Genomic DNA, 43,068 nt, shown 5'->3' with positions numbered 1-43,068 from the left:
CCGGGCGGGTGTTGTTCAACGGCTTCCCGACCGGGGTGGCGGTCAACGATGCGATGGTCCACGGCGGACCGTATCCGGCGACCACCGATTTCCACAGCACGTCGGTGGGCACGCTGGCGATCAATCGCTATCTGCGCGCCGTGTGTTACCAGAACGCGCCCGCAGCGGTCCTGCCCAAGGCGCTGGCCGATGACAATCCGCTGGGTATCCGGCGCCTGGTCAACGGCGCTATGACGACTGCCAGCTTGTAGGTCGCTCAGGACAAGTCCGCAGCAAAAAGAGCCGGCATCTCGCCGGCTCTTTTTTCTTGTTGGCCCTGAATGAATCATCCGGCACGCCCGGACCTGTCAAGGCGACCTGCGCAGGTTGGCGTTATTGCCAACATCGCGATCCTGCGGGGCATGTCGCGCAGGCCTTGATGATTCCGAGGCCTGCACCACCGGCCACTCGCCGCGGCCATTGGCCGCGAAGCCTTTGAAAATAAAGTACGGACAGGCGCCGACTTTTATCTTTGAAGGCGATGAAAACAGCTGATGAACTCAGCTGTTTTGATGCCGGATTAATAATCAACCCGACAAATCATCTATTTCCGTCACGGGTTAGTCACAGGCTCAGGCGCCCTTCAAATGACGACGGCCCGCGACCGGACAATCGATCGCGGGCCTCTTTTTTCTGAACCCGGTTACAGCTTGATCTTGGTCTCGAGACCGAAGGTCCAATTGTCCGGAATATGGTGGTAAACGAACGCACCCGGGTTGTGCAGGTATTGCACGTTCGGCCGAATCCGCAACCACGGCGTGGCCTGCAGGCCATAACCGACTTCCATCGCCTCGACTCCGTCCGGCAAAGCATGGAAATTCGCCATTCCAGGCAGCGGATTGCTCTGCTGTGCTCGCAGGGCTTCTTCGGCCCCCACTTTGCGGTGATTCACCCCTTCACGGAAATAGCCCAGCGAGATGAAATCATGCGGTCGCGCGGCCAGCGGTCCCTTCACGATCACGCCGGCGACCTCGGTGTTCGAGAACACCGCCGTATTGGTATCAGAGACACCAGCGCCGCCGAAGACTTCCAGGCCGCGCGTAGACGTGCCATCGAAGCTGAGCAGCATCTGGCTGGCCAATACGTAGCCGCCATAGCGACTGCTGTGGGTTTGAGCCGAATGCACCACGTCAGGCGCATTCGACGTGTCGTAATAGCCCCCGATCTTGTAACGGCCCGGCAACGTACCGCTGTCGAAATCGGTCTTGTAGCTGAATTCGACCGGGATGATGGCGCCGGTCGCGCCCTGGAAGTCCATCTTGAAGCCGTGATTGGACGTGCCATAGGTCGGGTTGACCTCGAACACGCCGATTTCGGCATAGGCATGGTCCGAGATATTCCACTGCAGTCGCCCACCCCACTGCCCGGTCGGATAGTCGTTCCAGCCGCTGGATGACGGCAGGTTCTTGAGATGGCCGCAGGCGGTTCCACTCTGAAACTTGCACAGCGGTGCGAAATGGGCGAATTCGTTGCCGAGCGGATAGAACCCGATCTGGGTCTCGAGCGCGCCACCGGCCAGAACCTGGCTGTAGCTCAGCTCGACCATCCGAAAATTCTCACCCGCCCCATAGGCTTCCTGCACCGAGGTATGACGCCCCCCGATGGATTCACCCGCCAGATCGTGGCCTTGTCGATAGTTGAGTTGCAGGTGAAAACTCGCGCCCCGCCAGCCGGCCAGTTTCGCCATATCAAAACCGGCACCGAAACTGACCTGCTGGGCATAGGCGTCGTCACCGCCCCCGCTCATGCCACCGGACAAAGTGCGCGCGTATTCACCGTCGTAGCCGGCATGCAAATCGACGCCTTCGTGCTTCAAACGGCTACGCACGCCACCCCAGTCGCCGGTCATAGTAGAGCGGATCATGAAGCTGTTCTGCTGTTTTTTGGCTTGGCGTGAATATGGCGCGGCTTGCTGCGCCATGACCGGCATCGCCCACACCAATGCCAGCGCTGCCATGCAGCCCGCAATGAGCGGTCCCTGTCTCTCAGGGCTTTTGAAGCGGTACCCGCCCCGACTACGGATCTCCCTTGTTCCCATGACTCCTCCACTAGGTTTATCTTCAACACACACATACTCATCGTATGTCTTTTTAAACATGTCATATCACTTGTCAGAAATGACATAGACTTTAGTGGTGAAAGGCCCGAACAATCGCGGTTTTCCATTGTTTGAAAATGGATTGGTTGTAATATATCTCGAACGTTTCAGAATCGACCGCCGTTGGTTTTCGTTCTCTGCTGTGGTTTATGCCCCCCCATGAGCCGCCAGCCCGTTCGCCGCCAGCCATAAAGCGCGCAGCGCACGCTATCCCCGAACCTGCGGCAGTCGGTAGAATCCGGGCATCACTTACCGGCCGCCGACGCTACCCATGTCCCACGATCGTTTGCTACGGGCCCTCAGGCGCGAGCCGGTGGACGCCACGCCGGTATGGCTGATGCGTCAGGCCGGGCGGTATCTGCCCGAATACCGCAAGCTGCGCGAGAAGGCCGGCAGCTTTCTCGATCTGTGTCAGAACCCCGAGTTGGCCTGCGAGGTCACGCTGCAGCCGCTGCGCCGCTTCGATCTGGACGGCGCGATCCTGTTCTCCGACATCCTCACGGTCCCCGAGGCAATGGGGCTGGGCCTGCATTTCGTGGCCGGCGAAGGGCCGCATTTCGCCCATCCGGTCCGCACGCCCGCCGCCATCGACCGGCTCGTGATCCCGGACATCGAGGATGAACTCGGTTATGTCCCGGCCGCGATCAAACTCATCCGGCGCGAACTGGACGGCAAGACGCCGCTGATCGGCTTCGCGGGCAGCCCGTGGACGCTGGCGACGTACATGGTCGAGGGCGGCCCGTCCAAGAATTACGAACATATCAAGGCGCTGATGTACAACGCGCCGGACGCCCTGCATCGCCTGCTGGATGTGCTGGCGCTCTCGACCGTTGCCTACCTCAACGCCCAGATCGCGGCCGGCGCCCAGGCCGTGCAGATCTTCGACACCTGGGGCGGCGTGCTGTCGCCGGCGAACTACCGGGCGTTCTCGCTGGCCTATATGGCGCAGATCGTGGCCGGGCTCGAACCGGGACCCGATGGCCACGTGCCGACGATACTGTTCACCAAGGGCGGCGGCCCATGGCTGGAGCACATCGCCGCCAGCGGTGCATCGGCGATCGGGCTGGACTGGACCATCGACATCGACGACGCGGCAGCGCGCGTGGGCGATCGCGTCGCGCTACAGGGCAATGCCGATCCGGCGATCCTGTTCGCGGAACCCGAGCGCATACGCACGGAAGTGCGCGATATCCTCGATCGTTTCGGCGACCGTCCGGGGCATGTTTTCAACCTCGGCCATGGCGTCACACCGCAGGTCGACCCGGCGCATGTGGGCGCGCTGGTCGACGCGGTACACGAGTTCTCGACGCGTTAATGGCTGCGCTGGCTGGACCCGTGCGGGGTATCGCAATCATCGTCGGTCTGATCGGGCTGACGATTCTCGGCGGCGTTCCGCTCGTGCCGGCCAGTATCGTCAAGCTCGCGCTGCCGCCCGGGCGTGCCCGCGATCGCGCCACGGATGTCGTACTCGGCATCGCCAAGACCTGGGCGCGCGGATCGAACGGGCTCATCTTCGGCATCAGCGGCACGCGCCTGCGCTACCAGCAGCAGATGGCCGACGATCCGGGCGGCCGCTATGTGCTGATCTCCAATCATCAGTGCTGGGCCGATGTCATGCTGCTGATCCGGGCGATCGATCCCCAACTGCCGTTTCCACGTTTTTTCATCAAGGAGCAGCTGCGCTGGCTGCCGGTGATCGGACTGGCCTGCTGGGCGCTGGATTTTCCGTTCATGAAGCGCCACAGCCGCGCCGCGATCGAGCGCAACCCCGAACTGCGCAACGAAGACATGCACGCGGTGCGGCGCGCCTGTGAGGTCTTTCGGCGGCAGCCGGTCTCCCTGGTCAACTACGCCGAGGGCACGCGCTCCACGCCGGCCAAACGGGCGGCAGCGAACTCGCCGTATCGCACCCTGCTGCCACCCAAGGCCGGGGGCACGGCCTTTGCCGTCAATGCCATGCGTGACGTGCTCGACGGCATTCTCGACATGACGGTCGCCTACATCGATACGCCCGAGCCGAAGTTCTGGGATGTGCTGTGCGGCCGGATTCCCGAGGTGGCGGTACGCGTGCGCTATCTCGCGGTCCCGCCCGAACTCGCCGACGGCGACTACGGCGCCGACCCGGAATACCGCGACCGCTTCAAGACCTGGCTGGGCGAACTCTGGGCCGCGAAGGACGCCGAGGTGGCCGCCATCCAGGACCCCGAAAATCCGCAGCGCGCCTTCCACGATCTCGCCACCGGAGACCGTCATGCCTGAACGTATCGCCTGGATCACCGGCGCCAGCTCTGGCATCGGCGAGGCACTGGCCATCGAGCTTGTCGATCACGGCTGGCGGGTGGCGATCTCGGCGCGCCGCGCCGATGCATTGGCCGCCGTGGCCAACCAACGCCCCGAGGCGATCACCGCCTATCCCCTGGACGTCACCGACGCCGCGGCCTGCGCGGACACGGCGCGGCGCATCACCACCGAACTCGGCCCGATCGATCTGGCCGTGTTCAATGCCGGCATCGGTGCGAACTTCGATGTGCGCCACTTCGATGCCGAGGACGTGAATCGGCGCATGACCGTGAATTACGGTGGCACGGTCAACGGCATCGGCGCCGTACTGCCGGCCATGCAGGCGCGCGGTGCCGGCCGCATCGCCATGACCGCGAGCGTGGCGGGTTATCGCGGCTTGCCGGGCGCGGCCCCCTATGCCGCGTCCAAGGCGGCCATGATCGCGCTGGCCGAAAGCCTGCACCTGGACCTGGCCGGCTCCGGCGTGGCCGTGAGCGTGATCTGCCCGGGCTATGTCACCACGCCACTGACCGCCGACAACAAGCAGCCGATGCCGTTCGTGATCGGCGCCGCGGATGCGGCCCGACGCATCCGCCAGGGCCTGGAGGCCGGCCGCTTCGAGATTGCGTTCCCGCGCCGGCTGGTCTGGTTGTTGAAGACTTTCCAGCGCCTGCCCTACGCGGCCTATTTCCCGATCATCCGCCGGGTCACCGGCGCCTGATTGGCCTGTCGGCCGATAGTACGCTGCAGTTCGGCATGGCGCGCGCGATCCAGCGGAAAATCCCACATCAGCACGATGACGCCGATCTTGATCACCACCGGCAATAGCCCGTAAAGCGCGGCCAGCGTCCAGAGCGCGGTCGCGTCGTTGGGCTGGCCGGCAGCGAAGCCCACCAGCCACAGCGCCGGATAGGCGATGCCGAGGGCCACCGCAAAAGCGAGCTTGGTCGCCATGCCCCAGAGCCCGAAATACAGCCCGGCGCGGCCATCGCCGCCGGCGGCCGTATCCTCGTCGATCACATCGGCCTGGATCGAGGCGGCGGTGGCCTGGTCCACACCGAGACAGGAGCCGCCGAGAACGCAGATCAGGGTGTAGACCACATAACTGTAGGTGTTGGCGGACAACGTGATCGTGAACAGGAACACCCCGGCAACGAACGCCATCGAGGCACACCACAGCCGATGCTTGGACCAGTGGCGCCCGATCCAGAACCAGGCCGGCAGGCCGGCCACGGCGGACAGAAAGTAGATGGCGAGGAAAATCCCGGCCGTCGCCTGGCTGGCACCGAGCACCGACTGCACGAAAAACAGAAACAACGCGGCCGGCAACCCGTTGGCCGCGCCGTTGAACAGATAGGCGATGACCAGGCGCCGGAATGGCCGGTTCGCCGCCAGCAGCCGCGCGCTATCCGACCAGGGTACGTTGGAAGCCGCCCCGCCCGGCTCCGGCACCCGCCAGAGAAACAGACCCACCGCCACCGGCAGCGCAACCAGCAGGAAGATCGCGATCGCCTCCAGCCCCGCGGCCGCGCCCCCGGCCAGTTGCCCCACCCCGGCCGGCAACACGATCGCGACCATCGTGCCCAGCACGAAAAACCCCTCGCGCCAGGCCGTGATGCGCGTGCGCTCATCGTAGTCGGCCGAAAGTTCGGCGCCCATCGTGGTGTACGGCAGATAAATGAGGGTCCAGCCCAAATAGGCCGCCATACTCCAGACCAACAGATAGGCGCCCCCGGCATGCCCGCCCGGCACGAACAGGAACCAGGCCGCCAGCATGAGGAGCGGCGTGCCAACCAGGATATACGGCCGGCGCCGGCCGAAGCGCGCTGGCGTACGGTCCGACGCGGTGCCGATCACCGGGTCGGTGAACACATCGAACAGGCGCGCGGCGAAGATGAGGATACCGACGAGGCCGGTGTTGAGCCCGGGCAACTGCGCATAGAACGGCGGCAAAAAGACCGTCAGCGGCAGGCCGAGTGCGGCCAGCGGCAGACCCAGACCTCCATACGGCGCCAGACGCGAGACGGGATAGCGGCGGCTCATCGAGGCCGCTGGAAACCGATCTGCATCAAGTCGATATTGCCGGAGGTGAAACCCGCGGCGCAGTAGGCCAGATAATAGCGCCACATGCGATAAAACGCTTCGCCGCGCCCGGCCCGGATCTCGGCGCCCGCGGCGACCACGGCCCGGTCCCAGCGCAGGAGCGTGCGGGCGTAGTGGCGGCCATGGAAATCGCGGCTCTGCTCGACCAGCCCTGCCGCCCCGGCGCGCTCGGCGAAGATCGCCGGCGAGGCCAGCATGCCCCCGGGGAAAATGTATTCCTGGATGAAATCCACGTTCTTGCGGTAATAGTCGAAACGTCCGTCTTCGATCGTGATCGCCTGGATGGCGGCGCGGCCGCCCGGTTGGAGCGCATCGTGGATGGCCTTGAAATAGCCCGGCCAGTAGGCCTCGCCCACGGCCTCGTACATCTCGATCGAAACCACGTGGTCGTAACGGCCCACCACATCGCGATAGTCACATAGATGAAAATCGATGCGATCGGCCAGACCGGCGGCGTCGGCCTGTTCGCGCGCGAAACGCAGCTGCTCTGCCGACAGCGTGATACCGGTCACCCGCACGCCGCGGGTGGCCGCGGCATGGCGCGCGAAGCCGCCCCAGCCACAGCCGATCTCGAGAATATGATCGCCCGGCTCGGGCGCGAGGCGATTGAGCAACGCGTCGTACTTGCGTCGCTGGGCGGCCGCCAGCGGTTCGTCGGGGTAAGCGAACAGCGCCGATGAATAAGTCCAGGTTTCGTCCAGCCAGTGGGCGTAGAACTCATTGCCGAGATCGTAATGATAGGCAATATTGCGCCGCGAGCCCGACCGGCTGTTGGCGTTGAGCCGATGACGAATCCCCGAAGCCAGCGAGTACAGCCACTGCAGGCGCGAGAAATCCGGCTCCAGTGCCGCCGTGTTGAGATGCAACAGATAAATCAGCGCCGGCAGATCATCGCAGTCCCACTCGCCGGCCATATAGCCCTCGGCAAAGCCGATCGAGCCGGCCCTGAACAACCGCGTGACCATGCGCGGCGAATGGATATGCAGCGTGGCCGTTGGCCCCGGGCGCTCGCCCTCGAAGCACGCCGCGCCGCCGCTGGGCAGCCGCACATCCAGACGGCCGCAGACCAGGCGATCGAGCCGATTGACCACGGCGCGCTCGCGCCAGCCCACGGGGCGACCGTATGCCACGGTCGCGCGGTACGAAGTCGAATTCATGTTGTCGTTCTTACGATCGGTTCGGTCGTCGCGGCTCGGGCCGGGTATGGAACCGCGCCCCACGCCACCAGAGCTTGAGCGCCTGCCAATGGATTGCCGCCGTGACCTTGAGTGTCATCAGAGGTACGCGGCAGGCGGCGATTGCGATGCTGCGCGTGGACAATGGCTGTCGCCGACCCGACACCGCCGTGGCAATGCGCAGCCCCCCGGCCTCGTCGTACAGCCGGATGCCCAGCCCCACGCGCGCACCCGGCGCCATGACGTGAAAGCGATACGTGCCGCTGCGATCGAAGAACGGCGAGACATGGAATTGCTTGGCCTTGTCGCGCGCCGCCCGCCAGTCCATCGGCCGGCCGTCGTCGTGCAGCACATAGACATGATGCTCACCGAAGGTGTTGTGCACCTCGGCGACGAGCGCGCGCAGCGTGCCGTCCGCATGCTCGGCGTAATACAGGCTGATCGGATTGAAGCCGTAGCCGAGCACGCGCGGCATGGCGAGCAGCCGCACGCGCCCCCCGGCGAGCGTTACGCCGTGCTCGGCGAGCACGCCGTCGAGCCAGGCGCGCACATCGCTGCCGTCGTGCGGACCGTGGTCGGCATCGTAAAACGACAACAGATTGAAACGATTGCGCGATATCAGCGGCGAGCCCGCACAGGCCGCGTCGATCGCGTCGATATCCAGCAACACGAAGAACGCCCGATACATGAACCGGTAGCGCGGCGGCCCCGGCCGCCGGTGCATGATCCGGCAGCGATACAGTGCCGGCGCGCTCACCCCGGCCACGGCGCCCGGGCGCCCAACGCCCCGGCCACGCGGGTCGCCGCGGCCAGGCCGTCCTCGTGGAAGCCATAGCCACACCAGGCGCCGGCATGCCATACACCGCCGTTGCCCTGGATTTCGTGCAACCGCTTCTGGGCCGCCAGCGCGGCGCGATCGAACACCGGGTGCGAATAGCCGATATCGGCGATCACCCGGGCGGGGTCCGGCTCGGCCAGCGGATTGAGGCTGACGAAATACTCGCGCGGGCCGCGGATCGACTGCAGCCGGTTCATCCAGTAGGTCACCGCCACGCGCTGGTCGGAAATCACGGCCCGGTCGGCCTGATAGTTCCAGGACGACCACACACGCCGGCGTTTGGGCATCAGGCTGGCGTCGCTGTGCAGCACCGCACGGTTGGGCTGGAACGAGAACGAACCGAGCAGCGCGCGTTCCAGCGGCTCGGCATCGACCAGCAGCCGCGTGGTCGTGTCGGCATGACAGGCGAAAATGACCTGGTCGAAATGCAGCGTGCGCCCGCGTTCGGTGATCACCGTCACGCCGTCGACCTGGCGTCGGACGCGCTGGATCGGCGTGGCACAACGCACCCGGTCGCCGAGCACGGCGGCCACCGCGTGCACGTAGGCATGACTGCCGCCGGCGACCGTATGCCACTGCGGCCGGTCCCGGACATCGAGCAGGCCATGGTTGTCGAAGAAGTGCAGGAACGCCGCCAGCGGGAATCGACGGATCTCCGCAGTGGGTGTGGACCAGATCGCGGCGGCCATCGGCAACAGATAGCGCGCCGCGAACGCTTCGCTGAAGCGGTGGTGGTCGAGGAATTCACCCAGCGCCATATCCGGCACGCGGTCGGCGGCCAGCATGCGCTTGGCGCGGCGGTTGAAACGCAGGATATCGACGATCATCCGCCAGTGCGCGGGATCGCGCGCCAGTCCGGGTTGCGCGAACAACTTGGCCGGGCTGTCGCCGGCCCATTCGATCGCCCCGTTGCCGATCGAGACTCCGAACGACATGTCGCTGGGCTGGGTGGGCACACCGAGCTCGTCGAGAAAACGATTGAAACTGGGGTAATTGCGATCGTTGGCAACAATGAAGCCGGTATCGACCGGCTGGGCGCCATCCATGATCGTGCAGACATGACCACCGAGCTTGTCGGCGCCCTCGAACAGGGTCACCTCGGCGGTGTCGCGCAGCAGCCACGCCGCGCCCATACCCGCTATGCCCCCGCCGATAATTGCGATTGTCTGCATCCACTGCGTTCCGAACGTTGAATTGTGCTTATAGTGCCACGAGCCGATGCGGGCCGGCGTCGAGCGCTTCTTCCTTGGACGGTATTTTGGGTTTGGGCTATGCTCTGTCGCGCATTATTGGCAAGGCGCAGCCCGTTCCCGGGCCCCTCGGCTTGCCGTTCATGACATCGGCCGGCCCCGCGATGCCGGGCCCGCTGATTGGTACACACGAACACGTCGTTCAACCAAGGAGCCGCCATGAAAGATCCCGTACGCGTAGCCGTAACCGGGGGCGCCGGCCAGATCAGCTATTCACTGATCTTTCGCATCGCCACCGGCGAGATGCTCGGACACGACCAGCCGATCATCCTGCAGCTGCTGGAAATTCCGCCGGCCATGGATGCGCTCAAGGGCGTGATTATGGAACTCAACGACTGCGCCTTCCCGCTGGTCACCGAAATCCACGGCACCGACAAGCCGGAAGAAGCCTTCGCCGGCGTGGACTATGCACTGCTGGTGGGCTCGCGGCCGCGCGGCAAGGGCATGGAACGTTCGGATCTGCTCAAGGCCAACGGCGATATCTTTTCGGTGCAGGGCAAGGCCCTGAACGATCATGCCTCGAAGGACGTCAAGGTGCTGGTGGTCGGCAACCCGGCCAACACCAACGCGCTGATCGCCGCCAACAATGCGCCGGATCTGGACAATAATCAGTTCACGGCGATGATGCGGCTGGACCACAACCGGTCATTGTCCCAGTTGGCCCAGAAGACCGGCAGCCTGGTCACGGACATCGAGGGCATGATGGTGTGGGGCAACCACAGCTCCACCCAGTTCCCGGACCTGTCGCATGCCACGGTCAAGGGCAAGCCCGCGCTCGATCTGGTCGACCAGGCCTGGTACGAGAATGACTTCATCCCGACCGTGCAGAAGCGCGGCGCGGCGATCATTGAAGCGCGTGGTGCGTCCAGTGCCGCCTCGGCGGCCAGCGCGGCAATCGATCACATGCGCAACTGGGTGGCCGGCACCGACGGCCAGATCGTGAGCATGGGCATTCCGGCTGATGGCAGCTACGGCATCGAGCCGGGCATCATGTATTCGTTCCCGGTGACCTGCGCCAACGGCGAGTTCAAGATCGTCCAGGATCTGGCGATCAACGATTTCGCCCGCCAGCGCATGCAGGCTACCGAGGACGAGTTGCGCAGCGAGCGCGAAGCGGTCGCGCATCTGCTGTAGCGCCGAGCCCGCCCGATAGTTGACGAAGCCGGCCTCGTGCCGGCTTTTTTTATTTTCCATATCAAAACCTTGGCACTCGGGGCATGCGATTTGTAAGGCGTCGCCCGCGCGGCTAACCTGAGTGGCCACCGGTGCGCGCCCCGCACACCGCCCGAAACAACCGGAGACGTTCATGCGCCGCCTAGTCTGGATTCTTACGCTCGGCCTCGGCCTCGTCAGCGCTGCCGCACAGGCCCAGTCCGAATCGAAGGCCAAACTGTGGGCCCGCTGGCAAGCCCACGACAGCCAATCGACGGCCACGATCGACAACGGCGCCTATGACGCGTTTCTGAAGAAGTACGTGGTGGTTCACCGGGACGGGCCGAACGGCGTGCGCTACGGCGATGTCTCCAGCGCCGATCGGCACAAGCTCGAGCACTACATCCAAACCCTGGAAAACGTCGATATCGACCACTACAACCGCCACGTCCAGCGCGCTTACTGGCTCAATCTGTACAACGCGGAGACCATCGACCTGATCCTCCAGCACTACCCGATCAAGTCGGTCCGTGACATCGGCAGCCTGCTGCACCACGGCCCGTGGCAGAAGAAAGTGCTCAAGGTGGCGGGCCAGAAGCTGACGCTCAACGACATCAGCCGTCGCATCCTCCGCCCGATATGGACCGACGGACTGACGCTCTATGGCCTGAGCTGTGGCGCGATATCCTGTGCCAGCCTGCGCCAGACCGCCTACACCGGCAGCAACGTGTACGCGGCGCTTTACGAGAACGCGGAGGACTATGTCAATTCACCCGAGGGCGTGCGCTTCGATCACGACGGCGGGCTGAAGATCTCGAAAATCTACGACTGGTACAAGGCCGACTTCGGCGGCGACAAGCGCGGCGTGATCAACCACATTCGCCGATATGCCGCGCCGCAGCTCTCCGTACATCTGGAAGCCGACCGGCACATCGCCGGCTACGACTTCGACTGGTCACTGAATTCCGAAGCCAACGTCACGGCCAAGCCAGCCCACGACCATTGATCCCGTCAGCCCGTGCGATGCGCCAGCGGCGAGACCCACATCAGCTTGCCGCCCGGCGTGGTCGTGCCCGCGCGTGAGGTGTCCTCCATTGACACCATGATCTCGCTGTGATCGCCGAGTGCGTCGGCCACCCGGGGTGACAGCGTCATGGTGTAATGGCCGCGGGTGTGCGGCAATCGGCCCACCAGGTGCGGCCGGCCATTGGCTGCCTTGATCCACATGCGCAGCATCTTGCCCGAAGGCACACTGAAATCGCCCATGGCCTGCACGGACAGCTTGCGGCCATTGTCGGAGGACGTGACCAGCCAGCTCATGCCGGTCGGCTTGTCATAGATGACACTGGCGTACTTCGGTGCGCTCTCGCTGCCGCCGTGCCAGACCGGCAGTTGGTAGACCGACAGACCGGCCAGCGCGAGTGCGGCCACCGACGCGGCCAGCGCCAGACGCCTCCAGCGACGTACAACGCGGCTATCGTTGGCCGCGGCGGCGGGCGCAACACCCGTGCGCGCCGCGGCTGGGCCCCGGCGGGACAGGCCGGTGGCCCGCTCTACCCGGGCCCAGACCTCGGCGGGCGGTGCGACCGGGTCGAGATCGAGACCCAGCTGCGCCAGGCGATCCTCCCAGAAGGCGAGGCGCGCGCGGGCCGCGGCATCGTCCACCAGGCGCTGCTGGAAGGCTCGGGCATGTTCAGGCTCCAGCGTGCCGAGCACATACTCGGCCGCCATCAGATCCAGCTCGTCGTGTTGGGGCGTCGTCATGCCGCACCCCCCGCCAGACAATCGCGCAGACGCAGCAGGCCGCGTCGAATCCAGCTCTTGACCGTGCCCAGCGGCGCGTCCATGCGCTCGGCAAGCTCCTGATGCGTCAGCCCCTCATAGTAGGCGAGGAGCACGCTTTCGCGCTGCTCGTCGGACAACTGGCCCAGACAGGCGTTGATCGCAGCCAGTGACTGCTGATTTTCGTTTTCCTGTGCGGGGGACAAGCTCTGTTCATCCTCCAGAAGCGTGGCGACCCGGTCCGGCTCTTCCGGCATGGCGACTTCGGGGCGTCGCCGCCGCAGCATGTCCAGCGCACGATAGCGCGCGATCGACAACAGCCAGGTCAAGGGCGCGCCACGCTCCGGCGCGTAGGTATCGGCTTTCTGCCAGATGCGCACGTACGCATCCTGCAAAGCATCCTGTGCCCGTTCCGGGCTGCGTAGAATACGCAGCAACAGCGCATAGAGTTGCGGCGAGGTCGCCGTATACAGGCGTTTGAACGCCTGCTCGTCGCCACGCGCCGTCGCCGCGAGCCATTCGGCCAGCTGTTCGCGCTCAGCCATCCTGCCGCCCTGCACCCGCCAGGCGCAGTGTAACCAAATATCGGGTTGCCATCGCCTACCACGATCCCCCATCGATGGAGCCAGTCTGACGGCTTATGCCGCACAACTCAATTGTGACCGTCTCGCCGCACAATGGCCACTGAGGGCCGTCCCCTGCGGCGCCGGACTGAGCACGTGACCGAGCGGCCGTCGCGCCGAGGCGCGCGGCGCGCCGGCCCGTGCGGCGCGATCCCCGGTATCGCGCCTGTTTTCCCGCCCTGCGCCGGCCCGATCGACCCCGTCCGGGTTGATCCGAGTTGAATCGCCGTGCGCCCGGTTCTATCGTCGGCGCCAACTTTGCACGCCTCGAGGCTCCGTCATGCCGCATACCTTCCCCGGTTCCTTCCCCGCGACCCGCCTGCGCCGTGGGCGTGCCCGCGACTTCACCCGCCGCCTGGCGCGCGAAAACCACCTGTCGGTCGACGATCTGATCTATCCGGTATTCGTCACCGAGGGCGAGGCGGTGGACGTCGCTGCCATGCCGGGCGTACGCCGTCATACCCTCGACGGGCTGCTGCGCGAGGCGGGCGAGGCCGCGGAGCTGGGTATTGCGGCGATGGTGTTGTTCCCGGTCATCGATCCGGCGAAGAAAACCCCGGATGCGGCCGAGGCAGCCAACCCCGACGGGCTGATCCCCCAGGCCATTCGCGCCATCAAGACGGAATTCCCGCAGCTCGGGGTGATGACCGATGTCGCACTCGACCCGTACACCAGTCACGGCCAGGACGGCGTGATCGACGACGACGGCTATGTGATCAACGATCCGACCATCGGCATCCTGGTCGAGCAGATGCGTGCGCACGCCGAGGCCGGCGTGGACATCGTCTCGCCGTCCGACATGATGGATGGCCGCATCGCCGCCATGCGCACCGCGCTCGAAGCCGATGGCCACATCAACACGGTCATCATGTCGTATGCGGCCAAATTCGCCTCGGCCTACTACAACCCGTTCCGTGAGGCACTCGGCTCGGCCGCCAGCCTCGGCAAGGCCGACAAGCGCACCTACCAGATCGACCCCGCCAATACCGACGAGGCCCTGCGCGAGGTGGCGCTGGATCTCGCCGAGGGCGCGGACATGGTCATGGTCAAACCGGGCATGCCGTACCTGGACATCATTCATCGCGTGAAGGACACCTTCGGCGTACCAACCTTCGCCTACCATGTCTCCGGCGAATACGCGATGCTCAAGGCCGCCATCAACAACGGCTGGCTGGACGAGCGCGCCGCCGTGCTGGAATGCCTGATGGGCTTCAAGCGCGCCGGCTGCGACGGCGTACTCACTTATTTCGCCAAGGATGCCGCACGCTGGCTGGACGACTGAAACCCCGATGCCCCCGCAGCCCGAGCGCATTCTGGTCGTCGGCCCGGCCTGGATCGGCGACATGGTGATGGCGCAGAGCCTGTTCATGGCGCTGCGCGCGCGGCTGCCCGCGGCGACCATCGACGTGCTCGCGCCCGCGGCAACCGCCCGGCTCGTCGCGCGCATGCCCGAAGTGGACGACGCCGTGATCATGAACATCGCACACGGCAAGCTCGCCTGGTCCCGGCGGCGCACGGCGGCGCGGGAACTGCGCGAGCGCGGCTACCACCAGGCCATCGTCCCCCAGCGCAGCGCCAAGGCCGCACTGGTGCCCTGGCTGGCCGGGATTGCCCTGCGCACCGGCTATCGCGGCGAACTGCGTCCGGGCCTGATCAACGACCTGCGTACCCTCGACAAGACGCGCTATCCACTCAAGGCCCAGCACTACGCCCTGCTGGGTACCGCGTGCGAAGGCGACGCGCTCGGCCCGATGCACTGGCCGCGTCTGAGCGTTGATGCCGCACGCCAGGACGCATTGATCGCCGCGCTGGGCCTCGACCTGGCCCGGCCGGCGGTCGGCTTCGCGCCGGGCGCGGCCTACGGCGGCGCCAAGGCCTGGCCGACACGGCACTATGCCGCGCTGGCCGCGCGTCTGGATGCGGCCGGCCAGGCCTGCTGGATCTTCGGCAGCGCCGCCGATCGCGAGGTGGCCGCCGCGATCGCCGCAGCCGCCCCGAAACACGGCGTGAACCTGGCCGAGCGCACGCGCCTGGTCGATATCGTCGATCTGGCTGCGCTCACCACCCAGTTCGTCGGCAACGATACCGGCGTCATGCATCTGGCCTCGGCCGCCGCGCCCAGCGTGATTGGCCTGTACGGCTCGACCGACCCCGACTATGCCCCACCGCTGGCGCCCGCCTCCCAGCGTCTGTGGCGCGGCATGGAGTGCTCGCCGTGTCGCCGGCGCCAGTGCCCGCTCGGCCATCACGCCTGCATGGAAGACCTGCCGGTACGCGATGTCTTCACCGCTTGTACCGATCCGGGCGCAGCCACCATCGCCTCGCTGCACGCGATCGCGCATTACCGCGCCTGCGGCGACGCCGCCTGAACGTTTGCGCCCGTCGGACGGCTTGGTCACGATAAGCGCCCCTATCCGCCGCGAGCGTTCGTTTCATGTCACCAGCCCCTGATCGCTATGCCGTCATCGGCCACCCGGTCGAACACAGCCGGTCGCCGGACATCCATCGCCTGTTCGCCGAACAGTGCGCGCAGACCATGGACTACACCCGGCTGCCGGCCCCCATCGACGGCTTCGAACGGGTCGCGGGCGAATTCTTCGCCGCCGGCGGCGCCGGGCTGAACGTCACCCTGCCGTTCAAAACGGCCGCCGCCGAACTGGCGGACCGGTTGACCGAACGCGCCCGCCGGGCCGGCGCGGTGAATACGCTGATGGCCAGCGCCGAGGGGCTGGTGGGCGACAACACCGACGGCGCCGGCCTGGTCGCCGATCTGGTCGACAACCTGGGCGTGGCGATCGCGGGACGCCGCCTGCTGATTCTCGGTGCCGGCGGCGCGGTGCGCGGCGTGGTGCCGAATCTGCTGGCGGCCGGCGCGGCCCGCATCACGATCGCCAATCGCAGTGCCGACAAGGCGCGCGCGATCGCCGATGCCTGCGCGGACATGGGCGCGGTGTCGGCCTGTGCGCTCGACGCGGCCCCCGCCGATGCCGACCTGGTGATCAACGCCATTTCCGCCGGCCTGACCGAGGGTCGGATGCCGGTGATCGACGCGCGCGTGCTGGCCCGCGCCGGCGCGGTCTACGATCTGATCTATGCCGATGCGCCCACGCCGTTCCTGCGCTGGGCGGCCGAACACGGCGTGACGGCCGGGCGCGACGGTTTCGGCATGCTGGTGGAGCAGGCGGCCGAATCGTTCGCGCTCTGGCGCGGCATCCGGCCGGCGACCGTACCGGTTATCGCAGCGCTGCGCGGCGCCACACGCCGGCCCGGCTGAACCGCTATAATGACGCGATTATGAACGCACGGTCCTCGGCCCAAGAGCTCGATCACGTCCTGCGCGACGATACCTCGGGCGAACTGCTCGACCCGCAGATCCATGCGCGGCAATACAGCACCGTGCGCAAGGCGCACGAAACCGAGCTGATCGAGGACTACGTCGAACTGATCGCCGACCTGATCGACGCCAAGGGCGAAGCACGTGCGGTCGAACTGGCCCAGCGCATGGGCGTGACCCAGGCCACGGTCGGCAAGATGATCCGGCGGATGACGGAAGCCGGGCTGGTCACCAGCCAGCCCTATCGCTCGATCTTTCTCACCGAAGCCGGCCACGATATGGCGCGCGTGTCGCGCGAGCGGCATATCGTGGTGCTGCGGTTTCTGCGCGCGCTGGGCGTGTCCGAAGACACGGCGCGCCAGGACGCCGAGGGCGTGGAGCATCACATCTCGGACGAAACCATGGAGATCATGCGCCGATTCGCGGATCACCGTGAGCCCGGCTGAGCCGCCGGCCCCGACCGTCCGCCAGACCGAGACCGCGGACGGCCGCCGGCGGATCGAGCATGACTGGCCGCGCGAGGCACGCGCCGGGCGCGCCATTCAGGATGCGATCGCCCCATATGTGGACACCCGTAATTCGCTGCCGCGCGATATACAGACCGTGGCCGGCGTGGATATCGGCTTCGAGGATCGCGGCGCCACCACGCGCGCCGCAGTGGTGGTGCTCGATGCGGCCGACCTGGGCGTGGTCGCGCAGGCGCTGGTGCGCCGCCCGACCCGCATGCCCTACATTCCGGGCCTGTTGTCGTTCCGCGAGATCCCGGCCGCACTCGATGCGCTGGAACAACTCTCGATCCTGCCGGACCTGCTGATGGTGGACGGCCACGGCATCGCCCACCCCAGGCGGCTGGGTGTGGCCACCCATCTGGGCCTGGTCAGCGGCCTGCCGACCATCGGCGTGGCCAAGAAACGCCTCACCGGCACCCACGACGCCGTGCCCGAACAACGCCTGGCCTGGACCGCGCTCACCGATGGTGATGAAACCATTGGCGCCGTGCTGCGCTCGCGGGTCGGCGTTAAGCCGATCTTCACATCGCCCGGGCATCGTATTGATCTCGGCACGGCGATCGAGTGGACAGCACGAACGCTGACGCGTTATCGCCTGCCGGAGACGACGCGGGCCGCCGATCGGCTTGCTTCCCGTCGTTGACGACGCGCGCGAGTACCGCCCAGACCGGCTCGCCGCAAATTTTTGGCCGTTTTAATGCAACTGTTATGCTTTTGCGCGGTCACAGCCGATTCGGTCAATTCCATACCTACAGGTTTTTCTATGATCAAACGTGTTTGCATCCTCGGCGCACTGGCAATTGCCGCGCTGTCGTTCACCGGCATGGCGGTCGCCGCGGATAGTGGCAGCCAGAGCAACAGCGGCCAGAACAAGACCCAGCAGCTGATGAAGACGTACCGCTCGGACGCCCAGCAGCTCAAGCAGATCCACGACAAGACCATCAAGAACAACCCGCAACTGGCCAAGGAACAGCAGCAGTTCCAGAGCCAGGTCAAGGGCGCCATCAAAAAGCAGGGCTACGACATCAAGTCGGGCCAGAAGCGCATGCAGTCGATGGCCAAGAAGCTGCAGTCCGGCAAGCTGAATGACAAGCAGCGCAAGCAGGTCATGCAGAACTTCCAGAACGAGCGTCAGAAGATGGTCAAGGCGCGCAATGCGGCGCTGTCGCAGCCGGATATCAAGAAATCGGGCCAGAAGCTCGAAAACGACACCATCGCGGCCATGAAGAAGCAGAACCCGAAGACGCCTCAGCTCATCTCCGAGATGAAGAGCGTGCGCGGCAAGCTTCAGCAGCAGCAGCGGTCGTCGGCCGGTTCCAACAACGGCGGCTAAGTCGACTGGCCAACGCCCGTCAAAGCCCGGCCCGGCCAAGGCCGGGCTTTTTTGGTTCAGTAATGCGCAAAAGCGTACGGCCCGCCCCGTTCCAGGGCCCGCTGGTAGGCCGGCCGGGCATGAATGCGTTCGACAAACTCGCGCAGCTTCGGGCACCGTTCGCCGATGCCGCCGCGCGCCACGCCAGCCTCGATGGGAAAGCTCAGCATGATATCGGCGGCGCCGAAGCGCTCGCCCACGAACCACTCATGACTGCGCAATTCGTTTTCCAGATAATCGAAATGCAGCAGCCGCTGCGGCCGGATGAACTGCTTTTTGACCTGTCCGCAGATCGCGCGAGCGAACGGCCGTGCCGGCAGGGGCGTGTTTTTCTCGACGGTGTCGAAGACCCATTGCAATAGCAGCGGCGGCATCAGCGATCCCTCGGCGTAATGCAACCAGTACCGATAGCGCAGGTGGTCCTCGCTGTCCGGCGCCGGCGCGAGCTGACCGCCGCCGTGCTCGCGTACGATGTAGTCGATGATCAGGCCGGTCTCGGCCACGGCGCGGCGCCCGTCCGTGATCACCGGCGCTTTGCCGAGCGGGTGAACACGCTTGAGCGCATCGGGGGCGAGCTGCGTTTTCGGGTCACGCGCGTAACGTTCGACCTGATACGCGATCTCCAGCTCTTCGAGCAGCCAGAGCACACGCTGCGAACGCGAATCTTCGAGATGGTGAACCGTGATCATGGCCGGCTTTGATGATGACAATGATGACCTCGACCATAACCCGACGCGGCGACCTCGTCAGCCGACGGCGCGGCTTCCGCCGCCGGGCCCCGGGCCGGCCGGCGGCTGCCAGACATTGCGGATCGCCTGCCGTCCGCGCTCGGGGAACCCACCACCGAAACGCAGTCTTGCCGAGGCCCCGCGGCCCCTGCATTCGATCGTGCCGCGATCGATACCGTGCAACCGCACGATATCGGCCACCGCGGCAACGAAACCGGCGGGCGGTCGCCCGATGCGGGTGGTCACACGGCCACCCGGTTCAACGGCGAGTCGGTAATTGATGCGAAATCGGTCGAGCACGTCTTGGCCTCAGGGTCATGGCCTGTCAAAGTCTCGACATGAGCCAAGCATCACGCAAGTCTGAATCGTCCGCCGGACCCGCGGTACGGGTCGACAAGTGGCTGTGGGCGGCGCGGTTCTTCAAGACCCGCAGCCTGGCCTCGACCGCGGTCAAGGGCGGGAAGATCGAGGTCAACGGCCACAAGGCCAAGCCCAGCGCGACGCTCCGCCCCGGGCATCGATTGCGGGTGACCAAGGGCGAGGTGGTCTTCGAAGTCGAGGTCGCCGACGTGTCGGACAAGCGCGGCCCGGCGAACCAGGCCGAGGCCCTGTACACCGAAACCGAAGCCAGCCGCGAACGCCGCGCCGAGCGCGCCGCCGAGCGTCGGGCGGCGCGTATTTCCATGCCGCGCCCCACCGCCCGCCCGGACAAGAAACAACGCCGCGAGCTGCGGCGCTTCAAGCACGGCGATTGAGGCCCGGCGCAGGCCGGGCCGCCGGGAAACCGTGGCGCCCGATTGCCAGGCGGCCTGCCCGATCCGTCGGTCGCGGTAGCGCGTATCGGGCCACGTCCGGCATCAGCGACAGCTCGCCGGCAGGTCATCGGCCGGGACACCCGCATTCACGCTATCGTGCTCCGATGGCGCCGTGCAGCGCCAGGTGATGGTGCCCGAACCGAAGTCGGCGGTCAGATAGACGACCTTGTCGTCGATCGCGCCGCCGGCATATCGAATGTAAATGCCGGGCGCGTCCGGGTTGTTGTGCCACCAGATCCGCTTGACGTAGCGCCCGCTTGCGGCGCCGTCCGTGCCGCTCGGCATGTTCAGCTCCGCCAGTACGCCATTCCAGGAACCGCTTTTGGGCAGCTGACCATGTATGCTGTAGTACTCGGCCACGGCATGCTTGAGCGGCTGGGCGAGCACCAGCCCCTCGGTGATTTTGGCCCGTGTTTCGTAATGGCGATACAAAGGCAGCGCAATGGACGCCAGCACGCCGATGATCGCCACCACGATCATGAGCTCGATCAGCGTGAAGCCGGTCTGGCCCCGCCGGTCGGCCGATGCGTCCTGCATAGTCTGCCCCGTATCCAATTGCCCCAAGACGGTACTTGTGCCGGCTGTTGCACACGCTGTCAAAACCGGGACGGCGACGCGGTCGCGGGCGCACCGCTGCAATCGCCGCGCCGTCTGGCATTTCACGGGGTTGCGGATGCCGATCGGACAGCGCGCCCAAGCACCACGAGCCGATGACCGCTCGGTGACGCGCAGTCATATGCCCCGTGTTCCCGTCGGCGAGTATCGGGTTAGGATGGGCCCACTAATCGACAATGAGGATTGTTCATGGGCAAGCAGATCGAATTCCCCCGGCCCGATGGCGCCACCGCGCCCGGCTTCTACGCCGAGCCCGACGGCCGGCCGAACGCGCCCGGCATCGTGGTGATCCAGGAATGGTGGGGTCTCAACGACCAGATCAAACGCATCGGCCAGCAATGGACGGACGCCGGCTATCGTGTGCTGATTCCTGATCTGTATCGCGGCGAGAAGGCGCTGGACGCGGCCGAAGCCGAGCACAAGATGGACGACCTGGATTTTTCCGATGCCGCCACCCAGGACGTGCGCGGCGCGGTCCAGTATCTCAAGCAGGACAGCGCCTCGGTCGGCGTGATCGGGTTCTGCATGGGTGGCGTGCTCGCGGTGCTGGCCGCCATGCATGTGCCCGAGACCGATGTGGCGGTCTCCTGGTATGGCATCCCGCCGGAGGAAGCCGGCGATGCCAGCGCCATCGACGTACCGCTGCAATGTCATTTCGCCACGCAGGACACGTTCTTCCCGATCGAGCAGGCCGATGCCTTCGAAAAGAAGCTCGAGGCCGGCCACGTCGCGCATGAATGCTATCGCTACGAAGCCCAGCATGCCTTCGGTAACGAGGACTGGGATTACTACGATCCCGAAGCCAGCAAGCTGGCCTGGCAACGCAGCATGGCGTTCTTCGAGCATCACCTGAAAGGCTGAGGTGCACACGTCGAGGGCGGCCCGGGGCCGCCCTTTTCGTCGCAGCGCCGCGTGCCGCGGCGCTGTCAGTCGATCGCCGTCTCGTCGCCGTCGAATATCGGCAGATGGCCGAGCGCAATCACCTCCGACCAGTCGCTGCGATCGCCCTCGGTCATGATCGCCGCTTCGCCGGCGATGATCGCGCCGGCATGGTCCATGATCTTGCGCATGGCTTCCAGCGTGGAGCCGGAACTGATCACATCGTCGACCAGCACGATACGCGCATCCGCCACCAGATCACGATCCTTGGCATCGAGATACAGCGTCTGTTCGTCGCCCGTGGTGATCGAATGGGTGGTGGCCGACAGTGCGTCGCCCATATAGGGCTTGTAGCTCTTGCGCAGCACCGCGTACGGGCGTCCAGTGGCCACCGACAAGGCATGGACCAGCGGAATCGACTTCGCTTCCGCGGTCACCAGCACGCCGTAATCAAGCGCGGCCAGGCGATTCGCCAGCCCGCTGGCGGCCGCCTGCACCAGCGCCGTGTCGCCCAGGATATTGAGCACGGCAATGCGGACGCCCGAGGCCACCCGGAACAGGGGCAGTTCGCGCTTGAGTCCGGCGATTTCGACGGGATAGGTGCGTTGCGTGGCTTGCATCGGCGGGCAGGACTGGGTTCGGATCAGCGCTGCATTGTGCAACAGGCCGGGCGACAAATCTAAATCCGATCCGGACGGCGACGCGGGATGGGCACGCACCGACTTCAGGGCATGCGGCAAAATGCGCCGGGCAAGACACGGGTGTAATCTGACCCGGTCGTTTCAACAGTCCGGCGGGACGCGGACGTGATCCACCCCGCCGGCGCAGCCCGTGAGGTCGATATGCAAACCCGCGCCGCCGTACTGCACGAGATGGGCGCCGCGCGCCCCTATTCCGAATCGAAACCGTTGTCGATCGAGACCGTCGAGCTTGCCGGCCCCGGCCGCGGCGAAGTCCGGGTGAAGATGCATGCGGCCGGGCTGTGTCATTCCGACCTGTCCAGCATCGACGGCAATCGCCCGCGCCCCACCCCGATGGTGCTGGGCCACGAAGCCGCCGGCGAGATCGTGGAGCTCGGCGACGGCGTGACCGATTTCGCGGTCGGCGATCATGTGGTGTGTACGTTCGTGCCGAGCTGCGGTCATTGCGCCTACTGCGCCGATGGGCGCGCCGCGCTGTGCACGCCGGGCGCCGAGGCCAACAATGCCGGGATCATGCTGTCCGGCGGCCGCCGTCTGTCGCAGCACGGCCACGACGTTCATCACCATCTCGGCGTATCCGGCTTCGCGGAATACGCGATCGTGGCCACCGAATCGCTGGTCCGCATCGACCCGGCGCTGGATTTCGATATCGCCGCGGTGTTCGGCTGCGCGGTGCTGACCGGTGTGGGCGCATTGCTGCAGACCGCACAGCTGCGGCTCGGCCAGAGCGTGCTCGTCGTGGGCCTCGGCGGCGTGGGATTGTCGGCCGTGCTCGGCGCCGTTGCCGGCGGCGCCTCGCAGATCATCGCCGCCGACATCGCACCCGACAAACTGGAGACCGCGCGCGGGCTCGGCGCCACCGCCACGGTCGACCCAAGCGACCCCAACGCACTGGAGAAAGTCCGCGATCTGACCGGCGGTGGCGTCGATATCGCCGCCGAGTTCGCCGGGGTCGCCAAGGCCCTGGAGTTCGCCTACGACGCCACCGGCAAGGGCGGCACCACCGTCACCGCCGGCCTGCAGCATCCGGATTCGCGCATGTCGCTGCCGGCACTGACGCTGGTGGCCCAGGAACGCCGTCTGCTGGGCTCTTATCTGGGCGGCCATGTGCCCAAGCTCGATATCCCGGATTACATCGCGCTCTACCAGGCCGGCCGGCTGCCGGTGGATCGGCTGCTCACGCATCGACTGACGCTCGACCAGATCAATACCGGCTTCGAGCGCCTGGCCGCCGGCGAGGCAATACGGCAGGTGATTCAGTTCTGAACCCCCTGGGTTTTGCGCACGGCCGGCGCGATAATGCTCGAACCCACAACCCAGCCGACCGGCCATCACGAGCCGGCCGGCCCGAGGACTTGCCGATGTTTCGTCGTCTGATTGCCGCCAGCGTTCTGTTGCTCGTCGCCACGGCGGTGTTCGCCGCGCCAAGCAAGAGTGTGACCATCGTCGGGCGCAATGATCTGCGTTTCTCGCAGGACCACATCACCGTGGCACCCGGCACCCAGGTCACGCTCAAGCTGATCAACAAGTCGCACCTGCCGGCCTCGGCCATGTCGCACAACTGGGTGCTGCTGAAATCGGGTACCGATGCCGGCGCCTTCGACAATGCCGCGCGGAGCGCCGCCAGCAACGACTACATCCCGAAATCGATGAGCGATCGCGTCATCGCGCATACGGCCATGGTGAGCGGCGGCCACAGCGATACCATCACGTTCACCGCGCCCACCAAACCCGGCGATTATGAATACATCTGCACCTTTCCGGGGCACTTTCGGGCCGGGATGAAGGGCACGCTGACCGTTTCACCCACAAATTGATCGTTCGCCGTTGAATTTACGCGCAACGCCGTCAAGTCACTGGGGTTAGTGTTCATCAAAGGACCCTCATGTCTTACGACAAACTGCTGTCACCCGTTCACTTTGGCTCGCTGGAACTGCCCAATCGCGTGGTCATGGCGCCGCTTACGCGCGCCCGCTGCCCCGATCTGGTGCCGGGCGAAATGCAACAGACCTACTATGCTCAGCGCGCCGACGCCGGGCTGATCATCTCCGAGGCCACCAACATTTCGGAGTCGGCCCGGGGCTATGTCTACACACCGGGTATCTTCACCGACGCACAGGAAGCCGGCTGGTCGAAGGTCGTGGATGCGGTGCACGATGCGGGTGGTCGCATGTGTCTGCAGCTGTGGCACGTCGGCCGCATCGGCCACGAGATGGTGCATCCGGACGGCCGCAAGCCGGTCGCCCCCAGCGCACTGAAGGCCGAGGGCGCGGAATGCTATGTCGAGTTCGAGGACGGAACCTCGGGCAATCACCCCACCTCGACGCCCCGCGCGCTCGAAACCAAGGAGATCCCGGACGTCATCGACGAATACCGTCAGGCGGCGATTCGCGCCAAGCGCGCCGGTTTCGACATGGTCGAAGTCCATGCGGCCAACGCCTATCTGCTGCAACAGTTCATGGCCACCGGCTCGAACCAGCGCACCGACGCCTATGGCGGCTCGATCGAGAACCGGGCCCGGCTGACGCTTGAAGCCGTGGACGCCGTCACCGAGGTCATGGGCGCCGATCGCGTCGGCATTCGTATCTCGCCGTTCATCGAGATCTTCGGCCTGAGCGACGACGAACCCAAGGCCATGGCCTTCCATCTGGCCGAACAGCTCGAAGCGCGCGGCCTGGCCTACCTGCATATCAACGAGCCCAACTGGGCCGGCGGCGATATCAAGCTCACCGACGAATTCCGCGCGGCCATGCGCCAGCGGTTCGCCAGTGGCGCGCTCATCTTCTGCGGGCACTACACCGCGGATCGCGCCGAGAAACTGATCGAAAACGATCTCGGCGACGGTGCGGCCTTCGGTCGGCCCTACATCGCCAATCCGGATCTGGTAGAACGCTTCCGTCAGGAGGCCGAACTCAACGAACCCGATCCGTCGACCTTCTATGGCGGCGACGAAACCGGATACACGGACTACCCGACGCTCGAGGAGCAGACGGCGTAACACGCCGCTCGATGGCCATTGAGCCGGCGGATCGGACGATCCGCCGGCTTTTTCTTGTCAGCGCCGCGCACGAATGCGGGCGCGGCCGGCCGTAACCGGCGCGCTCGAAGCGGATCAGTTCAGGATGCCTTCCTGCTCCACGAACGCCATGATCTCGGAGACGCCATTGCCGGCGCGCAGGTTGGTGAACAGGGTCGGGCGCTCACCTCGCATCATCCGGGCGTCCCGCGCCATGACCTCGAGCGAGGCGCCGACATAGGGCGCCAGATCGATCTTGTTGATCACCAGCAGATCGGATCGCGTGATGCCGGGCCCGCCCTTGCGCGGAATCTTGTCGCCGGCCGAGACATCGATCACGTAGAGCGTCAGGTCCGACAGTTCCGGCGAAAATGTCGCCGCCAGATTGTCGCCGCCGCTTTCGATCAGGATGATATCCAGATCGTGAAATTCGGCGGTGAGCTGATCGATCGCCGCCAGATTCGCCGAGGCATCCTCGCGAATCGCGGTATGCGGGCAACCCCCCGTCTCGACACCGCGAATGCGCTGTTCCGGCAATGCGCCGCTGCGAATCAGGAAATCCGCATCCTCGCGGGTATAGATGTCGTTGGTCACCACGGCGATGGAATACTTGTCGCGCATGGCCTTGCACAGGGCGTCGGTCAGCGCCGTCTTGCCCGAGCCGACCGGACCCCCGATGCCGACCCGCAGGGGCGATTGCTTGTCCATGCTTACCTCTTTCAGATGATCGATCAGGAACGATAAAGTCGCGAATACAGGGTTTCGTGCGCCGTGCTGGCCAGCGCCACGCCCGGTAACGAACCGCCCAGTTCCGCATCGGCGAGGCGTGTTGCGCGCGCGACGGCACCCGGCACGCCTTCGGCCAACTCGAACAACAGGATCTGGCCGCGCGTCTGCCCCAACGGCACCAGCTTCACCGCCGCCAGCACCTGATTTTCAAGCCAGGCCCAGGCCAGCCCGGACGCGGCCGCCTCGGGCTCGATTTGCCAGCGCGTTGCGGCCAGCGCCCATAGCGCCGCGAATGAAACGTCCGCCGCATGCGCCCCGCCCAGACGCCAATCGCGCGCGCCCGGCTCCTGCATACCGTCGAGCAGGGTCGCCAGGGCGTGCCCGAGGTGGCGCTCCTGGGCTCGCCGCTCGGCGGTTTCGCGCGACGTCAGCAGATAACGGCTCCAGTCGCCGACCCGCTCGACGCAGTCCGCCTGCCAGGCCGCATGCAGGCGGAAATACACGGCCAGGTCGAGCGGTACGAGCGTGGCCTCGAGGCTCGCCGCGAGCCAACCCCGTACATCCGCCTCGCTGCGCAGCCAACCCTGTTCGACGGCGGCTTCCAGGCCTTCGGAATAGGCGAAGGCGCCGACCGGAAGCGAGGGGCTGGCCAGTTGCAGCAAGCGCTGTAACGCAAGCCCCCGGCCGGCATCAGCCATGGGCGTGATTCGGGCTCTCGACCGGGGCCGCCGCTTCGTGCTCGTGCTCGTGCTCGTGGCCGTGGCCGTGGCCGTGGCCGTTATGATCATAAGCGCCCGGCTCGGGGTGGAACGCACAGTGACAGACCTGCGGCCGCGCGCCCAGGCCCGCGACCATCGCATCCAGCACATGATCGTGGCGATAGGCCACGGCATCGGCGTGCACCTGCAGCGGCACGTGGCGGTTGCCGAGGTGATAGCAGATCCGGTTCAGCAACAGTCGATCGAGACAATGCACGTAGGACAGGGCTTCGGCCGCCGCGACGATGCGCACGAACACGCTTTCCTGCGCGTCGGTCAGCACATCACCGTCCGACAGCGTCGTGCCGCGGGCCAGCACGAGGCCGGCAAAGTCGCCGTTGTCGAGCGCGAGGCGCTGGCGTGATTTCTGGCGGGCGTCGAAATCCAGGGTTGCCGTGGCATCGGCGGCAACCGGCGCGCCGCTGTATTTGTGAACGAGTCGAATCATGGGGGTATGGATCAGGCCGATCGACGGCGAGGCGCCGAATTAGAACAGGAAATAACGCTGGGCCAGCGGCAGATCGGCCGCCGGTTCGCAGACCAGGAGTTCGCCGTCGGCGCGCACGTCGTAGGTCTGCGGGTCGACCTCGATATGCGGCAGGGCATCGTTGTTGCGCATGTCGGCTTTGGAGAGCCGCCGCGTACCGGCGACCGCGACCAGGCGCTTGGCGAGACCGAGCCGATCACCAATGCCGGCCGCCAGGGCGGCGGCCGAGGTGAACGTCACCGACGTTGAGGTGACGGAACGACCGTAGGCGCCGAACATCGGACGGTAATGCACCGGCTGCGGCGTGGGAATGGAGGCATTCGGGTCGCCCATCGGCGCCATGGCGATCACCCCGCCCTTGATGATGGTGGCCGGCTTGGCGCCGAAGAAAGCCGGTTTCCACAGCACCAGATCGGCCAGCTTGCCGACCTCGACCGAGCCCACCTCGTGGGCGATGCCATGGGTGATCGCCGGGTTGATGGTGTATTTGGCGATGTAGCGCTTCGCACGTTCGTTGTCCGCGCGCGCGGAGTCGCCGGGCGCCGGCCCGCGCTGGACGCGCATCTTGTGCGCGGTCTGCCAGGTACGGGTGATGACCTCGCCCACGCGGCCCATCGCCTGCGAATCCGAGGCGATCATCGAGAACGCGCCGAGATCGTGCAGGATGTCCTCGGCAGCGATCGTCTCGCGGCGAATCCGCGAATCGGCGAATGCCACGTCCTCGGCGATCGACGGGCTCAGGTGGTGACACACCATGAGCATATCCAGATGCTCGTCGACCGTATTCACCGTATACGGCCGCGTCGGATTGGTGCTCGATGGCAACACATTCGGCTTGCCCGCGGCGGTAATGATATCGGGCGCATGACCGCCACCGGCCCCTTCGGTGTGGTAGGTATGAATCACCCGATCCTTGAATGCCGCGAACGTGTCTTCGACGAAGCCCGACTCGTTCAGCGTATCGGTATGGATGGCCACCTGAACGTCCGTTGCCTCGGCCACCGTCAGACAATTGTCGATGGCGGCCGGCGTGGTGCCCCAGTCCTCGTGCAGTTTCAGGCCACAGGCCCCGGCCACGATCTGGTCGTGCAACGGGCCGGGCTGGCTGGCATTGCCCTTGCCCAGAAACCCCAGGTTCATCGGAAAGGCTTCGGCCGCCTCGAGCATGCGATGCATGTGCCAGGGCCCCGGCGTGGCCGTCGTGGCCTTGGTGCCCGTAGCCGGGCCGGTGCCGCCGCCGATCATGGTGGTGATACCCGAGGCCAGCGCCTCCTCGATCTGCTGCGGGCAGACGAAATGGATATGCGCATCGATCCCGCCGGCGGTGAGGATCTGCCCCTCGCCGGCGATGATTTCCGTGCCCGGCCCGATCACGATGCCGACGCCGTCCATGATGTCCGGGTTGCCGGCCTTGCCAATGCCCGAGATACGGCCCCCGGATATGCCGACATCGGCCTTGACGATGCCCCACCAGTCGAGAATCACGGCATTGGTGATCACCGTATCGGCGGCCACATCGTTGGCGTGCTGGCTCTGGCCCATGCCGTCGCGCACCACCTTGCCGCCGCCGAACTTGACCTCATCGCCGTAATGCCCGGCATCGGACTCGATCTCGATGGTCAGGGCCGTGTCGCCGAGCCGCACGCGATCACCCGCGGCGGGCCCGAACATCTCGGCATAGGCCGTCCGGTCCATATGGCTCATGCCGAATCCTCATCGAGCGGGCCCATCACCCGACCATGAAAACCGTGGATCACACGCCGGCCGGCGTAGGCGACCAGCGCCACGCTGCGCGTCGCGCCCGGCTCGAAGCGGATCGCCGTGCCTGCCGGCACATCGAGTCGAAAACCGCGGGCGGCAGCCCGATCGAACGCCAGCGCCGGATTGGTTTCGGCGAAATGATAATGCGACCCGACCTGCACCGGCCGATCGCCGGTATTGGCGACCTCGATCGTGCGCCGCTCACGCCCCGCGTTGATTTCGATCTCGCCCTCGGCGGGCAGAATTTCGCCTGGAATCATGGCTACCTCAGACAATCGGATCGTGGACGGTGACAAGCTTGGTGCCATCAATGAACGTCGCCTCGACCTGGACCTCGGTCAGCATTTCCGGCACGCCGTCCATGACGTCCTCGCGCGTGAGCAGCGTCCGGCCGTAGTCCATCATCTCGGCCACCGAACGGCCTTCGCGGGCGCCTTCCATCAACGCCGAGGCAATGAATGCCATCGCCTCGGGGTAATTCAGTTTCAGGCCACGCTCCCGACGCCGCTCGGCAAGCAGCCCGGCCGAGAAGATCAGCAGTTTGTCTTTTTCGCGCGGCGTGAGATCCATGACACATTCTCTATTCAGTGGGCGACCGGGCCGTGCCGACGGGCCGGTCTGACAATCGACGCGCGGTGTGCCGGTTTACCCCTACGTTCGATAGCGACCGGCGACGCCGGCCATCAAGACACGCCACGCGGCCGCGGCCCAGGAACAACGCGTTGGCGATAGCCGGGAGCGCGGCGCCTACGTCGCCCAGATACGGGGCGCAACAGCCGGTTTGCCCAGTATCGACGGCCGCAGAGATTCCCATAACCGGCGTAACGGCGTATGTAACAACCGTGCTTCTCGCCCGGTCACGCGCACGACCAACAGACCGTCCACCACCGACACGCCACTACCGATGCGGTATTCGGCAAGCCGCCGACGCAACTCGTTCGCCGTCGTCGCGTCGAACCCTTCCGGTTGATAAGCAACGAGCGTGCCGACCGCCCGCGCGCCGTTGAGCCCCCAGGGCGCGTTCTGGAACGGCGACTGCCCGGCGCCCGGCACCAATGTGCGTTCGTGCCAACGCAACCGATTGCCGACCCGTACGCACCATCGACCGTCGTAGTGTCCGCTATCGAATGCTTCGTGCGAAGCCGGCCGGCCGAGTGTCCAGATATCCCAGGCGACGGCGCGCGCATCCGAGGCCAGATCGAGATCCAGCGAGGTCAGCGCCTGTGTCCCGTCGAACACGATGGTTTCCTGGGGCAGCCACTCCAGCCGCGCCCCGGCACCGACCGACAGGCGAACACCCTGACGGCTGGCACGCGCGGGAGCCCGGTACAGCTTGGCCGCCGAAGGCGTGGTGATCAGCGCCTGCGCGCGCGATTCGAGCTGGATGTCGAAATCGATTTCATCGCCCTGAACCACGCCGCCCGGCGGGTGCAGCAGCATGACATGCGCGGTGCCGTCACCTTCGGGGTACAGTAACCGCTGCACATAAACCGGCCCGCGATGACGCCGGCGCGTGGCCACGCTGCGTTCGCCGCGACGGGCAATGGTCAGATCGAGTCGGGCCTTCCAGCCGTCTGCACAGCGCGAACGGTCCGCGGCGATATCAGGGCACAAGACGATCGATGACTCCGGGCACGGTTCAAAGATCATCTTCTACACAAAACTAAACCGGCCGCCAAGCCCCGATCGACGTATCGCGACCCAGGGCCCGCGGCCGGCCCGACCCGTGGCGGGGCCGACACGGGGCCGTTATCATAGCCGTCCGACAGATTCGGCTATTGCGATCCAGGGCCTGTACCACCATGCGCGCCATTACCCGACATGGGGTTGCCCGACCCTTGCATGTTGTTACGCATCTGCGACGCCGTATTGCTCATCGACTGACCCGCCGATTGCATGCTCTGCCGTGTGCCGTTCATGGCGTTTCCGGCTTTCTGTGTCGTTTTGGGCAGCTTCCGCTTGCTGCCGTTCTTCATGACGATATAGGTCTCGCCACCGGAAACCGCCGGCCCGACCGTGCCGCCGTGGGCCGCCTGCATACCCGCCTCGAATTGCTTGAGGGTGATGCCGCCAGCGCTCACATCGCTTTTCCTGGCCCGCGGGTCGCTCTTGATCGACGCGTTGGTATCCATCGAGTCATACCGTTTGGCCACGGTCGGATTGGCCTGTGCCTCGCTCCGGCTGAGCACACCGTTATTGTTGGTATCGAGCTTGTGAAACTCGGCCGCCAACGAGACGCGGCTCGACGTACCGGCCTGAGCGGCACCCGCACTCGCACCCGTATTGCCGGAAGCACCCATGCCGGACGCGGCAAAAGCCGAACTCGTGACCATGGCCAGACCGAAAACAATCGCGGTTTTGTTCAACATCATGGCGCCCTACTGCGTTGCAAGAAACACCCCGACGCTACGTCCGGCCCATTAATTCGGCCTGAATTCTGCGCGCCCGCGCTTGCGGGCGCATCAGGTCAGCCGGTTTCCTGCTCGCGTTCACGGTCGCGTGCGCCCGGTGCGAACATGCGCGCCGTGAACAGCCCGACCTCGTACAAGAGGTAGATGGGCACAGCGAGCAATGTCTGCGATATGACGTCCGGCGGCGTGAGCAGCATGCCGGCGGCGAACGCGGCGACCAGCACGTAAGGCCGATAGCCGCCAAGCTGCTTGGGTGTGACGAAACCGGCCCAGACGATGAGGAAGATGGCCACCGGCAGCTCGAAGGCGATGCCGAACGCCATGAACATTTTCAACACGAAGTCGAGATAGTTGGAGATGTCGGTCATCACGGTCACGCCGGCCGGGGCCACCGAGACGAAGAAACCGAACACGATGGGAAAGATGACGTAATACGCGAACGCCATACCCAGATAGAACAACAACGTGCTGGAAACCAGCAAGGGCGTGACAAGCCGGCGCTCGGCCATGTACAGCCCGGGCGCCACGAACATCCACACCTGGTACAGCGTCCACGGCAGCGAGACCGCGAACGCGACCATCAGCGAGAGTTTCATCGGCACCAGGAACGGCGCCGTGACGCCAGTGGCGATCAGGCTGCTGTGGTTCGGCATGTGCACCAACAGCGGGCCCGACAGGTAGGTGAACAACGGACGGGAAAAATAGAAACAGGGCAGAAACACCACGACGATGCCGATCGCAATGCGGATCACCCGCGTGCGCAGCTCAAAAAGATGCGCCATCAGGGGCTGTTCGTTGTCGTCGATCTCGTCGTCGCTCACGGGCGATTCTCGTTGTGTGGTTGCGTTGTGGTGGCGGAGACATCGGCCTTATCGGCCTCGTCATCGGACGCCGCCGCGCTGGATTCGTCTGATGCCACGGACGCCGCGTCCTCCGCGGCCGGCCGCGTCGGCGTGTTCTGCTCGCCGGACGCATTCTCGGTGGGCTCGGCTTCGCCCTCGATCGGCTCCATGAGCGGGCTGACGGCGCGCTCCGTGCTCGAACGAAATTCCTGCGTCTCGGCCTCGATCTGCTCGCGCGCACGCCGGACATCCCGGCGGATGTCCTCGGTGGCCACTTCGTTCTCGAGCTCGGTGGTCAACGCGTTGACGTAATGGCGCGCGCGACTCGCCCAGCGCCCGAGGGTACGGGCGACCACGGGCAGACGCTCGGGACCGAGCACGATCAATCCAATCACACCGAGAACCGCCAGCTCCCAGAAACCGATGTCGAACATGACGTGTATCCGCCCTAGTCGCGACGGTTGGCGCTATCGTTCTCGGCGCCGGTTTCGTGGCTGTGGTTTTGGCTTTGGTTGTCGCCGTGGCTCGACGCATCCTCGCGATGCGCGTGATCCACGACCTTCGGATCCTTGTCGGATTCGCGCTGCTCGTCGTCGTCCTTCATGGCCGAGCGGAAGCCCTTGAGCGCATTGCCCAGGTCCGGCCCGAGATTGCGCAGCCGCTTCGACCCGAAGACGAGCAGCACGATGACCAGAAGGATGAGCAGCTGCCAGATACTGATACCGGAAAGCATATAAACCTCTTCGTGTTAGGCGTTGTTCCCGCCCCGTGTGCCACGGGCGGCTTTTTCCTCGTGGCCCGATACGCCGAAGCGCCGGGCCAGTTCATTACGTACCGCCGTGGAATCCAGCCCTCGCGACTGGAGCAGAACCATGCAGTGAAACCACAGGTCGGCGACCTCATGCACGACATGCGAATCGTCATCACCCTGCGCGGCCTCGATGACTTCGGCGGCCTCCTCGTCGATCTTCGCGCTGATCGCGGCCACACCGCCAGCATACAGCGAGGCAGTGTAACTATGCGCGGGATCTGATATGCGACGTTTGGCCAACGCGGCATCAAGCGCGGTGAAGACGTCGGGGTCGGCGGGGGCGGAATTACTCATGCAGACCATACATTCGCTGGGGATCCTTGAGCACGGGATCGTGGGTGACCCAGGTCTCGCCGTCCAGGATCTGGAAGAAACAGGACTCGCGGCCAGTGTGACAAGCCACGCCGCCGACCTGCTCGACGCGCAGAAGCAGGGCATCGTTGTCGCAGTCCAGCGCAATCTCGACGATACGCTGAAGATTGCCGGAGGTCTCGCCCTTGCGCCACAGCGCCGCGCGCGAGCGCGACCAGTAAGTGGCATAACCGGATGCCACGGTCGCGGCGAGCGCGTCACGGTTCATCCAGGCCAGCGTCAGCACGCGCCCGCTGTCGACCGACTGCGTGATTACCGGCGCCAGCCCCCGCTCATCCCAGTCGACCACCGAGAGCCAGTCGTTTGCCGCGCTCGAACCCATGCGGAACTCCATGTTGTCATGCCGTTGCGCCGTATCGTAGAGCCTGTGGCCGTTTCATACGAGGCCCGCGTCGGCGCGGCCGAATCCGGGCGTCGATGCCGGTGTCGCACGCCGCCACTGCGGCCGTGCGCGCGCGAACCCAACCCGACCCGGCGGCCGGGCCGCACGCTCGCGCTGTTGCAACCTCCGCGGGCGCGATCTAATGTTGCCGCGCATGAAGATCATCATCCTGGGGGCGGGCGAGGTCGGCGCCACACTCGCCGAGAATCTCGCCCATGAATCGAACGACGTCACCGTCGTCGATATCAACGAATCGCTGCTGCGTCCGTTACAGGACCGGCTCGACATCCGGGCCGTGCACGGCTATGCGGCGCACCCGGCGGTACTGCGCGATGCGGGCGCGAACGACGCCGACATGATCATCGCCGTTACCGCGGTCGACGAAATCAACATGATCGCCTGCCAGATCGCCTACACCCTGTTTCATACGCCGACCAAGATCGCGCGGATCCGGTCGTCGGAATACCTGGTGGAGGCACGGCTGTTCCATCAGGACGCGATCCCGATCGACATGTCGATCAGTCCGGAACAGCTGGTGACCGACTACATCAAGCGCCTGATCCAGTATCCCGGCGCGCTGCAGGTGGTGGACTTCGCCGAGGGCCGGGTCCAGGTCGTGGGCGTGAAGGCCTATTACGGCGGGCCACTCGTCGGCAACGAACTCAAGGCGCTGCGCCAGCACATACCCAACGTCGACACCCGCGTGGTGGCGATCTATCGCCGCGGCAAGCCCTTGATTCCCCAAGGCGATACCATCGTCGAGGCCGACGACGAGGTGTTCTTCGTGGCCGCCCGGCGCGACATCAAGCAGGTGATCGGCGAACTGCGCAAGATCGATCGTCCGGTCAAGCGCGTGATGCTGGCCGGTGGTGGCAACATCGGCACACGCTTGGCGCTTGCGCTGGAAAATCAGTGCCAGGTCAAGGTGATCGAACACAATCCGGAACGGGCGGGCTGGTTGTCGGAGCGTGTGAATCGCTCGATCGTGCTCAAGGGCGATGCCGCCAATGAGGCGCTCCTGCGCGAAGAGAACATCGAGTCGGTCGATGTGTTCTGCTCGGTCACCGACGACGACGAAGCCAACATCCTGTCGGCGATGCTGGCCAAGCGGCTGGGCGCGCGCAAGGCCATGTCGCTGATCAACCGGCTGGCGTATGTCGACCTGATCGAATCTTCCGGCACCCAGATCGATATCGCCATTTCGCCCAAGCAATCGACCATTTCGGCGCTGCTGGCGCACGTCCGCCGCGGCGACGTGGTGCGCGCGCATACGCTGCGCCGCGGCGCGGCCGAGGCGATTGAGGCGATTGCGCACGGCGAGCGCTCCAACTCGCGGGTGGTCGGCCGGCGCATCGACGAGATCAAGCTGCCGCCCGGCGCATCCATCGGTGCGGTCGCCCGCGGCGAAGATGTCCTCATCGCGCATCACGACACCGTGATCGAATCCGGCGACCACGTCATGATCTTCATCATCGACAAGAAATACACCGCCGAAGTCGAACAGCTGTTCCAGGTCGGCGTGTCCTACGTCTAGTCCCGGCTGATGCTCACTTCCATCATTCAGGGGCGGCTGAACTATTACTACGCGGTGGTCCAGCGCGTGCTGGGCCTGCTGCTGATGATCTTCTCGGTTTCGATGCTGGCGCCGATTGTGGTTGCGCTGATCTACGGCGACGGCGAGATCGAGGCCTTTGCCATCGGCTTTGCCATCACCCTGGCGACCGGGTTGCTCGCCTGGTTGCCGAGCCGGCATGTCCAGCGCGAACTCAAGATTCGCGACGGGTTCCTGGTGGTCGTGTTGTTCTGGATGGTGCTGAGCCTGTTCGGCGCCATCCCGTTATGGCTGGCCACCCGGCCCGACATGAACTTCACCGATGCCGCCTTCGAATCGGTCTCGGGGCTGACCACGACCGGGGCGACGGTGCTCACCGGCCTGGATACCCTGCCCCACGCCATTCTGTTCTGGCGCGTGCTGCTGCACTGGATGGGCGGCATGGGCATCATCGTGCTGGCGGTCGCCGTGCTGCCCATGCTGGGCGTCGGTGGCATGCAGCTGTATCGCGCCGAGACACCAGGCCCGATCAAGGATGCCAAACTCACGCCGCGCATCCGCGAGACCGCCAAGGCGCTGTGGTACGTCTATGTATCGCTGACCCTGTTTTGCGCCCTGCTGTTCTGGGCCGCAGGCACTACCCCGTTCGATGCCATCAGCGATGCGTTTTCTTCGATCGCAACCGGCGGCTTCTCCAACCACGATTTATCGCTCGGTTACCACGACAACCCCATCATCGAACTGGCCGCCTGTGTTTCGATGCTCATTGGTGCGATCAGCTTCGGCATGCATTTCTCGATCTGGCGCAGCGCCAATCCGCTGGGCTACTGGCGCGACCCGGAAACCCGCACGTTCCTGATCATGGTCGTTGCCGCGACCACGGTGACCACGATCGTGCTGCTGGTCTCGGGCACCTATATCGACGCCCCCGATGCCGTGATCAAGGCGCTGTTTCAGGTGCTGTCGATCGGCACCACCACCGGCTTCACCACCACCGACTACACCATCTGGCCCAGTTTTATTCCCATGTTCCTGCTGCTGGGCGGTTTCATTGGGGGCTGTGCCGGTTCCACCACGGGCGGAATGAAAACGGTTCGCTTCATCCTGCTGGCCAAGCAGGGCACCCGCGAGATCAGCCGCCTGGTTCATCCCAACGCCGAGATTCCCATCAAGATGGGCGGCAAGGTCATTCCCGACCGTGTCGTGCACGCCGTCTGGGGCTTCTTCTCGGTCTACGTGACCGTATTCGTGCTGATGTTTCTCATTCTGCTCGCCACCGGGCTCAACGAGCTGACGTCGTTCTCCGCGGTGGCCGCCACCATCAACAACGTGGGCCCCGGCCTGGGCTCGGTGGCCTCCAACATGGCCGGCATTCCCACGCTCGCCAAGTGGGTGCTGTGCCTGTCCATGCTGCTGGGCCGCCTGGAGGTCTTCACGCTGCTGGTGATCCTCACCCCGGCTTTCTGGCGCCGCTGATCCGGGCGCGCCTGACAGGCCCGCCCGGCCTTTCGGTACAATCGGCGCCATGACGATGCAGGATCGACTCCAAGCCATGATCGACGCCGGACAGGACGCGCCCCTGGCGCGGTTCACGCTGGGCGAATTGTTGTACAAGAACGGCGAGCTCGAGACCGCCTGCACGCACCTGGCCGAGGCCGTGCGTCAGGATCCCGAGTATTCGGCCGCCTGGCGGCTGTACGGCCGGGTTCTGCTGGACGCCGGCCGGGTTCATGCCGCGATCGATGCGCTGGAGCGCGGCGTCGAAGTCGCCGAGCGACGCGGCGACAACCAGGCGGCCAGGGAAATGCAGGTCTTTCTCAAGCGCGCGCGACGCGCGCGGAACTAGGCGCCGGCGCATGTCTGTTTACACCCGCGTCGAGGCCGACGATCTGCGCGCGCTGCTCGCCGACTATGCCGTCGGCGAGCTCGAGGACTTCAGCGGCATTTCTGCCGGCATCACCAACACCAACTACTTCGTCGACACCAGCCTCGGGCGCTGGGTATTGACGCTGTTCGAGCAGGTCGACGAATCCGAGCTGCCGTTCTTCATGCAGCTCATGGATCATCTGGCCGGCCACGGCGTGCCCTGCGCGCATCCGGTCGCCCGCAACGACGGCGGCTTCCTGAGCCGGGTGCGCGGTCGGCCGGCCGCCCTGGTCTACCGTTTGCAAGGCGCCAGCGTGGAATCGCCCGGCGCCGGACATTGCCGTTCGCTGGGCGGCGTGGTCGCCGAAATGCATCGCGCGGTGGCCAGCTTTACCCCGGTGCAGGGCAACGCACGCAACCTCGAGTGGATCGCCGCTGCCGCCGAGCGGCTCAACGGCGTCATGGCGGCCGAGGAGCATGCGCTACTGGCCGACGAGATCGCCTTCCAGCAGCGCGCCGCCCGCACGCTCTACGTCGACCTGCCGGCGGCGGTCGTGCATGCCGACCTGTTCCGCGACAACGTCCTGTTCGACCAGTCCCGCGTGTCGGGGCTGATCGATTTCTACTATGCCTGCCACGACTACCTGCTGTTCGATCTCGCCATCATCTGCAACGACTGGGCCTTCGACGACGACGAACGCTACGACCCGGCGCAATGGCAGGCATTCATGCGTGCGTATGGCCGCCGGCGCACGCCGGACGAGGCCGAACACGCCGCCTGGCCGGCCATGCTGCGTGCCGCCGCCCTGCGTTTCTGGGCCTCGCGCCTGATCGACGCGTATTTTCCGATGAGCGGCGAAGTCGTGCACATCAAGGACCCGGCGCCATTCAAGCGTCTACTGCTCGCCCACCGCGCCGCGGCACCCGCCCTGATACCGCAATGATCGCGCTGATCCAGCGTGTCACCCGGGCTTCGGTGACAGTGGCCGGCGAGCGCATCGCGGCCATCGACGCCGGCGTGCTGGCGCTGGTGGCGGCCGAGCCGGACGACACCGAGGCACGCGCGCAACGCCTCGCCGAACGGGTGCTGGCCTACCGTATCTTCGTCGACGACCAGGGGCGCATGAATCGCGGCGCGATCAGCGCGAACAAGGCGGTGTTGGCCGTGCCGCAATTCACCCTGGCCGCGGATACCCGCCGTGGCAATCGGCCCGGTTTTTCCACCGCCTGCCCGCCCGAGCGCGCCGAACCGCTGTTCGATCACTTCACCTCGGTGCTGGTCGCGCGCCACGCGCCGATCGCCACCGGCCGATTCGGTGCCGACATGCAGGTCGAGCTGGTCAACGACGGCCCCGTGACCTTCTGGCTGACGGCCTGATCGGCGTGATCGATTATTGTGGCGAACGCCTCTCGCATCGGCGTTATCAACCGCGTATGATCGATCGTCCAGAGGGGCATTCCGAGTATATCGCGAGACCATGACAGCGCGTCGCGCCACGATCGAACGCTGCACCGCCGAAACCGATATCCAGCTCAGCGTGGATCTGGACGGCACCGGCGAATTCCGGGCCGAAATCGGTGTCGGCTTCTTCGAGCACATGCTGCATCAGCTGGCCCGGCACGGGCTGGTCGATCTGGATGTGCGCGCGGCCGGCGATCTCCACATCGACGATCATCACACGGTCGAGGATGTCGGCATCTGTCTGGGTAACGCGCTCAAGCAGGCGGTCGGCGACAAGAAAGGCATCATGCGCTACGGCCATGCCTATGTGCCGCTCGACGAAGCGCTGTCGCGCGTAGTGCTGGATTTTTCCGGGCGCCCGGGCCTGCATTTTCGGGTCCCGTTCACCGCCGAAAAAATCGGCACCTTCGATACCGAACTGGTGCGTGAATTCTTCAACGGGGTGGCCAGCGGTGCGGCCTTGACGCTGCACATGGATACACTCGCCGGCGACAACGCGCACCATATTGCGGAGACGCTGTTCAAGGCCTTCGGCCGGGCGCTGCGCGCCGCCGTGGCCCGCGACCAACGCGCCCTCGACGCCCTGCCCTCTACCAAGGGCAGTTTGTAGAAACCCAACTCGTCGCTTTATGGCAACCGTCGGCATCATCGACTACGGCATGGGCAATCTGCACTCGATTGCCAAGGCTCTGCGCTACGTCGCTTCGGACGAGCAGATCGAGGTCAGCTTCGATCCGGACGCGCTCGCCCGCATGGATCGGCTGGTCCTGCCCGGCGTGGGCGCGATCGGCCATTGCATGGACGAACTCCAGCGTCTGGAGCTCGACGACATGCTGCGCGGCGTCCTCGGCAAGACCCCGCTCATGGGCGTGTGTCTGGGCATCGAGGCGCTGATGGCGCATTCCGAGGAATCCGGCGGCGTGGACTGCCTGGGCGCCTTTCCGGGCGACACGGTGAAATTTGCCGAGGCCGAGGTCCTGGCCGACGGCTCGCGGCGCAAGATCCCGCACATGGGCTGGAACCAGGTGCATCAGGAGCGCCCGCACCCGCTGTGGAAGGACATCGCGGCGGACTCCTGGTTCTATTTCGTGCACAGTTACTATGTCGTGCCGGACAATCCCAGGCATATCGCCGGCACGACCGACTACGGGGTGCGATTCACCTCGGTGGTGCTGCGCGAGAACGTGTTCGCGGTCCAGTTCCATCCCGAGAAGAGCCAGTCCGCCGGGCTGCAGCTGCTCGCCAATTTTCTGGAGTGGAACGGCGCGGCCTGACGGCCTCGCCGCTTCATCGGGCGTCCGGCCCGGTTCATCTGCCGTCAGCAAAGCGAGGAGAAACGGCGTGCTACTCATTCCTGCCATCGACATCAAGGACGGCCAGTGCGTACGCCTGCGTCAGGGCGACATGCACGACGTCACGGTCTTCGACGACGATCCCGTGGCCGTGGCCCAGCGCTGGATCGACGAAGGCGCCGACCGCATTCACGTGGTCGACCTGGACGGCGCCAAGGCCGGCTACCCCGTCAACGACCGGATCATCGGCGACATCGTCGATGCCGCGGGCCGGATTCCAGTCCAGGTCGGCGGCGGCATTCGCGACGAGGCCGCGATCGAGACCTATCTCGAACGCGGCGTCGAATTCGTGATTCTGGGCACTCGGGCCGTCTCCGAGCCGCATTTCGTGGCCGATGTCGGCGTCGAGTTTCCCGGCCATATCATCGTCGGCCTGGACGCCCGTGACGGCATGGTCGCCACCGACGGCTGGTCCAAGCTATCCAACCACACCGTGGCCGACCTCGCCCAGCAGTTCGAGGAAGACGGCGTAGTCGCCATCATCCACACCGACATCAGCCGCGACGGCATGATGCAGGGCCTGAATATCGAAGCCACGCGCGCATTGGCCGCCGAACTCACCATTCCCGTCATCGCTTCCGGCGGCGTGACCGACATGGCCGATATCGATGCGCTGCTCGCCGTTGCATCCGACGGTGTCGCCGGCGCGGTGATCGGCCGTGCCATCTACGAAGGCACGCTCGACCTCGCCGCCGCGCGCAAGCGCGTCAACGAGTACAAGGGAGGCTGAGCTTGTCTCTCGCCAAACGCATCATCCCGTGCCTGGACATCGACAAGGGCCGCGTCGTCAAGGGCGTGAAGTTCCTGGATATCGCCGATGCCGGGGACCCGGTCGAGATCGCCCGTCGCTACGACCAGCAGGGCGCCGACGAACTGGTGTTTCTCGACATCACCGCGTCCACTGAAGACCGCGGAACGCTCATGGACGTGGTCGAGCAGGTCGCCGGCGAGGTGTTCATCCCGCTGACTGTCGGCGGCGGCGTACGCACCCTGTCGGACGTCCGCCGCCTGTTGTCGGCGGGTGCCGACAAGGTCTCGATCAACACCGCCGCCATCGGCAATCCCGAATTCGTGGCCGAGGCCGCCTACCGCTATGGCAGCCAGTGCATCGTGGTCGCGCTCGACGTGAAGAACGCGGCGAAAAAGGACGAAGAGCCGCGTTACGAGATCTTCACCCATGGCGGGCGCAAATCGACCGGCATCGAGGCCATCGGCTGGGCCCAGAAACTGGTGTCGCTCGGCGCGGGCGAAGTGCTGCTGACCAGCATGGATCGCGACGGTACCAAGTCCGGCTTCGATATCCGGCTTACACGGGCGGTGTCCGATGCGGTGCCCGTACCGGTCATCGCTTCCGGTGGCGTCGGCAGCCTCGAGGATCTGTACCACGGCCTGGCCGAAGGCCATGCCGATGCGGTGCTGGCGGCCTCGATCTTCCATTTCGGTACCTACACCATCCAGCAGGCCAAGAATTATCTGGCCGAACACGGCGTTCTGGTACGCGACGCGGCTTTTCGCTGAACCCCGCCATGCTCGATCTGCTGAACATGAAAAAGCCCGGGCCGAACCCGGGCTTTTCAATCGACGAACCGGCGCAGCGGCTATGCGGTCTGTTCCGCGTGCCTGCCTTCGGCAAACGCCTCGATCGCCCTGGCACAGAAGGCATCCAGATCGTCCGGCGTGCGGCTGGTGACCAGGCCCTCATCGCAGACAACCGCCTGATCGACCCAGTTCGCGCTGGCGTTGTTCAAATCGGTCTTGATCGAGGGGAATGACGTCAGCGTGCGTCCGTCGACCACGCCCGCCTCGATCAGGGTGATCGGTGCGTGGCAGATCGCGGCGACCGGCTTGTGCTGCTTGAAGACGTCACGCACGAAGGAAACGGCCGTGTCGTTGACCCGCAGACCGTCCGGATTGAGTGTGCCGCCGGGCAATACCAGCCCGTTGTAGTCGGACGCCGAGACTTCATCGACGGTCTCGTCCACCGTGAACCTGTCGGCCCTGTCGATGTCGCCGCTCATGCCCTGTACTTCGCCGGATTGCAGCGAAACGAGCTGCACTTGCGCACCGGCTTCGGTGATGTCCTGTCGCGGGCGGGTCAGTTCGATTTGCTCGAAACCGTCGGCAACCAGAAACGCGATCTTCTTGCCTTCGAGTTGACCTGCCATGGTGTGACTCCTTTTGGCATGCGATGCTGGGTTGCCAACGCACTGGCGCCCACCCGAACCAATTCCAATCCGTAGCGTTACCCGGGCTATCCAGGCAGCACCCGGAGGCACGGGCCTCGCGCCACGACGGCGCGGCCAGGACAACGGCGGCGGCGCGTCGCAACATCAAGCCGTATGGCTCGACTCCACTACACGACCGGCTACTACACGGGCGCTCGCTCAAGCAGCGCGTAGTAGAAGCCGTCGAAATCATGATCGCCGGGCGCGATGCGGCGGCCGATCGTCTCGGGTCGGCCCCAGCCGGCCTCGATCGGTTTTTCGCAGGCCTCCGGCGTGGCGGACAGAAAATCGGCTACGACGCCGACGCCCTCGGCGCGCAGAATCGAGCAGGTGGCATAGACCAGCCGGCCGCCGGGCGCGAGCAGCGGCCAGAGCGCGGCGAGCAGCGCGCGCTGGCGTGTCGCGGCGGCGGCGATATCCGACGCCCGCCGCAGCCATTTGATATCGGGATGCCGTCGGATCACGCCGGTACCGCTGCAGGGCGCATCCAGCAGGATGCGATCGAATGGCTGACCGTCCCACCAGGCCGCCGGTTCCGCGGCATCGCCCACGCGGACCGCCGCCGCCAGGCCCAGCCGGGCCAGCGTCGCTTCGAGCGTCCGCGCGCGCTCGGCGTCGATATCCAGTGCGGTCAGCGCGACATCGGCCCGCTCCAGCAAGTGAGCGCTCTTGTTGCCAGGCGCCGCACAGGCGTCGAGCACGCGCTGGCCCGGTTCCGGCGCCACCAGATCGGCGGCCAGCTGCGCCGC

The 43,068-nt window shown here is 65.6% G+C and carries 51 protein-coding genes and 1 pseudogene (1 of these 52 running past the window's edge); 26 read left to right on the top strand and 26 right to left on the bottom strand.

The window, feature by feature from the left end; translation table 11 throughout:
- Positions 1-251 (top strand): annotated as a pseudogene (locus tag ACS8Y6_RS02900) (aldehyde dehydrogenase (NADP(+))); the annotation flags it as partial.
- 431 nt (positions 252-682) lie between these two features.
- On the opposite strand, the gene ACS8Y6_RS02895 reads toward ACS8Y6_RS02900, so the two are convergent.
- Complete coding sequence (locus ACS8Y6_RS02895; protein WP_440854931.1) at positions 683-2,137, bottom strand: carbohydrate porin; 1,455 nt, start codon at positions 2,135-2,137, stop codon at positions 683-685.
- A 271-nt stretch (positions 2,138-2,408) separates the two neighbouring features.
- On the opposite strand from ACS8Y6_RS02895, the gene hemE reads away from it, so the two are divergent.
- Genes hemE through ACS8Y6_RS02880 form a run of 3 tightly spaced genes read left to right on the top strand, consistent with a single transcriptional unit; the run spans position 2,409 to position 5,138 of the window.
- Positions 2,409-3,452, top strand: a complete 1,044-nt coding sequence (gene hemE / locus ACS8Y6_RS02890) for a uroporphyrinogen decarboxylase (protein WP_440854930.1) — start codon at positions 2,409-2,411, stop codon at positions 3,450-3,452.
- On the top strand, positions 3,452-4,396 hold the full coding sequence (locus ACS8Y6_RS02885; protein WP_440851016.1) for an acyltransferase: 945 nt from the start codon (positions 3,452-3,454) through the stop codon (positions 4,394-4,396). The genes hemE and ACS8Y6_RS02885 overlap by 1 nt, the downstream gene beginning before the upstream one ends.
- Complete coding sequence (locus tag ACS8Y6_RS02880) at positions 4,389-5,138, top strand: SDR family NAD(P)-dependent oxidoreductase (RefSeq protein ID WP_440851015.1); 750 nt, start codon at positions 4,389-4,391, stop codon at positions 5,136-5,138. The genes ACS8Y6_RS02885 and ACS8Y6_RS02880 overlap by 8 nt, the downstream gene beginning before the upstream one ends.
- Here the strand turns inward: ACS8Y6_RS02880 and ACS8Y6_RS02875 are convergent.
- The 4 genes from ACS8Y6_RS02875 to ACS8Y6_RS02860 are packed head-to-tail and all read right to left on the bottom strand — an operon-like array spanning position 5,102 to position 9,705.
- A complete protein-coding gene (locus ACS8Y6_RS02875; RefSeq protein WP_440851014.1) occupies positions 5,102-6,460 on the bottom strand; it encodes an MFS transporter in 1,359 nt (452 codons plus the stop codon). The genes ACS8Y6_RS02880 and ACS8Y6_RS02875 overlap by 37 nt on opposite strands.
- Positions 6,457-7,677 carry a class I SAM-dependent methyltransferase gene (locus ACS8Y6_RS02870; RefSeq protein WP_440854929.1) on the bottom strand — a complete coding sequence of 407 codons (1,221 nt, stop codon included), beginning with the start codon at positions 7,675-7,677 and terminating at the stop codon, positions 6,457-6,459. Before ACS8Y6_RS02870 ends, ACS8Y6_RS02875 begins: the two co-directional genes overlap by 4 nt.
- A 10-nt stretch (positions 7,678-7,687) precedes the next feature.
- Positions 7,688-8,452: a DUF1365 domain-containing protein gene (locus ACS8Y6_RS02865; protein WP_440851012.1), complete on the bottom strand. Its 765-nt coding sequence runs from the start codon at positions 8,450-8,452 to the stop codon at positions 7,688-7,690.
- On the bottom strand, positions 8,449-9,705 hold the full coding sequence (locus ACS8Y6_RS02860; RefSeq protein ID WP_440854928.1) for an NAD(P)/FAD-dependent oxidoreductase: 1,257 nt from the start codon (positions 9,703-9,705) through the stop codon (positions 8,449-8,451). Before ACS8Y6_RS02860 ends, ACS8Y6_RS02865 begins: the two co-directional genes overlap by 4 nt.
- A 237-nt stretch (positions 9,706-9,942) precedes the next feature.
- Between ACS8Y6_RS02860 and ACS8Y6_RS02855 the strand changes: the two genes are divergently transcribed.
- Positions 9,943-10,917: a malate dehydrogenase gene (locus ACS8Y6_RS02855; protein ID WP_440851010.1), complete on the top strand. Its 975-nt coding sequence runs from the start codon at positions 9,943-9,945 to the stop codon at positions 10,915-10,917.
- 172 nt (positions 10,918-11,089) lie between these two features.
- Entirely contained in the window at positions 11,090-11,941 is an 852-nt protein-coding gene (locus ACS8Y6_RS02850; protein ID WP_440851009.1) for a DUF547 domain-containing protein, read from the top strand.
- 5 nt (positions 11,942-11,946) lie between these two features.
- Here ACS8Y6_RS02850 and ACS8Y6_RS02845 read toward each other — a convergent pair whose 3' ends face one another.
- Positions 11,947-12,699, bottom strand: coding sequence for an anti-sigma factor (locus ACS8Y6_RS02845; RefSeq protein WP_440851008.1), 753 nt, complete (start codon positions 12,697-12,699; stop codon positions 11,947-11,949).
- Positions 12,696-13,262, bottom strand: a complete 567-nt coding sequence (locus ACS8Y6_RS02840) for a sigma-70 family RNA polymerase sigma factor (protein ID WP_440851007.1) — start codon at positions 13,260-13,262, stop codon at positions 12,696-12,698. Before ACS8Y6_RS02840 ends, ACS8Y6_RS02845 begins: the two co-directional genes overlap by 4 nt.
- Before the next feature lie 358 nt (positions 13,263-13,620).
- Between ACS8Y6_RS02840 and hemB the strand changes: the two genes are divergently transcribed.
- The 6 genes from hemB to ACS8Y6_RS02810 all read left to right on the top strand — a co-directional run bounded on the left by hemB (position 13,621) and on the right by ACS8Y6_RS02810 (position 18,516).
- The gene (gene hemB / locus ACS8Y6_RS02835) at positions 13,621-14,622 is read left to right on the top strand and encodes a porphobilinogen synthase (protein WP_440854927.1); all 1,002 of its coding nucleotides are present in this window, start codon (positions 13,621-13,623) and stop codon (positions 14,620-14,622) included.
- A gap of 7 nt (positions 14,623-14,629) precedes the next feature.
- On the top strand, positions 14,630-15,709 hold the full coding sequence (gene waaF / locus ACS8Y6_RS02830; protein ID WP_440854926.1) for a lipopolysaccharide heptosyltransferase II: 1,080 nt from the start codon (positions 14,630-14,632) through the stop codon (positions 15,707-15,709).
- 65 nt (positions 15,710-15,774) lie between these two features.
- Positions 15,775-16,614, top strand: coding sequence for a shikimate dehydrogenase (gene aroE / locus ACS8Y6_RS02825; RefSeq protein ID WP_440851004.1), 840 nt, complete (start codon positions 15,775-15,777; stop codon positions 16,612-16,614).
- Between the two features lie 20 nt (positions 16,615-16,634).
- Positions 16,635-17,120, top strand: coding sequence for a manganese-binding transcriptional regulator MntR (gene mntR, locus ACS8Y6_RS02820; RefSeq protein ID WP_440851003.1), 486 nt, complete (start codon positions 16,635-16,637; stop codon positions 17,118-17,120).
- 52 nt (positions 17,121-17,172) lie between these two features.
- Positions 17,173-17,826, top strand: coding sequence for a deoxyribonuclease V (gene nfi / locus ACS8Y6_RS02815; protein ID WP_440851020.1), 654 nt, complete (start codon positions 17,173-17,175; stop codon positions 17,824-17,826).
- A gap of 120 nt (positions 17,827-17,946) precedes the next feature.
- Entirely contained in the window at positions 17,947-18,516 is a 570-nt protein-coding gene (locus ACS8Y6_RS02810) for a hypothetical protein (protein WP_440851002.1), read from the top strand.
- A gap of 56 nt (positions 18,517-18,572) precedes the next feature.
- Here the strand turns inward: ACS8Y6_RS02810 and ACS8Y6_RS02805 are convergent, their stop codons facing one another.
- Positions 18,573-19,244, bottom strand: coding sequence for a glutathione S-transferase (locus ACS8Y6_RS02805; protein WP_440851001.1), 672 nt, complete (start codon positions 19,242-19,244; stop codon positions 18,573-18,575).
- A 57-nt stretch (positions 19,245-19,301) separates the two neighbouring features.
- Positions 19,302-19,583, bottom strand: coding sequence for a DUF3634 family protein (locus ACS8Y6_RS02800; RefSeq protein ID WP_440851000.1), 282 nt, complete (start codon positions 19,581-19,583; stop codon positions 19,302-19,304).
- 38 nt (positions 19,584-19,621) lie between these two features.
- Here ACS8Y6_RS02800 and ACS8Y6_RS02795 point away from each other — a divergent pair, with 38 nt between their 5' ends.
- On the top strand, positions 19,622-20,038 hold the full coding sequence (locus ACS8Y6_RS02795; RefSeq protein WP_440850999.1) for an RNA-binding S4 domain-containing protein: 417 nt from the start codon (positions 19,622-19,624) through the stop codon (positions 20,036-20,038).
- Positions 20,039-20,140: 102 nt separating this feature from the next.
- Here the strand turns inward: ACS8Y6_RS02795 and ACS8Y6_RS02790 are convergent, their stop codons facing one another.
- Positions 20,141-20,635, bottom strand: a complete 495-nt coding sequence (locus ACS8Y6_RS02790; protein ID WP_440850998.1) for a pilin — start codon at positions 20,633-20,635, stop codon at positions 20,141-20,143.
- A gap of 267 nt (positions 20,636-20,902) precedes the next feature.
- On the opposite strand from ACS8Y6_RS02790, the gene ACS8Y6_RS02785 reads away from it, so the two are divergent.
- Positions 20,903-21,574, top strand: a complete 672-nt coding sequence (locus ACS8Y6_RS02785) for a dienelactone hydrolase family protein (RefSeq protein ID WP_440854925.1) — start codon at positions 20,903-20,905, stop codon at positions 21,572-21,574.
- A gap of 65 nt (positions 21,575-21,639) precedes the next feature.
- On the opposite strand, the gene ACS8Y6_RS02780 is transcribed toward ACS8Y6_RS02785, so the two are convergent.
- On the bottom strand, positions 21,640-22,212 hold the full coding sequence (locus tag ACS8Y6_RS02780) for a phosphoribosyltransferase family protein (protein ID WP_440850996.1): 573 nt from the start codon (positions 22,210-22,212) through the stop codon (positions 21,640-21,642).
- 222 nt (positions 22,213-22,434) lie between these two features.
- Here ACS8Y6_RS02780 and ACS8Y6_RS02775 point away from each other — a divergent pair, with 222 nt between their 5' ends.
- The 3 genes from ACS8Y6_RS02775 to ACS8Y6_RS02765 all read left to right on the top strand — a co-directional run bounded on the left by ACS8Y6_RS02775 (position 22,435) and on the right by ACS8Y6_RS02765 (position 25,291).
- A complete protein-coding gene (locus ACS8Y6_RS02775; RefSeq protein WP_440850995.1) occupies positions 22,435-23,559 on the top strand; it encodes a zinc-dependent alcohol dehydrogenase family protein in 1,125 nt (374 codons plus the stop codon).
- A 95-nt stretch (positions 23,560-23,654) separates the two neighbouring features.
- Entirely contained in the window at positions 23,655-24,110 is a 456-nt protein-coding gene (locus ACS8Y6_RS02770; RefSeq protein WP_440850994.1) for a plastocyanin/azurin family copper-binding protein, read from the top strand.
- Between the two features lie 68 nt (positions 24,111-24,178).
- Complete coding sequence (locus ACS8Y6_RS02765) at positions 24,179-25,291, top strand: alkene reductase (protein WP_440854924.1); 1,113 nt, start codon at positions 24,179-24,181, stop codon at positions 25,289-25,291.
- Between the two features lie 114 nt (positions 25,292-25,405).
- Here the strand turns inward: ACS8Y6_RS02765 and ureG are convergent, their stop codons facing one another.
- From ureG to hisI, 13 genes are all read right to left on the bottom strand, one after another.
- Positions 25,406-26,017 carry an urease accessory protein UreG gene (gene ureG, locus ACS8Y6_RS02760; protein WP_440850992.1) on the bottom strand — a complete coding sequence of 204 codons (612 nt, stop codon included), beginning with the start codon at positions 26,015-26,017 and terminating at the stop codon, positions 25,406-25,408.
- A gap of 23 nt (positions 26,018-26,040) precedes the next feature.
- Complete coding sequence (locus ACS8Y6_RS02755) at positions 26,041-26,736, bottom strand: urease accessory protein UreF (RefSeq protein ID WP_199678666.1); 696 nt, start codon at positions 26,734-26,736, stop codon at positions 26,041-26,043.
- Positions 26,729-27,244, bottom strand: coding sequence for an urease accessory protein UreE (gene ureE, locus ACS8Y6_RS02750; protein ID WP_440854923.1), 516 nt, complete (start codon positions 27,242-27,244; stop codon positions 26,729-26,731). The genes ACS8Y6_RS02755 and ureE overlap by 8 nt, the downstream gene beginning before the upstream one ends.
- A gap of 39 nt (positions 27,245-27,283) precedes the next feature.
- A complete protein-coding gene (gene ureC, locus ACS8Y6_RS02745; RefSeq protein WP_440850990.1) occupies positions 27,284-28,987 on the bottom strand; it encodes an urease subunit alpha in 1,704 nt (567 codons plus the stop codon).
- A complete protein-coding gene (locus tag ACS8Y6_RS02740) occupies positions 28,984-29,304 on the bottom strand; it encodes an urease subunit beta (protein ID WP_440850989.1) in 321 nt (106 codons plus the stop codon). Before ACS8Y6_RS02740 ends, ureC begins: the two co-directional genes overlap by 4 nt.
- A gap of 7 nt (positions 29,305-29,311) precedes the next feature.
- Positions 29,312-29,614 carry an urease subunit gamma gene (ureA, locus tag ACS8Y6_RS02735; RefSeq protein ID WP_109992418.1) on the bottom strand — a complete coding sequence of 101 codons (303 nt, stop codon included), beginning with the start codon at positions 29,612-29,614 and terminating at the stop codon, positions 29,312-29,314.
- Between the two features lie 177 nt (positions 29,615-29,791).
- Complete coding sequence (locus ACS8Y6_RS02730; protein ID WP_440854922.1) at positions 29,792-30,694, bottom strand: urease accessory protein UreD; 903 nt, start codon at positions 30,692-30,694, stop codon at positions 29,792-29,794.
- Positions 30,695-30,819: 125 nt separating this feature from the next.
- The gene (locus ACS8Y6_RS02725; RefSeq protein WP_440854921.1) at positions 30,820-31,416 is read right to left on the bottom strand and encodes a hypothetical protein; all 597 of its coding nucleotides are present in this window, start codon (positions 31,414-31,416) and stop codon (positions 30,820-30,822) included.
- A gap of 95 nt (positions 31,417-31,511) precedes the next feature.
- Positions 31,512-32,261 (bottom strand): twin-arginine translocase subunit TatC, encoded by a 750-nt coding sequence (gene tatC, locus ACS8Y6_RS02720; protein ID WP_440851019.1) that lies wholly within the window; start codon positions 32,259-32,261, stop codon positions 31,512-31,514.
- 11 nt (positions 32,262-32,272) lie between these two features.
- On the bottom strand, positions 32,273-32,731 hold the full coding sequence (gene tatB / locus ACS8Y6_RS02715; protein ID WP_440850986.1) for a Sec-independent protein translocase protein TatB: 459 nt from the start codon (positions 32,729-32,731) through the stop codon (positions 32,273-32,275).
- A 14-nt stretch (positions 32,732-32,745) separates the two neighbouring features.
- A complete protein-coding gene (tatA, locus tag ACS8Y6_RS02710) occupies positions 32,746-33,030 on the bottom strand; it encodes a twin-arginine translocase TatA/TatE family subunit (RefSeq protein ID WP_440850985.1) in 285 nt (94 codons plus the stop codon).
- Between the two features lie 15 nt (positions 33,031-33,045).
- Positions 33,046-33,402, bottom strand: coding sequence for a phosphoribosyl-ATP diphosphatase (locus tag ACS8Y6_RS02705; RefSeq protein ID WP_440850984.1), 357 nt, complete (start codon positions 33,400-33,402; stop codon positions 33,046-33,048).
- Entirely contained in the window at positions 33,395-33,802 is a 408-nt protein-coding gene (hisI, locus tag ACS8Y6_RS02700) for a phosphoribosyl-AMP cyclohydrolase (RefSeq protein WP_440850983.1), read from the bottom strand. Before hisI ends, ACS8Y6_RS02705 begins: the two co-directional genes overlap by 8 nt.
- A 214-nt stretch (positions 33,803-34,016) precedes the next feature.
- On the opposite strand from hisI, the gene trkA reads away from it, so the two are divergent.
- From trkA to hisF, 9 genes are all read left to right on the top strand, one after another.
- Positions 34,017-35,396, top strand: coding sequence for a Trk system potassium transporter TrkA (trkA, locus tag ACS8Y6_RS02695; protein WP_440850982.1), 1,380 nt, complete (start codon positions 34,017-34,019; stop codon positions 35,394-35,396).
- 9 nt (positions 35,397-35,405) lie between these two features.
- Complete coding sequence (locus ACS8Y6_RS02690) at positions 35,406-36,890, top strand: TrkH family potassium uptake protein (protein WP_440850981.1); 1,485 nt, start codon at positions 35,406-35,408, stop codon at positions 36,888-36,890.
- 49 nt (positions 36,891-36,939) lie between these two features.
- A complete protein-coding gene (locus ACS8Y6_RS02685; protein ID WP_440850980.1) occupies positions 36,940-37,260 on the top strand; it encodes a tetratricopeptide repeat protein in 321 nt (106 codons plus the stop codon).
- A gap of 10 nt (positions 37,261-37,270) precedes the next feature.
- Positions 37,271-38,224 (top strand): homoserine kinase, encoded by a 954-nt coding sequence (locus tag ACS8Y6_RS02680; protein WP_440850979.1) that lies wholly within the window; start codon positions 37,271-37,273, stop codon positions 38,222-38,224.
- Complete coding sequence (gene dtd, locus ACS8Y6_RS02675; RefSeq protein ID WP_440850978.1) at positions 38,221-38,658, top strand: D-aminoacyl-tRNA deacylase; 438 nt, start codon at positions 38,221-38,223, stop codon at positions 38,656-38,658. The genes ACS8Y6_RS02680 and dtd overlap by 4 nt, the downstream gene beginning before the upstream one ends.
- A gap of 100 nt (positions 38,659-38,758) precedes the next feature.
- Entirely contained in the window at positions 38,759-39,352 is a 594-nt protein-coding gene (gene hisB, locus ACS8Y6_RS02670; RefSeq protein ID WP_440850977.1) for an imidazoleglycerol-phosphate dehydratase HisB, read from the top strand.
- A gap of 19 nt (positions 39,353-39,371) precedes the next feature.
- Entirely contained in the window at positions 39,372-40,016 is a 645-nt protein-coding gene (gene hisH / locus ACS8Y6_RS02665) for an imidazole glycerol phosphate synthase subunit HisH (RefSeq protein ID WP_440850976.1), read from the top strand.
- 67 nt (positions 40,017-40,083) lie between these two features.
- Positions 40,084-40,824, top strand: a complete 741-nt coding sequence (gene hisA / locus ACS8Y6_RS02660; RefSeq protein WP_440850975.1) for a 1-(5-phosphoribosyl)-5-[(5-phosphoribosylamino)methylideneamino]imidazole-4-carboxamide isomerase — start codon at positions 40,084-40,086, stop codon at positions 40,822-40,824.
- A 2-nt stretch (positions 40,825-40,826) separates the two neighbouring features.
- A complete protein-coding gene (gene hisF / locus ACS8Y6_RS02655) occupies positions 40,827-41,612 on the top strand; it encodes an imidazole glycerol phosphate synthase subunit HisF (protein ID WP_440850974.1) in 786 nt (261 codons plus the stop codon).
- Positions 41,613-41,692: 80 nt separating this feature from the next.
- Here hisF and ACS8Y6_RS02650 read toward each other — a convergent pair whose 3' ends face one another.
- Together ACS8Y6_RS02650 and rsmB are read right to left on the bottom strand one after the other, a co-directional pair.
- On the bottom strand, positions 41,693-42,259 hold the full coding sequence (locus ACS8Y6_RS02650) for a type 1 glutamine amidotransferase domain-containing protein (RefSeq protein ID WP_440854920.1): 567 nt from the start codon (positions 42,257-42,259) through the stop codon (positions 41,693-41,695).
- A gap of 203 nt (positions 42,260-42,462) precedes the next feature.
- Positions 42,463-43,068, bottom strand: partial view of a 16S rRNA (cytosine(967)-C(5))-methyltransferase RsmB gene (gene rsmB, locus ACS8Y6_RS02645; RefSeq protein ID WP_440850972.1) — the 3' portion only. Its footprint extends 690 nt past the window's final position; 606 of the gene's 1,296 nt are visible here — the last part of the coding sequence; its start codon lies beyond the right edge, outside the window; its stop codon occupies positions 42,463-42,465.

Source organism: Salinisphaera sp. RV14, assembly GCF_052044135.1.
Lineage (GTDB): Bacteria > Pseudomonadota > Gammaproteobacteria > Nevskiales > Salinisphaeraceae > Salinisphaera.
Note: the sequence above shows the minus strand (reverse complement) of the source record. Positions and strands in the feature narration are given on the sequence as shown.

Excerpts from the sequence above, each read along its gene's own strand:
- ACS8Y6_RS02880 (WP_440851015.1), top strand. The coding sequence starts at position 4,389 with ATGCCTGAACGTATCGCCTGGATCACCGGCGCCAGCTCTGGCATCGGC.
- ACS8Y6_RS02680 (WP_440850979.1), top strand. The coding sequence starts at position 37,271 with ATGTCTGTTTACACCCGCGTCGAGGCCGACGATCTGCGCGCGCTGCTC.
- tatB (WP_440850986.1), bottom strand. The coding sequence starts at position 32,731 with ATGTTCGACATCGGTTTCTGGGAGCTGGCGGTTCTCGGTGTGATTGGA.
- ACS8Y6_RS02690 (WP_440850981.1), top strand. The coding sequence starts at position 35,406 with ATGCTCACTTCCATCATTCAGGGGCGGCTGAACTATTACTACGCGGTG.
- ACS8Y6_RS02885 (WP_440851016.1), top strand. The coding sequence starts at position 3,452 with ATGGCTGCGCTGGCTGGACCCGTGCGGGGTATCGCAATCATCGTCGGT.
- ACS8Y6_RS02725 (WP_440854921.1), bottom strand. The coding sequence starts at position 31,416 with ATGATGTTGAACAAAACCGCGATTGTTTTCGGTCTGGCCATGGTCACG.
- tatA (WP_440850985.1), bottom strand. The coding sequence starts at position 33,030 with ATGCTTTCCGGTATCAGTATCTGGCAGCTGCTCATCCTTCTGGTCATC.
- ACS8Y6_RS02805 (WP_440851001.1), bottom strand. The coding sequence starts at position 19,244 with ATGATCACGGTTCACCATCTCGAAGATTCGCGTTCGCAGCGTGTGCTC.
- ureA (WP_109992418.1), bottom strand. The coding sequence starts at position 29,614 with ATGGATCTCACGCCGCGCGAAAAAGACAAACTGCTGATCTTCTCGGCC.
- ACS8Y6_RS02795 (WP_440850999.1), top strand. The coding sequence starts at position 19,622 with ATGAGCCAAGCATCACGCAAGTCTGAATCGTCCGCCGGACCCGCGGTA.
- dtd (WP_440850978.1), top strand. The coding sequence starts at position 38,221 with ATGATCGCGCTGATCCAGCGTGTCACCCGGGCTTCGGTGACAGTGGCC.
- ACS8Y6_RS02840 (WP_440851007.1), bottom strand. The coding sequence starts at position 13,262 with ATGGCTGAGCGCGAACAGCTGGCCGAATGGCTCGCGGCGACGGCGCGT.
- ACS8Y6_RS02855 (WP_440851010.1), top strand. The coding sequence starts at position 9,943 with ATGAAAGATCCCGTACGCGTAGCCGTAACCGGGGGCGCCGGCCAGATC.
- ureG (WP_440850992.1), bottom strand. The coding sequence starts at position 26,017 with ATGGACAAGCAATCGCCCCTGCGGGTCGGCATCGGGGGTCCGGTCGGC.
- ACS8Y6_RS02730 (WP_440854922.1), bottom strand. The coding sequence starts at position 30,694 with ATGATCTTTGAACCGTGCCCGGAGTCATCGATCGTCTTGTGCCCTGAT.
- hemB (WP_440854927.1), top strand. The coding sequence starts at position 13,621 with ATGCCGCATACCTTCCCCGGTTCCTTCCCCGCGACCCGCCTGCGCCGT.
- ureC (WP_440850990.1), bottom strand. The coding sequence starts at position 28,987 with ATGAGCCATATGGACCGGACGGCCTATGCCGAGATGTTCGGGCCCGCC.
- hisI (WP_440850983.1), bottom strand. The coding sequence starts at position 33,802 with ATGGGTTCGAGCGCGGCAAACGACTGGCTCTCGGTGGTCGACTGGGAT.
- mntR (WP_440851003.1), top strand. The coding sequence starts at position 16,635 with ATGAACGCACGGTCCTCGGCCCAAGAGCTCGATCACGTCCTGCGCGAC.
- ACS8Y6_RS02810 (WP_440851002.1), top strand. The coding sequence starts at position 17,947 with ATGATCAAACGTGTTTGCATCCTCGGCGCACTGGCAATTGCCGCGCTG.
- ureE (WP_440854923.1), bottom strand. The coding sequence starts at position 27,244 with ATGATTCGACTCGTTCACAAATACAGCGGCGCGCCGGTTGCCGCCGAT.
- aroE (WP_440851004.1), top strand. The coding sequence starts at position 15,775 with ATGTCACCAGCCCCTGATCGCTATGCCGTCATCGGCCACCCGGTCGAA.
- waaF (WP_440854926.1), top strand. The coding sequence starts at position 14,630 with ATGCCCCCGCAGCCCGAGCGCATTCTGGTCGTCGGCCCGGCCTGGATC.
- ACS8Y6_RS02845 (WP_440851008.1), bottom strand. The coding sequence starts at position 12,699 with ATGACGACGCCCCAACACGACGAGCTGGATCTGATGGCGGCCGAGTAT.
- hisB (WP_440850977.1), top strand. The coding sequence starts at position 38,759 with ATGACAGCGCGTCGCGCCACGATCGAACGCTGCACCGCCGAAACCGAT.
- trkA (WP_440850982.1), top strand. The coding sequence starts at position 34,017 with ATGAAGATCATCATCCTGGGGGCGGGCGAGGTCGGCGCCACACTCGCC.
- ACS8Y6_RS02785 (WP_440854925.1), top strand. The coding sequence starts at position 20,903 with ATGGGCAAGCAGATCGAATTCCCCCGGCCCGATGGCGCCACCGCGCCC.
- ACS8Y6_RS02770 (WP_440850994.1), top strand. The coding sequence starts at position 23,655 with ATGTTTCGTCGTCTGATTGCCGCCAGCGTTCTGTTGCTCGTCGCCACG.
- ACS8Y6_RS02860 (WP_440854928.1), bottom strand. The coding sequence starts at position 9,705 with ATGCAGACAATCGCAATTATCGGCGGGGGCATAGCGGGTATGGGCGCG.
- ACS8Y6_RS02650 (WP_440854920.1), bottom strand. The coding sequence starts at position 42,259 with ATGGCAGGTCAACTCGAAGGCAAGAAGATCGCGTTTCTGGTTGCCGAC.
- ACS8Y6_RS02875 (WP_440851014.1), bottom strand. The coding sequence starts at position 6,460 with ATGAGCCGCCGCTATCCCGTCTCGCGTCTGGCGCCGTATGGAGGTCTG.
- hemE (WP_440854930.1), top strand. The coding sequence starts at position 2,409 with ATGTCCCACGATCGTTTGCTACGGGCCCTCAGGCGCGAGCCGGTGGAC.
- ACS8Y6_RS02870 (WP_440854929.1), bottom strand. The coding sequence starts at position 7,677 with ATGAATTCGACTTCGTACCGCGCGACCGTGGCATACGGTCGCCCCGTG.
- ACS8Y6_RS02895 (WP_440854931.1), bottom strand. The coding sequence starts at position 2,137 with ATGTTTAAAAAGACATACGATGAGTATGTGTGTGTTGAAGATAAACCT.
- ACS8Y6_RS02775 (WP_440850995.1), top strand. The coding sequence starts at position 22,435 with ATGCAAACCCGCGCCGCCGTACTGCACGAGATGGGCGCCGCGCGCCCC.
- ACS8Y6_RS02705 (WP_440850984.1), bottom strand. The coding sequence starts at position 33,402 with ATGAGTAATTCCGCCCCCGCCGACCCCGACGTCTTCACCGCGCTTGAT.
- ACS8Y6_RS02790 (WP_440850998.1), bottom strand. The coding sequence starts at position 20,635 with ATGCAGGACGCATCGGCCGACCGGCGGGGCCAGACCGGCTTCACGCTG.
- ACS8Y6_RS02850 (WP_440851009.1), top strand. The coding sequence starts at position 11,090 with ATGCGCCGCCTAGTCTGGATTCTTACGCTCGGCCTCGGCCTCGTCAGC.
- ACS8Y6_RS02780 (WP_440850996.1), bottom strand. The coding sequence starts at position 22,212 with ATGCAAGCCACGCAACGCACCTATCCCGTCGAAATCGCCGGACTCAAG.
- ACS8Y6_RS02685 (WP_440850980.1), top strand. The coding sequence starts at position 36,940 with ATGACGATGCAGGATCGACTCCAAGCCATGATCGACGCCGGACAGGAC.
- hisH (WP_440850976.1), top strand. The coding sequence starts at position 39,372 with ATGGCAACCGTCGGCATCATCGACTACGGCATGGGCAATCTGCACTCG.
- ACS8Y6_RS02740 (WP_440850989.1), bottom strand. The coding sequence starts at position 29,304 with ATGATTCCAGGCGAAATTCTGCCCGCCGAGGGCGAGATCGAAATCAAC.
- ACS8Y6_RS02765 (WP_440854924.1), top strand. The coding sequence starts at position 24,179 with ATGTCTTACGACAAACTGCTGTCACCCGTTCACTTTGGCTCGCTGGAA.
- ACS8Y6_RS02755 (WP_199678666.1), bottom strand. The coding sequence starts at position 26,736 with ATGGCTGATGCCGGCCGGGGGCTTGCGTTACAGCGCTTGCTGCAACTG.